The organism is Lysobacter korlensis, assembly GCF_042434515.1.
Window position 1 is genome coordinate 115,344 of sequence record NZ_JBHLTG010000006.1, and the last position, 55,774, is coordinate 171,117.

General features: G+C 69.7%; 58 protein-coding genes and 1 pseudogene (2 of these 59 only partly in view). 50 read left to right on the forward strand and 9 right to left on the reverse strand.

The window, feature by feature from the left end:
• Both ACFFGH_RS22770 and ACFFGH_RS22775 read right to left on the reverse strand, forming a co-directional pair.
• On the reverse strand, positions 1 to 273 hold the 5' end (the start) of the coding sequence (locus ACFFGH_RS22770; protein ID WP_386672617.1) for a DEAD/DEAH box helicase. 1,236 nt of this gene lie to the left of the window's left edge; 273 of the gene's 1,509 nt are visible here — the first part of the coding sequence; it begins with the start codon at positions 271 to 273; the stop codon falls past the left edge of the window.
• A 216-nt stretch (positions 274 to 489) separates the two neighbouring features.
• The gene (locus tag ACFFGH_RS22775) at positions 490 to 963 is read right to left on the reverse strand and encodes a hypothetical protein (RefSeq protein WP_386672619.1); all 474 of its coding nucleotides are present in this window, start codon (positions 961 to 963) and stop codon (positions 490 to 492) included.
• 35 nt (positions 964 to 998) lie between these two features.
• Between ACFFGH_RS22775 and ACFFGH_RS22780 the strand changes: the two genes are divergently transcribed.
• Together ACFFGH_RS22780 and ACFFGH_RS22785 are read left to right on the forward strand one after the other, a co-directional pair.
• Positions 999 to 1,745 carry a 2-phosphosulfolactate phosphatase gene (locus tag ACFFGH_RS22780; RefSeq protein ID WP_386672621.1) on the forward strand — a complete coding sequence of 249 codons (747 nt, stop codon included), beginning with the start codon at positions 999 to 1,001 and terminating at the stop codon, positions 1,743 to 1,745.
• A gap of 61 nt (positions 1,746 to 1,806) precedes the next feature.
• A complete protein-coding gene (locus ACFFGH_RS22785; RefSeq protein WP_386672623.1) occupies positions 1,807 to 2,109 on the forward strand; it encodes a DUF427 domain-containing protein in 303 nt (100 codons plus the stop codon).
• A 46-nt stretch (positions 2,110 to 2,155) separates the two neighbouring features.
• On the opposite strand, the gene ACFFGH_RS22790 is transcribed toward ACFFGH_RS22785, so the two are convergent.
• Positions 2,156 to 2,611, reverse strand: a complete 456-nt coding sequence (locus tag ACFFGH_RS22790) for a SprT-like domain-containing protein (protein WP_386672625.1) — start codon at positions 2,609 to 2,611, stop codon at positions 2,156 to 2,158.
• 237 nt (positions 2,612 to 2,848) lie between these two features.
• Here ACFFGH_RS22790 and ACFFGH_RS22795 point away from each other — a divergent pair, with 237 nt between their 5' ends.
• The gene (locus ACFFGH_RS22795; protein ID WP_386672627.1) at positions 2,849 to 3,133 is read left to right on the forward strand and encodes a hypothetical protein; all 285 of its coding nucleotides are present in this window, start codon (positions 2,849 to 2,851) and stop codon (positions 3,131 to 3,133) included.
• A gap of 78 nt (positions 3,134 to 3,211) precedes the next feature.
• On the opposite strand, the gene ACFFGH_RS22800 is transcribed toward ACFFGH_RS22795, so the two are convergent.
• A complete protein-coding gene (locus tag ACFFGH_RS22800; protein WP_386672629.1) occupies positions 3,212 to 4,351 on the reverse strand; it encodes a PQQ-dependent sugar dehydrogenase in 1,140 nt (379 codons plus the stop codon).
• Between the two features lie 71 nt (positions 4,352 to 4,422).
• Positions 4,423 to 5,289: a spermidine synthase gene (locus ACFFGH_RS22805; RefSeq protein ID WP_386672630.1), complete on the reverse strand. Its 867-nt coding sequence runs from the start codon at positions 5,287 to 5,289 to the stop codon at positions 4,423 to 4,425.
• A gap of 118 nt (positions 5,290 to 5,407) precedes the next feature.
• On the opposite strand from ACFFGH_RS22805, the gene ACFFGH_RS22810 reads away from it, so the two are divergent.
• The 3 genes from ACFFGH_RS22810 (at position 5,408) to rpoC (ending at position 13,718) form a co-directional block, all read left to right on the forward strand.
• On the forward strand, positions 5,408 to 5,941 hold the full coding sequence (locus ACFFGH_RS22810; protein WP_386672632.1) for a septum formation family protein: 534 nt from the start codon (positions 5,408 to 5,410) through the stop codon (positions 5,939 to 5,941).
• A gap of 351 nt (positions 5,942 to 6,292) precedes the next feature.
• The gene (gene rpoB / locus ACFFGH_RS22815) at positions 6,293 to 9,775 is read left to right on the forward strand and encodes a DNA-directed RNA polymerase subunit beta (protein WP_386672634.1); all 3,483 of its coding nucleotides are present in this window, start codon (positions 6,293 to 6,295) and stop codon (positions 9,773 to 9,775) included.
• Positions 9,708 to 13,718 carry a DNA-directed RNA polymerase subunit beta' gene (gene rpoC, locus ACFFGH_RS22820; protein ID WP_446686167.1) on the forward strand — a complete coding sequence of 1,337 codons (4,011 nt, stop codon included), beginning with the start codon at positions 9,708 to 9,710 and terminating at the stop codon, positions 13,716 to 13,718. The genes rpoB and rpoC overlap by 68 nt, the downstream gene beginning before the upstream one ends.
• A gap of 102 nt (positions 13,719 to 13,820) precedes the next feature.
• Here rpoC and ACFFGH_RS22825 read toward each other — a convergent pair whose 3' ends face one another.
• The 4 genes from ACFFGH_RS22825 to ACFFGH_RS22840 are packed head-to-tail and all read right to left on the reverse strand — an operon-like array spanning position 13,821 to position 17,115.
• Positions 13,821 to 14,237: a flagellar assembly protein FliW gene (locus tag ACFFGH_RS22825; protein WP_386672638.1), complete on the reverse strand. Its 417-nt coding sequence runs from the start codon at positions 14,235 to 14,237 to the stop codon at positions 13,821 to 13,823.
• Positions 14,234 to 15,118, reverse strand: a complete 885-nt coding sequence (gene flgL / locus ACFFGH_RS22830) for a flagellar hook-associated protein FlgL (protein ID WP_386672640.1) — start codon at positions 15,116 to 15,118, stop codon at positions 14,234 to 14,236. Before flgL ends, ACFFGH_RS22825 begins: the two co-directional genes overlap by 4 nt.
• 5 nt (positions 15,119 to 15,123) lie before the next feature.
• The gene (gene flgK, locus ACFFGH_RS22835) at positions 15,124 to 16,548 is read right to left on the reverse strand and encodes a flagellar hook-associated protein FlgK (RefSeq protein ID WP_386672642.1); all 1,425 of its coding nucleotides are present in this window, start codon (positions 16,546 to 16,548) and stop codon (positions 15,124 to 15,126) included.
• A 6-nt stretch (positions 16,549 to 16,554) separates the two neighbouring features.
• Positions 16,555 to 17,115 carry a flagellar protein FlgN gene (locus ACFFGH_RS22840; protein WP_386672644.1) on the reverse strand — a complete coding sequence of 187 codons (561 nt, stop codon included), beginning with the start codon at positions 17,113 to 17,115 and terminating at the stop codon, positions 16,555 to 16,557.
• Positions 17,116 to 17,348: 233 nt separating this feature from the next.
• On the opposite strand from ACFFGH_RS22840, the gene ACFFGH_RS22845 reads away from it, so the two are divergent.
• From ACFFGH_RS22845 to ACFFGH_RS23060, 44 genes and pseudogenes are all read left to right on the forward strand, one after another.
• Positions 17,349 to 18,164 carry a sigma-70 family RNA polymerase sigma factor gene (locus tag ACFFGH_RS22845; RefSeq protein WP_386672646.1) on the forward strand — a complete coding sequence of 272 codons (816 nt, stop codon included), beginning with the start codon at positions 17,349 to 17,351 and terminating at the stop codon, positions 18,162 to 18,164.
• Between the two features lie 109 nt (positions 18,165 to 18,273).
• Entirely contained in the window at positions 18,274 to 19,428 is a 1,155-nt protein-coding gene (locus tag ACFFGH_RS22850) for a flagellin N-terminal helical domain-containing protein (RefSeq protein ID WP_386672648.1), read from the forward strand.
• Positions 19,429 to 19,553: 125 nt separating this feature from the next.
• Positions 19,554 to 20,924 (forward strand): flagellar filament capping protein FliD, encoded by a 1,371-nt coding sequence (gene fliD, locus ACFFGH_RS22855; RefSeq protein WP_386672650.1) that lies wholly within the window; start codon positions 19,554 to 19,556, stop codon positions 20,922 to 20,924.
• Positions 20,921 to 21,337 (forward strand): flagellar export chaperone FliS, encoded by a 417-nt coding sequence (fliS, locus tag ACFFGH_RS22860; RefSeq protein WP_386672652.1) that lies wholly within the window; start codon positions 20,921 to 20,923, stop codon positions 21,335 to 21,337. Before fliD ends, fliS begins: the two co-directional genes overlap by 4 nt.
• Entirely contained in the window at positions 21,330 to 21,623 is a 294-nt protein-coding gene (locus ACFFGH_RS22865; RefSeq protein WP_386672654.1) for a hypothetical protein, read from the forward strand. The genes fliS and ACFFGH_RS22865 overlap by 8 nt, the downstream gene beginning before the upstream one ends.
• 192 nt (positions 21,624 to 21,815) lie before the next feature.
• Positions 21,816 to 22,160 carry a flagellar basal body rod protein FlgB gene (locus ACFFGH_RS22870; RefSeq protein WP_386672656.1) on the forward strand — a complete coding sequence of 115 codons (345 nt, stop codon included), beginning with the start codon at positions 21,816 to 21,818 and terminating at the stop codon, positions 22,158 to 22,160.
• Positions 22,157 to 22,546: a flagellar basal body rod protein FlgC gene (locus tag ACFFGH_RS22875; RefSeq protein ID WP_386672658.1), complete on the forward strand. Its 390-nt coding sequence runs from the start codon at positions 22,157 to 22,159 to the stop codon at positions 22,544 to 22,546. Before ACFFGH_RS22870 ends, ACFFGH_RS22875 begins: the two co-directional genes overlap by 4 nt.
• Positions 22,546 to 22,842: a flagellar hook-basal body complex protein FliE gene (gene fliE / locus ACFFGH_RS22880; protein WP_386672660.1), complete on the forward strand. Its 297-nt coding sequence runs from the start codon at positions 22,546 to 22,548 to the stop codon at positions 22,840 to 22,842. The genes ACFFGH_RS22875 and fliE overlap by 1 nt, the downstream gene beginning before the upstream one ends.
• Positions 22,842 to 24,422 carry a flagellar basal-body MS-ring/collar protein FliF gene (gene fliF / locus ACFFGH_RS22885; protein ID WP_386672662.1) on the forward strand — a complete coding sequence of 527 codons (1,581 nt, stop codon included), beginning with the start codon at positions 22,842 to 22,844 and terminating at the stop codon, positions 24,420 to 24,422. Before fliE ends, fliF begins: the two co-directional genes overlap by 1 nt.
• Complete coding sequence (gene fliG / locus ACFFGH_RS22890) at positions 24,419 to 25,459, forward strand: flagellar motor switch protein FliG (RefSeq protein WP_386672664.1); 1,041 nt, start codon at positions 24,419 to 24,421, stop codon at positions 25,457 to 25,459. Before fliF ends, fliG begins: the two co-directional genes overlap by 4 nt.
• Complete coding sequence (locus ACFFGH_RS22895; RefSeq protein WP_386672666.1) at positions 25,449 to 26,057, forward strand: FliH/SctL family protein; 609 nt, start codon at positions 25,449 to 25,451, stop codon at positions 26,055 to 26,057. Before fliG ends, ACFFGH_RS22895 begins: the two co-directional genes overlap by 11 nt.
• Positions 26,054 to 27,373: a FliI/YscN family ATPase gene (locus ACFFGH_RS22900; RefSeq protein ID WP_386672668.1), complete on the forward strand. Its 1,320-nt coding sequence runs from the start codon at positions 26,054 to 26,056 to the stop codon at positions 27,371 to 27,373. The genes ACFFGH_RS22895 and ACFFGH_RS22900 overlap by 4 nt, the downstream gene beginning before the upstream one ends.
• Positions 27,370 to 27,834, forward strand: a complete 465-nt coding sequence (locus ACFFGH_RS22905) for a flagellar FliJ family protein (protein ID WP_386672669.1) — start codon at positions 27,370 to 27,372, stop codon at positions 27,832 to 27,834. The genes ACFFGH_RS22900 and ACFFGH_RS22905 overlap by 4 nt, the downstream gene beginning before the upstream one ends.
• Positions 27,831 to 28,541: a C40 family peptidase gene (locus ACFFGH_RS22910; protein ID WP_386672671.1), complete on the forward strand. Its 711-nt coding sequence runs from the start codon at positions 27,831 to 27,833 to the stop codon at positions 28,539 to 28,541. Before ACFFGH_RS22905 ends, ACFFGH_RS22910 begins: the two co-directional genes overlap by 4 nt.
• Entirely contained in the window at positions 28,538 to 29,878 is a 1,341-nt protein-coding gene (locus ACFFGH_RS22915; protein ID WP_386672673.1) for a flagellar hook-length control protein FliK, read from the forward strand. Before ACFFGH_RS22910 ends, ACFFGH_RS22915 begins: the two co-directional genes overlap by 4 nt.
• A gap of 15 nt (positions 29,879 to 29,893) precedes the next feature.
• Positions 29,894 to 30,322, forward strand: a complete 429-nt coding sequence (locus tag ACFFGH_RS22920) for a flagellar hook capping FlgD N-terminal domain-containing protein (RefSeq protein ID WP_386672675.1) — start codon at positions 29,894 to 29,896, stop codon at positions 30,320 to 30,322.
• Between the two features lie 24 nt (positions 30,323 to 30,346).
• On the forward strand, positions 30,347 to 31,516 hold the full coding sequence (locus ACFFGH_RS22925; RefSeq protein WP_386672677.1) for a flagellar hook protein FlgE: 1,170 nt from the start codon (positions 30,347 to 30,349) through the stop codon (positions 31,514 to 31,516).
• Positions 31,517 to 31,716: 200 nt separating this feature from the next.
• The gene (locus ACFFGH_RS22930; protein ID WP_386672679.1) at positions 31,717 to 31,974 is read left to right on the forward strand and encodes a flagellar FlbD family protein; all 258 of its coding nucleotides are present in this window, start codon (positions 31,717 to 31,719) and stop codon (positions 31,972 to 31,974) included.
• On the forward strand, positions 31,974 to 32,789 hold the full coding sequence (locus ACFFGH_RS22935; protein WP_386672681.1) for a motility protein A: 816 nt from the start codon (positions 31,974 to 31,976) through the stop codon (positions 32,787 to 32,789). The genes ACFFGH_RS22930 and ACFFGH_RS22935 overlap by 1 nt, the downstream gene beginning before the upstream one ends.
• The gene (locus ACFFGH_RS22940) at positions 32,786 to 33,712 is read left to right on the forward strand and encodes an OmpA/MotB family protein (RefSeq protein WP_386672683.1); all 927 of its coding nucleotides are present in this window, start codon (positions 32,786 to 32,788) and stop codon (positions 33,710 to 33,712) included. Before ACFFGH_RS22935 ends, ACFFGH_RS22940 begins: the two co-directional genes overlap by 4 nt.
• A 75-nt stretch (positions 33,713 to 33,787) precedes the next feature.
• Positions 33,788 to 34,693: a flagellar motor switch protein FliM gene (locus tag ACFFGH_RS22945; RefSeq protein ID WP_386672685.1), complete on the forward strand. Its 906-nt coding sequence runs from the start codon at positions 33,788 to 33,790 to the stop codon at positions 34,691 to 34,693.
• Positions 34,690 to 35,403, forward strand: a complete 714-nt coding sequence (fliN, locus tag ACFFGH_RS22950; RefSeq protein WP_386672687.1) for a flagellar motor switch protein FliN — start codon at positions 34,690 to 34,692, stop codon at positions 35,401 to 35,403. Before ACFFGH_RS22945 ends, fliN begins: the two co-directional genes overlap by 4 nt.
• The gene (gene fliO / locus ACFFGH_RS22955) at positions 35,404 to 35,922 is read left to right on the forward strand and encodes a flagellar biosynthetic protein FliO (RefSeq protein ID WP_386672689.1); all 519 of its coding nucleotides are present in this window, start codon (positions 35,404 to 35,406) and stop codon (positions 35,920 to 35,922) included. It abuts the gene before it with no gap.
• On the forward strand, positions 35,919 to 36,785 hold the full coding sequence (fliP, locus tag ACFFGH_RS22960) for a flagellar type III secretion system pore protein FliP (RefSeq protein WP_386672691.1): 867 nt from the start codon (positions 35,919 to 35,921) through the stop codon (positions 36,783 to 36,785). The genes fliO and fliP overlap by 4 nt, the downstream gene beginning before the upstream one ends.
• 3 nt (positions 36,786 to 36,788) lie before the next feature.
• Positions 36,789 to 37,064 (forward strand): flagellar biosynthesis protein FliQ, encoded by a 276-nt coding sequence (gene fliQ, locus ACFFGH_RS22965; protein WP_386672693.1) that lies wholly within the window; start codon positions 36,789 to 36,791, stop codon positions 37,062 to 37,064.
• Entirely contained in the window at positions 37,064 to 37,822 is a 759-nt protein-coding gene (locus tag ACFFGH_RS22970) for a flagellar biosynthetic protein FliR (protein ID WP_386672695.1), read from the forward strand. Before fliQ ends, ACFFGH_RS22970 begins: the two co-directional genes overlap by 1 nt.
• Complete coding sequence (locus ACFFGH_RS22975; RefSeq protein WP_386672697.1) at positions 37,822 to 38,904, forward strand: EscU/YscU/HrcU family type III secretion system export apparatus switch protein; 1,083 nt, start codon at positions 37,822 to 37,824, stop codon at positions 38,902 to 38,904. Before ACFFGH_RS22970 ends, ACFFGH_RS22975 begins: the two co-directional genes overlap by 1 nt.
• A gap of 45 nt (positions 38,905 to 38,949) precedes the next feature.
• Positions 38,950 to 40,998, forward strand: coding sequence for a flagellar biosynthesis protein FlhA (gene flhA / locus ACFFGH_RS22980; protein WP_386672699.1), 2,049 nt, complete (start codon positions 38,950 to 38,952; stop codon positions 40,996 to 40,998).
• Entirely contained in the window at positions 40,973 to 41,974 is a 1,002-nt protein-coding gene (locus ACFFGH_RS22985; RefSeq protein ID WP_386672701.1) for a hypothetical protein, read from the forward strand. Before flhA ends, ACFFGH_RS22985 begins: the two co-directional genes overlap by 26 nt.
• A 9-nt stretch (positions 41,975 to 41,983) precedes the next feature.
• Positions 41,984 to 42,235, forward strand: a complete 252-nt coding sequence (locus ACFFGH_RS22990) for a carbon storage regulator (protein WP_386672703.1) — start codon at positions 41,984 to 41,986, stop codon at positions 42,233 to 42,235.
• A 164-nt stretch (positions 42,236 to 42,399) separates the two neighbouring features.
• Positions 42,400 to 43,677 carry a type IV pilus twitching motility protein PilT gene (locus ACFFGH_RS22995; protein WP_386672704.1) on the forward strand — a complete coding sequence of 426 codons (1,278 nt, stop codon included), beginning with the start codon at positions 42,400 to 42,402 and terminating at the stop codon, positions 43,675 to 43,677.
• Positions 43,677 to 44,201: a hypothetical protein gene (locus ACFFGH_RS23000; protein ID WP_386672706.1), complete on the forward strand. Its 525-nt coding sequence runs from the start codon at positions 43,677 to 43,679 to the stop codon at positions 44,199 to 44,201. The genes ACFFGH_RS22995 and ACFFGH_RS23000 overlap by 1 nt, the downstream gene beginning before the upstream one ends.
• Before the next feature lie 117 nt (positions 44,202 to 44,318).
• The gene (locus tag ACFFGH_RS23005; RefSeq protein ID WP_386672708.1) at positions 44,319 to 45,989 is read left to right on the forward strand and encodes a GspE/PulE family protein; all 1,671 of its coding nucleotides are present in this window, start codon (positions 44,319 to 44,321) and stop codon (positions 45,987 to 45,989) included.
• Between the two features lie 26 nt (positions 45,990 to 46,015).
• Positions 46,016 to 47,218, forward strand: a pseudogene (locus ACFFGH_RS23010) (type IV pilus twitching motility protein PilT); the annotation flags it as partial.
• Between the two features lie 86 nt (positions 47,219 to 47,304).
• Entirely contained in the window at positions 47,305 to 48,537 is a 1,233-nt protein-coding gene (locus tag ACFFGH_RS23015) for a type II secretion system F family protein (protein WP_386672712.1), read from the forward strand.
• A 171-nt stretch (positions 48,538 to 48,708) separates the two neighbouring features.
• Positions 48,709 to 49,119, forward strand: coding sequence for a prepilin-type N-terminal cleavage/methylation domain-containing protein (locus tag ACFFGH_RS23020; protein ID WP_386672714.1), 411 nt, complete (start codon positions 48,709 to 48,711; stop codon positions 49,117 to 49,119).
• Positions 49,120 to 49,204: 85 nt separating this feature from the next.
• A complete protein-coding gene (locus ACFFGH_RS23025) occupies positions 49,205 to 49,645 on the forward strand; it encodes a type IV pilus modification PilV family protein (protein WP_386672716.1) in 441 nt (146 codons plus the stop codon).
• Entirely contained in the window at positions 49,642 to 50,241 is a 600-nt protein-coding gene (locus tag ACFFGH_RS23030; RefSeq protein WP_386672718.1) for a PulJ/GspJ family protein, read from the forward strand. The genes ACFFGH_RS23025 and ACFFGH_RS23030 overlap by 4 nt, the downstream gene beginning before the upstream one ends.
• A complete protein-coding gene (locus ACFFGH_RS23035) occupies positions 50,232 to 51,698 on the forward strand; it encodes a hypothetical protein (RefSeq protein ID WP_386672720.1) in 1,467 nt (488 codons plus the stop codon). The genes ACFFGH_RS23030 and ACFFGH_RS23035 overlap by 10 nt, the downstream gene beginning before the upstream one ends.
• 5 nt (positions 51,699 to 51,703) lie before the next feature.
• Complete coding sequence (locus ACFFGH_RS23040; protein WP_386673333.1) at positions 51,704 to 52,519, forward strand: prepilin peptidase; 816 nt, start codon at positions 51,704 to 51,706, stop codon at positions 52,517 to 52,519.
• Between the two features lie 9 nt (positions 52,520 to 52,528).
• Positions 52,529 to 53,572, forward strand: coding sequence for a type IV pilus assembly protein PilM (gene pilM / locus ACFFGH_RS23045; protein ID WP_386672722.1), 1,044 nt, complete (start codon positions 52,529 to 52,531; stop codon positions 53,570 to 53,572).
• Positions 53,569 to 54,318 carry a PilN family protein gene (locus ACFFGH_RS23050; RefSeq protein ID WP_386672724.1) on the forward strand — a complete coding sequence of 250 codons (750 nt, stop codon included), beginning with the start codon at positions 53,569 to 53,571 and terminating at the stop codon, positions 54,316 to 54,318. Before pilM ends, ACFFGH_RS23050 begins: the two co-directional genes overlap by 4 nt.
• Positions 54,315 to 54,923, forward strand: a complete 609-nt coding sequence (locus ACFFGH_RS23055; protein WP_386672726.1) for a hypothetical protein — start codon at positions 54,315 to 54,317, stop codon at positions 54,921 to 54,923. Before ACFFGH_RS23050 ends, ACFFGH_RS23055 begins: the two co-directional genes overlap by 4 nt.
• 72 nt (positions 54,924 to 54,995) lie before the next feature.
• Positions 54,996 to 55,774, forward strand: partial view of a hypothetical protein gene (locus ACFFGH_RS23060; RefSeq protein WP_386672728.1) — the 5' portion only. It continues 262 nt past the right edge of the window; 779 of the gene's 1,041 nt are visible here — the first part of the coding sequence; its start codon is at positions 54,996 to 54,998; its stop codon lies beyond the right edge, outside the window.

The following is a 55,774-nucleotide window of genomic DNA, read 5'->3' on the forward strand; positions in this document are numbered from 1 at the left end:
GAGCTCGCGGGTCGGGGCGAGCACGAGCCCGAGCGGACGACCGGCGCGGCGGTTGCCGCCGGCCAGCTTGCCGCCGAGCCGGGCGACCATCGGGATCGCGAAGGCGAGGGTCTTGCCGGAGCCGGTCTTGCCGCGGCCGAGCACGTCGCGCCCGCCGAGGGTGTCGGGCAGCGTGTCGACCTGGATGGGAAACGCCTCGGTCTTGCCGTCCGCGGCGAGCGCGGCGACGATCGGGGCGGGCACGCCGAGCGTGCTGAAAGTGGGAGTACTCAAAGTGGTGCCTTTCGGGCATCGGGCTCTTCCGGGACCGCAGGGCGGTGCACCGGATTCCGGGAGCCATGGCGAAGGTGCCGATCGGCACATCCGTTCGCCGTGAGAAGAATGTCAGCCGGGCGGAGCCTTCGAGACTGGGCCTTCGAAGATCTGCGGCGAGGGAAGCGTTCTACGACGCGAGAAGCGCGTCAACGCGCTGCAAGTGGCTCAACTCTATCATTTCGGCCCGAACCGCCGACTGACCCCGTTCAGGCGCCACCCGCGCCACTGCCAGAACGCCCACAGCGCCGGCCACGCCAGCGCCGCGAGCGGTCCCTTCAGCTCCAGCCGGTCGCGGTACAGCGCGCGGCCGCCGGGCGCCGCCGACACCGCGAGACGGTGCCGCCACCCGCGGACGAACAGCGCGAGCGGACCGGTCCTCGGCCCACCGGCATCCGTCATCACGCGCACACCGTCGTCCCGTTCCGCGTAGGAGATGCGGATGAGGCTGACGCCCATGGGCAGCACGCCGAGGGCGCTCATCCGCACCGAGAAGTCGCCCTCCGGCCAGCGAGCCGGGAACGGGCGGTCGCCGTCCGGCGTCACCCGCACCAGCGGCGCCGACACCCGGACGAGTCCCTCCGGGGACCGGATCGCGTCCCAGAGGTCGTCGGGGGAGCAGTCCACCGTCTTTCGCAGTCCCAGGTGCATCAGGCCAGTCTGCACCGCTCGGCTACTGTCGGAGCGTGGAATCCGCATTCACTCAGAGCGCGTACCAGGTCCGCTTCGACTGGGAGGCCCAGGGCGCCGCCGCCATCACCGACGGGGTGGATGTCGTCGTGGTGGTGGACGTGCTGTCATTCGGCACGGCGGTGGACTGTGCGCTCGCCGCGGGCGTCGAGGTGTTCCCGTACTCCGGCGATGATGCGGCCGGGTATGCGGCGTCGCGCGACGCGGTGCTCGCACCACAGCTCCACTCACGCGACGAACCGAGCCTGTCGGCGGCGGGGTTCACCGGCGAGCACGCGGGCAAGCGCATCGTGCTGCCGTCACCGAACGGGTCTCGGCTGTGCTTCGAGCTGGCGGGCGGGCGTGCGGAGGTCGTCGTCGCCTCGCTCCGCAACCGCCGCGCCATCGCGGAGTGGGTGCTCGAGCGGCAGGCCGACAAGGGCGGGCGGTTCCGGGTCGCGGTCGTCGCCGCTGGCGAGCGCTGGCCGGACGGGGCTCCGCGCTTCGCGGTCGAGGACCTGCTCGGCGCGGGGGCGGTCATCGAGTCGCTCATCGACGTCGGCCTCGACCACTGCTCACCGGAGGCGGCGGCCGCCGGTGCCGCATTCGCCGGGATGAAGCAGGCCGTCCGGCATCTGCTGAAGGCATCCGGCAGCGGGCGGGAACTCGTCGAGGCGGGATGCGCCGACGACGTCGCGCTCGCGACCGAGCTGGACGTCTCCTCCCAGGTTCCGGTGCTCCGGGAATGGAGGTTCCGGCCGTAGCGTTCCCCTCCCTGTGCGCCCCCGACCGGGCGCACGTTCACCAAGCGAGGAGAACCACCCCATGAAGGCAGTGCTGAACGGAACCGTGCTGGCCGAGGCCCCCACCGAGGACCTCATCAAGATCGAGGGCAACTGGTACTTCCCGCCGGAGAGCGTGAAGGCCGAGCTGCTCCAGACGAGCCCGACCCCGTACACCTGCCCGTGGAAGGGCGACTGCCAGTACTTCAGCGTTCAGGATGGCGAGGTCGTTCTGCAGGACCGCGCGTGGACGTACCCGGAGATCCTCCCGGGCGCTGTGACCCGCGTCGGCAAGGACTTCAGCAACTACGTGGCCTTCTGGAAGGAAGTCCGGGTCACCGACTGACCATCGCGGTCCGTGAGCCGGCCGAATGGCTCAGCGGCCGATCGGACTACGCGGCGCGCTTCACCCAGGTGATCCGATTCGCCGCGTCGAACCGGGGAGCGCACGTTCCGCACGCGAGCGGCCGCGCGGGCTGCCGGTAGCGGTAGTGCGTGTGCCCGCGCGGGCAGGTGCCGACCCACGGGGCCAGCTCGACGGCGGTCGGCCCGTCGTGAGTGCGCTTGCCGATGTAGCCGAGGTCCTTCGCGACCTTGCGCCAGACCGGTCCATGGCCCGCACGCGGGCCGGCCAGCGCGTGCGCCACCTCATGCAGCAGCACCTGGTGGATGTCGTCGTCATCGAACCGCTGTGCCAGATGCCGGGAGACGGTGATCCGCTTGCGGCTGAAGTTGCACAGACCGGCTCGGGTCTTCGCCGAGTCGAAGCCGAACGACCATTCGTTCGGGTCCAGATGCACCCGGATGAGCGCTTCCGCCCACTTCCGAACGCGATCCAGATCTGCCACGCGTCGAGATTAACCCGACCGGCCGTCGCGGCCCGGGATCCCGCACGCAAGTGCTGAAGTGTCCCCGGAAGGCTGCTGTGAGCGACGAGGCGCCTCCGCGGGTGTTCCCGGCAAGCCTGTGAAGCCGGGGTGCGACACCGCTGAATCCGGTGGGAGTCCCGGCTCTTCCGGCGGATCGGCTTGCAGTCCCCGCCTGTCACCCGGAATCGTGGCCGCTTCCCGACGAAAGGACGCAACGTGCTCACTCTGACCGAAACCGCCAGCACCGTCGTGAAGACCATCGTGACGCAGAACACCGGCACCGACACCGGCGGGCTGCGCATCCACGGGACCGACTCGGATGCGGCGACGTTCGAGGTCGCCCTCGCCGGAGGCCCGGAGCCCGCCGACGCCGTTGTGGAGCGTGATGGCGCCCGGGTGTTCCTCGAGCCGGTCGCGGCGGCGGCGCTGGACGACCGCGAGCTCGACGCCCAGGTGGGCGAGGACGGCTCGATCCAGTTCGCGATCAACCCGCAGGGATGATCGATCCGGAGGGGTAGGGGCTCCGGTGCCCCGATCCGGTCGCGTCGCACTCAGCGAGCCGACCGGATCGGGCCCGGGTCAGCTCCCGTCCCGCGGAACGAGGGCGACCCGGAGCAGGCGGTCGTTGCCGGTGTCGTTGGTGAGGAACCAGAGCGAGCCGTCGGGCGCGATCACGACGTCGCGGATGCGGCCGTACTCCCCGACGAACCACTCGTCCGCCTGCGGGTCCCCGTCTGCCGAGTCGATGGTCCAGATGCGCTGCCCGCGCAGCGACGCCACGAACAGGGTGCCCTCGCTCCACGCCAGGCCGCTGGGGCTCGCCTCATCCGGCGACCACTGGAACACGGGGTCGACGAACTCGCCGCCGCCGCCGCGGCCCTCGACCACCGGCCAGCCGTAGTTCTGCCCCGGCTCGATGAGGTTCAGCTCGTCCCAGGTGTTCTGGCCGAACTCGGTCGCCCAGAGCCGGCCGGCGTCGTCCCACGCGATCCCCTGCGGGTTGCGATGCCCGTATGACCACACCGGGGAGCCGACGAACGGGTTGTCCGCGGGAACGTCCCCCTCCGGCGTGATGCGGAGGATCTTGCCCGCGAGCGCCTCGGGGTCCTGCGCCAGGTCCCGCAGCTGCGCGTCGCCGACCGTGACGTACAGCATCCCATCCGGGCCGAACTTGATCCGTCCGCCGTTGTGCGTCCCTGCCGCCGCGAGGCCGGTGAGCAGCTCTTCCGGCTCGCCGAGGCCCAACGATCCTGGATCGCCGGTGAGCGGCATCCGCACCACCCGGTTGTCGGGGCCGCTCGTGAAGTACGCGTAGAGCCAGGCGTCGGCGTCACCGGGTTCGCCGAGCAGGGCGATGCCGAGCAGGCCGCCCTCGCCGCCCGGTGCGACGCCGGGAACGCGTCCCGCTTCCCGCACCTCGCCGTCGGCAGTCAGCTCGACCACCCGGGCGCTGTTGCGCTCGCTGATCAGAGCGCCGCCGTCGTCCAGCGGGATCACCGACCAGGGGATCGAGAGCCCCTCGGCCAGCACGTCCACGTTCCCGGTCGGCTCCACGCCGGGGTTCGGCTCCTCCGCCGGTGTGGGCGTCTGCGTGTCGGTGGGCGACGGGCCGGCGGTGCGGGTCGCGGACGGTGCCGGCTCGGCGGACCCGGTGCATCCGGATGCGGCCAGCGCGACGACGGCCGCCCCTGCCAGCAGCGCCCGCCGACCGAGTCTCATGGGCCCAGCAAACACGACAAACCCCCACCGGTTCCAGCGGTCGCCGGGAAACCGGCTCGGCGGACAGCGCCTCAGGCCTTGCCGCGACCCACCTGGAAGATGGTGCGGCCGGGAGGCGGTGACGGGACGGCGGTGGCGTCGGTGACGACCGGTGCCCCGGCGATCCAGTCCCGCAGCTCACGCCCGAACACGATCCGTGAGGGGTGCGGACCCGCGGCGAGCAGGCGCGGCATCCACTCGAGCGGAAGCTCGCTCGGTGACGCGATGACCACGAAGTTGCCGTAGCGGCGTCCCTTCAGCACCTGCGCCTCCGCCAGGACCGCCACATGCGGCAGTGCGAACTCGAGGGTCGCGGCTTGGCTTCGGGCGAAGGACATCCCCGGCCCGTCCGCGACATTCACCGCGACCAGCCCATCGGGCTTCAGCAGCCGGATGACCTCGGTGTAGAACTCGATGCTCGTCACGTGCCCGGGCGTCCGGGCGCCGCTGAAGATGTCGACCACCACGAGGTCCGCGCTGCCCAGCAGTCCAGCCGGAAGCCGTCCCGCGACCTCACGCGCGTCGCCGTAGCGGATGCGGATCGAGGCGTCCTTCGGCAGCGGCAGGTGTTCGCGCACGAAGTCGACGAGGTCACGTTCCAGCTCCACCACCTGCTGCCGGCTGCCCGGGCGGGTGGCCTCGATGTAGCGGGGGAGGGTGAACGCACCCGCCCCGAAGTGCACCGCGGTGATCGGCTCACCCGCCGGCCGCAGCTGGTCGATCACGTGCCCGATGCGTCGCACGTATTCGAAGTACAGCTCGGTGGGCTCCTCCGGATGCACGTGCGACTGCGGCGTGCCGTCGACGATGAGCCGGTAGCTGCCCGGGTACCAGCGATCTTCTTCGAGAACCGCGCGGAGGCCGCTGAGGTTCAGCTCGATCGACACCGGCTCGGACACCCTCCGATCCTCCCATGCGCGCGCCGGCGTGGAGCCGGGCGATCTCGCTCTGCCACGCCGGACCGAGGTGCGCCGGACCCTGCTCGAGCGACACAATATGAGCGGGATCGGGAGCAGCATGAACAGCAGCCGGAACATCCGCACCATCACGAGGACCGCAGTCGCGGTGAGCGCCCTGCTCCTGGCGGGCGTCACGCTCTCCGGCTGCTCCGCGCTCCAAGACCTTCTCAGGGCGGAGCCGGAGGCGGTCCGCGACGAGAGCGGACGGGTCGTCGAGGGCGGTGAGAACGACGTCTTCAGCATCGAGGTGGGTGACTGCGTCACCCAGGATGTCTCGGCAGAGGCGGAGGAGGTCTCCGCTGTGCCCGTCGTCCCATGCAGCGAGCCGCACGATCTGGAGGTCTACGCGGAGTTCACGATCGACGGAGAGGAATACCCGGGGGACGAGCAGGCGGACACCCTCGCCACCGAGGGCTGCCTCGCCGAGTTCGGGGAGTTCGTCGGGTTGTCGTACGAGCAGTCGGCCCTCGACTACACCTTCTACCGCCCGACCGAGGAGAGCTGGAACGAGGCGGACGACCGGCTGGTGTCCTGCCTCGTCGGCGACCCGGCCGGTCAGGTCTCCGAATCGCTGAAGGGCGCCGCCCGCTGACCGGCACTCGAGCGCGGTCACGGCGGGAGATGCGAACTCCGGGCGGGAGTCGTTTCCCCGGCCGGGAGGGCTGGGCTTCAGCCATGACGTAAGAAGCCGGGCAGGGAATGGAGCGGGGGAACCGCCGGTTTATACCGGAGAACCAAACTCAGGTCAAGGAAGCGGTGGACATAGTGCCGCAGATTTGACTATGATTGACCTTTGCGCTCCCAGACTCCCTTCCCGTCATATAGAGGACGGTTGGCGCGCCCCGAGAATAGCGGCGGGGCAGATCTCGACAGAGATTCTGGTGGGTAACTCTTACCAATCCTTGAATCCTTGGCCCCACCGGGCCTTTCGGAGGTTGTTTCCTTGGCTGCTGCGCCCAACGCATCCACCAACAAGTCCCCCAAGAACGGCCGCGAAGCAAAGCGGCTCTCGTTCGCAAAAATCACAGACACCCTGACGGTTCCGGATCTGCTCGCATTGCAGACCGAGAGCTTCGACTGGCTCGTCGGCAACGAGGCGTGGAAGGCCCGGCTCGCCGAGGCCGCGACCGCCGGCACGGTCAAGACCGGCCTCGAGGAGATCTTCGAGGAGATCAGCCCCATCGAGGACCTGGGCGAGACCATGCAGCTCTCGTTCACGAGCCCCGAGCTCGAGGAGCCCAAGTACTCCATCGACGAGTGCAAGGAGCGTGGCAAGACCTACGCGGCACCGCTCTACGTCAACGCCGAGTTCATGAACCACATGACCGGTGAGATCAAGACGCAGACCGTCTTCATGGGCGACTTCCCGCTGATGACCGAGAAGGGCACCTTCATCATCAACGGCACCGAGCGTGTCGTGGTGTCCCAGCTCGTCCGCAGCCCCGGCGTCTACTTCGAGGCCGCGCAGGAGAAGACCTCCGACAAGGACATCTACTCCGCCCGCATCATCCCGAGCCGCGGCGCGTGGCTCGAGTTCGAGATCGACAAGCGCGACCAGGTCGGCGTCCGCATCGACCGGAAGCGCAAGCAGTCCGTCACGGTCTTCCTGAAGGCCCTCGGCCTCACCAGCGAGGAGATCCTCTCGGAGTTCCAGGGCTTCGCGTCGATCGAGGCGACCCTCGAGAAGGACGCCATCCTCACCAAGGAGGAGGCGCTCAAGGACATCTACCGCAAGCTCCGCCCGGGCGAGCAGGTCGCCGCGGAGGCCGCGCGCGCGCTCCTCGACAACTTCTACTTCAACCCCAAGCGCTACGACCTCGCGAAGGTCGGCCGCTACAAGGTCAACCGCAAGCTCGGCATCGACGCGGACATCAAGGACTCGGTGCTCAGCACCCAGGACATCCTCGCGACGATCAAGTACTTGGTGGCACTGCACGCCGGTCAGAAGACCCTGAACGGTGTCCGCGACGGCAAGCCGGTCGAGATCCGTCTCGACGTGGACGACATCGACCACTTCGGCAACCGCCGCATCCGCGCGGTCGGCGAGCTCATCCAGAACCAGGTTCGCACCGGACTCTCCCGCATGGAGCGCGTCGTGCGCGAGCGGATGACCACGCAGGACATCGAGGCGATCACCCCGCAGACCCTGATCAACGTGCGCCCCGTCGTCGCCGCGATCAAGGAGTTCTTCGGGACCAGCCAGCTGTCGCAGTTCATGGACCAGAACAACCCGCTCGCGGGTCTGACCCACAAGCGCCGCCTTTCGGCGCTCGGCCCCGGCGGTCTCTCCCGTGAGCGCGCCGGCGTCGAGGTCCGCGACGTGCACCCCAGCCACTACGGCCGCATGTGCCCGATCGAGACCCCGGAAGGCCCGAACATCGGCCTCATCGGCTCACTCGCGTCGTTCGCCCGGATCAACTCGTTCGGCTTCATCGAGACCCCGTACCGCAAGGTCGTCGACGGCAAGGTCACCGACCAGATCGACTACCTCACCGCCAGCGAGGAGGACGAGTACCTCGTCGCACAGGCGAACGCACCACTCACCAAGGACTTCCGCTTCGCGGAGCCCAAGGTGCTCGTCCGCCCCAAGGGCGGCGAGGTGGAGCTCGTCGACGCCGAGCGCGTGCACTACATGGACGTCTCCCCGCGCCAGATGGTGTCGGTCGCGACCTCGCTGATCCCGTTCCTCGAGCACGACGACGCGAACCGCGCCCTCATGGGTGCGAACATGCAGCGCCAGGCCGTGCCGCTGCTGCGGAGCGAGAGCCCCGTGGTCGGCACCGGCATGGAGGGCTACGCGGCGATCGACGCCGGTGACGTGATCACCGCCACGGCGGCGGGTGTGGTCTCCGAGGTCTCCGCCGACGTCGTCCACGTGATGCTCGACGAGGGCGGCACGCAGGAGTACTACCTCCGCAAGTTCGACCGCTCCAACCAGGGCACCAGCTACAACCACCGCGTCATCGTTCACGCCGGTGAGCGCGTCGAGGTCGGCCAGGTTCTCGCCGACGGACCCGCCACCGAGAACGGCGAGCTCGCGCTCGGCAAGAACCTGCTCGTCGCGTTCATGCCGTGGGAGGGTCACAACTTCGAAGACGCGATCATCCTCAGCCAGAACCTGGTGAAGGATGACGTGCTCTCCTCGATCCACATCGAGGAGTACGAGGTCGACGCCCGCGACACGAAGCTCGGCAAGGAGGAGATCACCCGTGATCTCCCGAACGTCAGCCCGGAGCTGCTCGCCGACCTCGACGAGCGCGGCATCATCCGCATCGGCGCCGAGGTCCGCCCCGGCGACATCCTGGTCGGCAAGGTCACCCCGAAGGGCGAGACCGAGCTGTCGGCCGAGGAGCGCCTGCTGCGGGCGATCTTCAACGAGAAGAGCCGCGAGGTGCGCGACACGTCGCTGAAGGTTCCGCACGGTGAAGAGGGCACCATCATCGGTGTCAAGGTCTTCGACGCGCAGGACGGCGACGACGAGCTCGGCTCCGGTGTGAACCAGCGCGTCGTGGTGTTCATCGCCCAGAAGCGCAAGATCACCGAGGGCGACAAGCTCGCCGGTCGTCACGGCAACAAGGGCGTCATCGCGAAGATTCTCCCCGTCGAGGACATGCCGTTCCTTGAGGACGGGACCCCGGTGGACGTCATCCTCAACCCGCTCGGCATCCCCGGCCGCATGAACTTCGGCCAGGTGCTGGAGACCCACCTCGGATGGGTCGCCAAGCAGGGCTGGAAGGTCGACGGGGCGCCTGCGTGGGCGAAGACCCTTCCACAGGACGCCTTCGAGGCCGCTCCCGGCACGAAGCTCGCGACCCCGGTGTTCGACGGTGCGCTCGAGGAGGAGATCTCGGGTCTGCTCGACTCGACGCTCCCGAACCGCGACGGCGTGCGTCTCATCGACTCGACCGGCAAGACGCGGCTGTTCGACGGCCGCTCCGGTGAGCCGTTCCCGGACCCGGTGTCGGTCGGCTACATGTACATCCTGAAGTTGCACCACCTGGTGGACGACAAGATCCACGCCCGCTCGACCGGTCCGTACTCGATGATCACCCAGCAGCCGCTCGGTGGTAAGGCGCAGTTCGGCGGTCAGCGGTTCGGTGAGATGGAGGTGTGGGCGCTCGAGGCATACGGCGCCGCCTATGCCCTCCAGGAGCTGCTCACGATCAAGTCCGACGACATCCTCGGCCGCGTGAAGGTCTACGAGGCGATCGTCAAGGGCGAGAACATCCAGGAGCCCGGTATTCCCGAGAGCTTCAAGGTGCTCATCAAGGAGATGCAGTCGCTGTGCCTGAACGTCGAGGTCCTCTCGGCGGACGGCCAGGCGGTCAGCCTCCGCGACACGGACGACGAGGTCTTCCGTGCCGCTGAGGAGCTGGGCATCAACATCTCCACGCGCTTCGAGTCGTCGAGCATCGACGACATCTGATCCGCACCCACTGGGTAATCCGAACAGTTCTTTAGATATACGAAGCTCAGAGAGAAGAACATTGCTCGACGCAACGACATTCGACCAGCTGAAGATCGGCCTGGCGACCGCTGACGACATCCGTCGCTGGTCGCACGGTGAGGTCAAGAAGCCGGAGACGATCAACTACCGCACGCTGAAGCCCGAGAAGGACGGTCTCTTCGGAGAGCAGATTTTCGGGCCGAGCCGTGACTGGGAGTGTGCCTGCGGCAAGTACAAGCGGGTCCGATTCAAGGGAATCGTGTGTGAGCGCTGTGGCGTGGAGGTCACCAAGTCCTCCGTGCGGCGCGAGCGCATGGGCCACATCGAGCTCGCCGCACCGGTCACGCACATCTGGTACTTCAAGGGTGTTCCGAGCCGTCTCGGCTACCTGCTCGACATGGCGCCGAAGGACCTGGAGAAGGTCATCTACTTCGCCGCCTACATGGTGATCTCGGTCGACGAGGACGCCCGTCACGACGACCTGCCGGGTCTCGAGAACGAGGTGCGCCTGGAGATCAAGCAGCTCGAGCAGCAGCGCGACGCGCAGGTCGCCGAGCGTCTGCAGCAGCTGGAGACCGACCTCGCCTCCCTGGAGGAGGAGGGCGCGAAGGCGGACCAGAAGCGCAAGACCAAGGACGCCGCCGAGAAGGAGATGGGGCAGACCCGCAAGTCGTACGACGAGCAGATCGCCCACCTCGAGCGCGTGTGGGACGACTTCCGCAACCTGAAGGTCGGCGACCTGAAGCCCGAGGACAGCGTCTTCCATGAGCTGCAGGACCGCTTCGGCATGTACTTCGAGGCCTACATGGGCGCCGAGGCCATCCAGAAGCGCCTCCTGGCCTTCGACCTGGCCGCGGAGAGCGAGGCACTGCACCTGCAGATCGCCGAGGGCAAGGGCCAGAAGAAGATCCGCGCCATCAAGCGTCTCCGGGTCGTGAACTCGTTCCTGCAGACCGGCTCCACCCCGGCCGCGATGGTGCTCGAGGTCGTCCCCGTGATCCCGCCGGAGCTGCGCCCGATGGTGCAGCTCGACGGTGGCCGCTTCGCGACCAGCGACCTGAACGACCTGTACCGCCGCGTCATCAACCGCAACAACCGTCTTCGTCGTCTGCTCGACCTCGGTGCCCCCGAGATCATCGTGAACAACGAGAAGCGGATGCTGCAGGAGGCCGTCGACGCCCTGTTCGACAACGGCCGCCGCGGCCGCCCGGTCACCGGCACCGGCAACCGCGCCCTGAAGAGCCTCAGCGACATGCTGAAGGGCAAGCAGGGCCGGTTCCGCCAGAACCTGCTCGGAAAGCGCGTCGACTACTCCGGCCGTTCGGTCATCGTCGTCGGTCCGCAGCTGAAGCTGCACCAGTGCGGTCTGCCGAAGCAGATGGCGCTGGAGCTGTTCAAGCCGTTCGTGATCAAGCGCCTCATCGACCTCAGCCACGCGCAGAACATCAAGAGCGCCAAGCGCATGGTCGAGCGCAGCCGTCCGCAGGTGTGGGACGTGCTCGAGGAGATCATCCGCGAGCGCCCCGTGCTGCTGAACCGCGCACCCACCCTGCACCGTCTCGGCATCCAGGCGTTCGAACCGCAGCTCGTTGAGGGCAAGGCCATCCAGCTGCACCCGCTCGTCTGCGCCGCGTTCAACGCGGACTTCGACGGTGACCAGATGGCCGTGCACCTTCCGCTGTCCGTCGAGGCCCAGGCCGAGGCGCGCATCCTGATGCTCGCGTCGAACAACATCCTGAAGCCGTCCGACGGCCGCCCGGTGACCCTGCCCTCGCAGGACATGATCATCGGCCTGCACCACCTGACCACCCTCAAGGAGGGTGCGACCGGTGAGGGCCGCGTGTTCTCGTCCGTCAGCGAGGCGATCATGGCGAAGGACCAGGGCAGCCTGGACCTGAACGCCAAGGTCAAGATCCGCCTGAACGGCGTCTACTTCGGCGAGGAGGAGGTGCCCGAGGGCTTCACCCAGGGCGGATCGCGTCTGATGGAGACCACCCTCGGCCGCGCCCTCTTCAACGAGGCGCTGCCGTCGGACTACCCCTACCAGGAGGTGCTGGCCGACAAGGGCCGGATCTCCGCGATCGTCAACGACCTCGCGGAGCGCTACCCGAAGGTGGAGGTCGCAGCCACGCTCGACCGCGTCAAGGACGCCGGCTTCTACTGGGCCACCCGGTCCGGTGTGACGGTGTCGCTGTCCGACATCGTGACCCCGCCGAACAAGGGTGAGATTCTGTCGGGCTACGAGAAGCAGGCCGCGAAGGTCCAGGGTCAGTTCGAGAAGGGTCTCACCACCGACGCCGAGCGTCGTCAGGAGCTCATCGAGATCTGGAACAAGGCCACCGCCGAGGTCGCCGACGCCATGCAGAAGAACCTGTCCACGGACAACAACATCAACCGCATGGTGTCGTCCGGTGCTCGTGGCAACTGGATGCAGGTGCGGCAGATCGCCGGTATGCGCGGACTCGTGTCGAACCCGAAGGGTGAGATCATCCCGCGTCCGATCGTGCACTCCTACCGTGAGGGCCTGACCGTCGCCGAGTACTTCATCTCGACGCACGGTGCCCGCAAGGGTCTGGCCGACACGGCGCTGCGCACCGCGGACTCCGGGTACCTCACCCGTCGTCTCGTGGACGTCTCGCAGGATGTGATCATCCGCGAGGACGACTGCGGCACCTCGCGCGGTCTCGACCTCACCATCGCCGCCGTCGACGCCTCCGGCACCCTGGTCCGCGACGCCAACGTCGAGAACGCGGTCTACGCCCGCACCCTCGCCGAGGACGTCGTCGACGCTCAGGGGACCGTGCTGGCGAGCCGGAACGACGACGTCGGTGACGTGCTCATCGACAAGCTCGTCGCCGGCGGCATCGAGACGATCAAGGTGCGCTCCGTGCTCACCTGTGAGTCGGCGGTCGGTGTCTGCGCGCACTGCTACGGCCGTTCCCTCGCAACCGGAAACCTCGTCGACATCGGCGAGGCGGTCGGCATCATCGCCGCCCAGTCGATCGGTGAGCCGGGCACGCAGCTGACGATGCGCACCTTCCACACCGGTGGTGTCGCGTCGGCGGATGACATCACGCAGGGTCTTCCTCGCGTGACGGAGCTGTTCGAGGCCCGCACCCCGAAGGGCGCCAGCCCGATCGCGGAGGCGGCCGGCCGGATCACGATCGAGGAGACCGACAAGCAGCGTCGCCTCATCCTGACCCCGGACAACGGCGACGAGCCGCACGTCTACCCGGTGCTGAAGCGTGCCACCCTCCTCGTCGAGGACGGCCAGCACGTCGAGCTCGGGCAGCAGCTGCACGTCGGCAACGTCGACCCGAAGGAGGTGCTGCGCGTCAAGGGTGTCCGTGCCGTGCAGCTGCACCTGGTGGACGGCGTGCAGGGCGTGTACCGCTCGCAGGGTGTGCCCATCCACGACAAGCACATCGAGGTCATCGTCCGGCAGATGCTCCGCAAGGTCACCGTGGTGGACCACGGCGACACGGACCTGCTGCCGGGTGAGCTCGTCGACCGGTCGAAGTACAACGAGATCAACCGGTCGACCCTGACCGAGGGCAAGCGGACCGCATCCGCCCGCCAGGAGGTCATGGGCATCACCAAGGCGTCGCTCGCGACCGAGTCGTGGCTGTCGGCCGCGTCCTTCCAGGAGACCACCCGCGTGCTCACGCAGGCGGCGATGGAGGGCAAGTCCGACCCGCTGATGGGCCTCAAGGAGAACGTCATCATCGGAAAGCTCATCCCGGCCGGAACCGGACTCGCGAAGTACCGCGACGTCAAGGTCGAGGCCACGGAGGAGGCGAAGGCCGAGCGGTACCCCAACCGCATCTTCGCCGACGACTCGATGTTCACCGAGTCGGACCTGAGCTTCGTCGACTTCGACAGCTTCTCCAGCGACGACTACCGCCCGGGCACCTACAGCTAGCAGGTGCTCCGGTACGACGAAAGGCCCCCGCTCCGGCGGGGGCCTTTCTCGTTGGGCGTCACGCACGTTCGCCGGAACGGGAACCTGTTGCGCGGTGGTGCGTCAGGCGTGAGCGATGTCGGAGAGCTTCGCGCGCAGCGGCCAGTCGCTGGAGTCGAGGATCACCTGGGCGGCGCGGCCGTCGTCGGAGTTCACCAGGATGGGGGCGAGCAGGTTCACGACGGGCTCGCCCTCGTCGAGCGTCGCGACGACGAAGACGGATGCCGAGTCGGGCCCGCCGACCGGCGCCACCTGCTCCTCCGTGAACTCGGGAGCGTAGCCCGGCAGATACTGGTCCGGCTCGATCAGGAAGAGCCGCAGGCCGACCTCCGGGTCCGCGCGCATCGCGAAGAGCCCGGGAGCACCCTCGATCGCGTCGAGGGTGAAGTCGCGCAGCGGCGACAGACCGGGAGGCGGCACCTCGAAATGCAGCCGCCGTGCTGAGCCTGTCGAGGGGGCCCGGGAAGGTGCGGCGATCATGCCAGGAACGACATCAGGGTCGGCTGCAGGGCGCGTGAGGTCACCGCGAGGGCAGTCTGGTACGCGATCTCCTGCGACTTCAGGTCGATGATGACGCGGCCGAGGTCCACGTCCTCGATCCCCGCGAGCTGGCTCTCGAGAGACAGGGACTGGTCCATCGTGACGCTCCTCACTCGTTCGAGCTGCGTATAGCGCGAACCTACCAGAGCGTGCTCGCCGAGCACCGTCGTGATCCGGGTGTCGAGCTCGCTGAGCTGGGGTCCGAGGTTGTTCCCGGCGCGGAGGCCCGCCACGGCGTCGGTGATGAGCGCGAACACGGAGTCCGCTCCCTCGCCGAAGATCTTGGCGCCATCGGCGTCCACCTGGATCGTGGACGCGGTGCCCACCCGGCGGTCGACCTTGCTGCCGTCGACGCCGGTGTGGGTGTACGTGGCGTCGAACGCGACCGAGTCGGTGGAGTTGCCGGCGAACACCGGCTGCCCGAGGTACTCGGTGTTCGCCTGCTTGAGCAGCTCGTCGCGGAGGCTCTCGAGCTCCAGCGCAATCGCCTCACGTGCGGGCTGGGAGAGGCTTCCGCTGTTGTTGCCCTGCACGACGAGGTCGCGGGCCTTCTGCAGGATCGACGTCGACGTCTTCAGCGCGGCGTCGATCGTCGTGAGCCATCCTTCACCGTCCGCGATGTTGCGGGCGTACTGCTCGGCGGCGCGCTGCTGCCCGCGCACCTGCATCGCCTCCGACACACCCTGCGGATCGTCGGACGGCTTCGTGAGCCGCTTCTGGCTGGAGGCCTGGTCCTGAAGCCGGCCCAGCTGCGACATCGAGGACTGGAGGTTTCGCTGCGCCGATGCAAGCAGCATCGAGTTCGTCACGCGGCTGATCATTCTGGCTACCTTCCCACCACGCCGGTGCGGTTGATGAGGGTGTCGAGCATCTCATCGATCGCGGTCATCACCCGGGCGGCGCCCTGATAGGCGTGCTGATACGTCAAGAGGAGCGTCGTCTCCTCGTCGAGGTCGACGGAGGACTGTGCGAGCTGCTGGGTCGAGGCGGCGCGGGCCGCACGGTCGGCGAGCTCCAGCTGCTGCCCGGTGGCCCGGGACTCGACGCCGATGCGGACGACGTAGGAGCTCCACACGTCGTCCGGGCCGCCGTCCTTCGTGCCGAGCTGCGAGATCTTGTCGGCGGTGCTGCCCTTGCCCTCGCCGGCGGCGGTGCCACCGGCCGCGATCTGCGTCGCATCGGTGGGCACCACCCGGAGCCCGAGGGCGGCGGGAACGCCGGCCGCGAGCTCGAAGAAGTCGCCGCCGGCGACACCGCCCCCCGTGACACCCGTGGTGTGGACGGCGTTGACCTGGTCGTGCAGGGAAGTGGCGAGGGCGTTGTACGCCGCAGCGGCCTCGGCGATGGCGCCGCCCTTGCCGGTGCCGTCCGCCGGGGCGAGCACGGAGAGCGCGCCGAGCAGCTCGCCGCCGTCAACGGTCACGGCGACGCCCGGCCGGTCGGCCCATTCCAGCTGGACGGGTGCGCCGCCGGCGTCTTCGAGGCGGAGCGCGCCGGTGATCACCACCTCGCGTGCGCGGCCGCTCGAGACCAGAGCGTCGCCGCCGAGCACGATGTCGACGGTGCCGTCGTCGCGGGGGCGGACGGCCGCGCCGGTGAGCGCAGCAAGCTGGGTGGCCTTGAGGTCGCGCTGGTCGAGGAGCTCGTTCGCCGACGAGCCGGAGGCGAGGGCCTGCCGGATCTGCGCGTTCAGCTCGGCGACGTCCGTCGCCAGCGAGTTGACATCCGCCGCGATGGCCTGGGTCTGGCTGCGCATGCCGCTCCACTCGGCCGTCGCGTCGGCGTAGCCCTGCGCGATGTGGGAGGCGAGCAGCGAGCTGCGCTCCAGCAGCACGCCGCCTGCGGCGAAGTCGCCCGGCCGGTTCGAGACATCCTGCCAGCCGGCCCAGAAGTCCTGCAGCGTCGAGGAGAGCCCCGCATCGCTCGGCTCGCGGAGCGCCGTCTCGAGTCGGCCCAGCACCGTGGAGCGGACGCCCCAGTAACCGGTCTCCGCGGCGGTGGTGCGGACCCGGCCGTTCAGCATCTCGTTGCTGAGCCTGTTGATCGCATCGACGCTGACTCCGGCACCCGGCTCCACGCCGGTGCGGAACATCGAGACGCTTCCCGGAGCCGCCACGGCGGAGGTCTCGATCCGCTGCCTCGTGTACCCGGCGGTCGTCGCGTTGGTGATGTTCTGGCCGACGACCTCCATGCCACGTCGCGCGGCCGTGAGGCCGGAGTACGCGGTGTTCAGTCCTCCGAAGGTGCTCATCGGTCCTCAGATGTCGCTGTCGAACAGATGCGACTGCCTGGGGGAAGCGGTCGATCCGCCCTGCGAGTCGTACGTCGAGGGGGAGGGGTAGAGGTTCGTGAGGGTCTCCGAAGTCGACCGGGCGACGCTGCGGAGGTAGCGGAGGTTCGAGTCGCGCACCTCGGCGATCTTGCCGGTGATGTCGGTCAGCTCCTTGAGGTGCGACGTGAAGACGTCGCGCCATGACTCGCTCGGCGCACTCGCGATGATCTCGCGCAGCGTGGCGTCCTCGCTCGTGCCCCAGGCCACGGCGAGCGCGGAGACGGCGACCGCGCGCTCCAGGCCGGTCTGCCGGAGGCGCTCGAGAACCTGCTCGACCTCGCGGGTCGCGAACGGCAACCAGCGAGTGGTGCCGGACGTGAGCAGCAGCTGCTCCTCCTCCAGCTTGAACAGCAGCATTTCGAGCAGTTCCCGTTCGCGCCACAGAATGGCGGAGAGTCCCTGCGGTCCCATGTCGCTCCGCCCTTCGGCCTGGCGGGAACTGGGGGAGAGGTGCCGGCTGTCCCTGCTCGCGGTCATGGTGTTCATCAGCCGCTACTTTCGGCCGATACCCGGATCGCGTTAGGCAGTTCCCTGGGAAACGTCTGCGCTGTCGCCAACTATAGGTCGCGCAAACCGACGCGTGTCGTACGACCCCGTATGGGGGCTGGCCGCATAGATTCCTGAGAAGGAACACTGAAACCGGCGAAGCTGGGGGGCACGCCCCTCCACAACTTTCGCCGGGGAAGCGTTTCGTGGGGGATCTCTTGGGGGGAACAACGGTGGACCGTTCTGCGCGGAATCGGCTCGTGGTCGAGAATCTGCCGCTCGTCGGCTACCTGGTGACCGAGCTGTGTGCACGGGCGACGCACCTGTCCCGAGACGACCTCGCGAGCGCCGGGGCGCTCGCCCTCGTGAACGCGGCGGGCTCCTTCGACGAGAGCCTGGGCGTTCCGTTCGGCGCCTTCGCCCGCCGCCGCATCGTCGGCGCGTTCGCCGACGAGATGCGGTCGCAGGACTGGGCGACGCGATCGGCTCGCAAGCGCATCCGGGAGACCCTCGCCGTGCAGGAGACGCTCATGGCGGCACTCGGCCGCACACCGTCGGTCGACGAGATCGCCACCGCTCTGGGAGTCGACCGCCAGGAGGCCGCCGAGGCGCTCACCGACGCGGCGCGGAGCGTCTCGAGCCTTGACGACACCGTGGGCGACAGCATCGCGGCGGAGATCACCGGACCGGAGGATGCCGTCGTCGCATCCGAGCGCGGCGCCTTCCTGCGCGCGGCCATCGAGGCGCTGCCCGAGAAGATGCGCTACATCGTCGAGCAGATCTACTTCGAAGACCGCACGGTGAAGGAGCTCGCCGAAGAGCTCGGCGCCACGCACTCCGCCGTGTCGCAGCAGCGCTCCGAGGCAGTCCGCCTGCTCCGTGATGGGCTCTCCACGCATTTCGCCGACGAGCCGGACGAGGAGCCGGAGCTCGTCTCCCGCGTCGCCCCGTCCCGCCGGAACGCCTACCTCGCGCGCCTCGCGCAGTACGCCGAGCTCGGCATCGCGCAGCGGATGCCCGACGAGGCCGCAGAGGCCGTCGCCTCCTGAGCCACTTTTTTCGCGAACTTGCTAACGGACTCGACAGCCGAGCCGATAGCTCGAAGCGTCGGACCATGGATGGGCCGGCGCACCACCACCCAGTCATGGAGGAAACATCATGGGTATGCAGATCAACACCAACATCGCGGCGCTCAACTCGTACCGCAACCTGAGCAACACGCAGAACGACATGTCGAAGTCGCTCGAGAAGCTCTCGAGCGGTCTCCGCATCAACCGTGCTGCGGACGACGCCGCGGGTCTCGCCATCTCCGAGGGTCTGCGCTCGCAGATCAACGGCCTGAACGTTGCATCCCGCAACGCGCAGGACGGCATCAGCGTGATCCAGACCGCGGAAGGAACGCTGACCGAGGTTCACTCGATCCTTCAGCGTGTGCGTGACCTCGCCGTCCAGGCCGGTAACGACTCGAACTCCGATGAGGCGCGTGCCGCCATCGGCAACGAGGCGAAGGGTCTGGTCGAGGAGCTCGACCGCATCTCGCAGGCGACCAACTTCAACGGCATCCAGCTGCTGGACGGGTCGGTTCCGACGCTGAACTTCCAGATCGGTGCGAACGGCGACGCCAGCAGCCAGATCTCGGTCGACCTCGCGCAGGCTGACATCACCGCCGTCGTGACCGCGCTCGGGTTCGGCAGCACCGCCGTCGAGACCGCCACGCTGGACACCACCGACGCCGACTTCGACCTCGCGGCCGGCTTCGAGATCACCCAGGGCGGCACCGTCGTGACCGTGGCAGCTCCGGCTGCTGCAGTCGCCGACAACGCGGCGATGGTGAAGCACCTGAACGACGACAAGGGCTTCGCGCAGAACTTCACCGCGGCACTCGATGCGAACGACGACATCGTGATCACCTCGCGCACCACCGCGACCGACGCGATCACGGTGAACTCCGACGTCTCCGCTGCCGGCACCTACGCCGACACGGTGACCGTCAGCGCCGGCGCCGTCACGCTCGGGTTCGACAGCGCGGCCGCCGCTCAGGCGTCGATCACCGCGATCGACACGCAGATCCAGAGCATCTCGACCGCTCGCGCGAACCTCGGTGCTATCCAGAACCGGTTCGAGTCGACGATCAACTCGCTCAACGTGTCTGCGGAGAACCTGTCCGCTGCCGAGTCCCGCATCCGCGACACCGACATGGCGCAGGAGATGGTCAACTTCACCCGCGCTCAGATCCTGTCGCAGGCCGGCACGGCGATGCTCGCGCAGGCGAACACGTCGAACCAGGGCGTGCTGCAGCTGCTCCGCGGCTAGTCCCGAGCAGTGAAGTGATGTCGCCCGGCGGCGTCCAGGTGATCCTGAACCGTCACCCGACGCCGCCGGGCGATTCCCTTGAGTCCCACAACCCAGCCCGCTAGAGAACAGGACGGAGAGCGAGAATGGCACTCGGAATCGACGGCCTCGTCAGCGGGCTCGACACGACCTCGCTGATCAACGCCCTGATGCAGGCGGAGGCGCTGCCGCAGGCCGCCCTCAAGAAGAAGGTCACCTCCACCCAGTCGCTGATCAGTGCCTTCCAGAAGCTCAACACGGCCGTCGCGAAGGTCGGCACCGTCGCCCAGGCGACCGGCAAGCCCGACGCGCTTCAGACGTTCAAGACCACCAGCAGCGCGGCCAGCGTCACGGTGACGGCCGGCAGCGCCGCGACGCCCGGCGACCTGCAGTTCACGGTCGGCTCCACCGCGGCGGCCCATCGGATCGTCAGTGCGCCGATGGGCGCGTGGCCCGACGACCCGCCGGTGCTGACATTCGTGAAGGGCGGTGTGACGACGACCGTCACCGCCAAGTCGACGTCGCTCACCGACGTTGCCGCCGCCGTCGGTGCGGCCGATGCCGGAGTGACCGTCTCGCGTGTGGCGGCGGGCACCGATGCCGGCGGGAACCCTCTCTACCGACTTCAGTTCACCGCCTCGGAGACCGGCGCCGAGAACGCGTTCTCCGTGCGTCGCGGCTCGGGCGCCAGCGCGATCGACCTCGAGGACGAGGGCGCGACCGTAGTGCAGCAGGCCAAGGACGCGAAGATCCTGCTCTGGGCAGGCACCGCCGCGCAGCAGGAGATCAGCTCGGCGAGCAACCGCTTCGAAGGCGTGCTGCCGGGCGTCGACATCACGGTCGCCAAGTCGGAGACTGACCCGGTCACGGTGACCGTCGCCCGGGACGCCGACAAGGCGGCTGCCGTCGTCAAGTCCCTCGTGAGCTCGATCGCCGAGGCGCTCGCGCTGATCCAGGTGCACAGCACCGTCACCACCTCCACGGGAAGCGATGGGCAGTCGAGCGCCCGCGGGGGCGTCTTCACCGGTGACTCCACCGTCCGCGACGTCGCTGCCCGGCTTCGCACCGCAGCGAGTGCTCCGGTCGACGGCAGGTCGCCGTCCGAGTACGGGATCGTGCTGACGAAGACCGGGAACATCGAATTCGACGCGGAGAAGTTCGCGAAGGCGCTCGAAGCGGACCCGGCGCGCACCGCCGCCGCGGTCGACGCGATCTCCGGCCGTCTGCAGGACGCGTCGAAGGTCGTCTCCGACAAGTTCGAGGGCACCCTCACCTCGCGGATCACCGGCCAGGAGTCGGTGCTCCGAAGCCTCAGCACGCAGGTCGAGTCGTGGGACCGCCGACTCGAATCCCGGCGCGCGGTGCTCGAGCGCACCTACGCGGCGATGGAGGTGCAGCTGGGCAAGCTCAACTCACAGTCCACCTGGCTCGCCGGCCAGCTCGGCTCACTTCCCACCTCATCTGGAGCAAGCTCATGATCCAAACCCCTCAGGCGAAGGCGGCGCTCGCCCGCTACCAGAGCGACTCGATCCTGTCCGCGACACCAGGCCAGCTCGTCACGATGCTGTACGGCCGGCTGGTGCTCGACCTCCGCCGCGCGGAGGCTGCGCAGCTGGAGCAGGACTGGGTCCACGCCTCCAGCGAGCTCGTGCACGCTCAGGCGATCGTCGCCGAGCTCAGCTCGGCGCTGCGGCCCGACGTGTGGGAAGGCGGCACGCAGCTGCTCGGCATCTACACGTACGCGACGCGACTGCTCGTCGACGCCAATGTGAAGCGCGACATCGAGCCGACGCGTGAGGCGCTCGCGCTCCTCGAACCGCTGAAGATCGCGTGGGATGAGGCGGCGGCGACCCTCGCAGGCGCACCCGCGGCTGCCGACCACGTTGCCTGACTCCCGGCTCGCCGCCTGGGATGCGGCGCTGGCCGAGCTCGAGCGCAGTGTCATCGCGGCAGAGGCCGCGGACGACGACACCTCGCCGTGGACGCCGCCGGCCGGGCTGGGGCCGTTGCCGGGGGAGTACCGCGACCGAGCTCTGCGGCTCGCCGCCCGCCAGGCCGCCGCGATCGGGGAGCTCCGCGAGGCGCGGGTCACGGTGAGCCGGCATCTCGCCGCCGTCCAGGCGGTCCCAGGCGGGCGTTCGCACGCGCCGTCCGCCTACCTCGACGTCACCGGCTGAGGCGGAGTGCAGCGCGTTCGGAGGCGCCCGGGGGAGGCGTGTCACCCGAAGTGGGGGTCCGCCGGCTGAGAGTTCACACCGAATCCTCCTAACAGCGCGATTCCGCCGGCCGATAGCTAGCGACGAGCAGGGATCGCTCACGCAGAGGCCACGGATCGGCCGACTCGCCCACCTTCTGGGAACAGGCAGTACGTGTTCGATTCCGTCACCCTTTCCGCGCTGACCAGCGCGCTGGACGGCCTTGCCGCGCGCCAGCGCGCGATCGCGGACAACATCGCCAACGTCAACACTCCGAACTACGCCGCGAAGCGCATCGCGTTCGAGGATGCACTCGCGAAGTCCGTCGAGAACGGCAGCGGACGGGTGCAGGCGACGATGGCCACCTCACTCGAGCCGACCCGCCTGGACGGCAACAACGTCAATCTCGACACCGAGACGCTGTCGAACATCGACACGGTGCTCCGCTACCAGTTCGCCTCGCGCGCCGTCGAGGGCACATTCACCAGCGTTCGCAGCGCATTGAGGACCAACGGATGACCTTCGACGCGATCGGCATCGCCGGCACGGCGCTGACCACACACCGGAAGTGGCTCGACGCCATCTCCGACAACATGGCCAACATGAACACGGTGCGCAGCACCGACGACGCCGCCTTCCAGGCCCGCTACATCGAGGTGGCGGCAGGCGACGAGCACGGCGTGTATGTCAAGGGCGCCCTCTTCGGCGACCCTGAGGGCCGCCTCGTGCACGAGCCCACTCATCCGCTCGCGGATGAGGAGGGCTACGTGCGCTACCCCGACATCGACCTCGCCTCGCAGATGAGCTCGCTGATCATGGCACAGCGCGGCTACCAGGCGAACGCCGCGGTGGTCGACCGTGCCAAGGAGACCTACCAGGCGGCCCTTCAGATCGGGAGGTCCTGATGCCCATCGACGCACTCGGCGCGGTCGGCGGTGTGCTGCCGACCGGGTACCTGCGCCCGACGACCTCCACCGACGGCGCCTCGTTCGCCGACGCGCTCACCGGCGCGGTCGACGGGCTGCGCGCCCAGCAGTCCGTGTCGAGCGACCTGGCCATCAAGGCGGTCACCGGCGACCTCACCGACATCCATCAGGCCACCCTCGCCGCGACCCGCGCCCAGGTGACCATGGAGCTCGTCGCGGGCGTGCGGAACAAGGGCGTTGAGGCGTTCAACGAGATCATGAGGATGCAGGCCTGATGCCCGCCCCCGTCACCGCGCTCTTCGGTCGCTTCACGCATGCGCTCCGCGAGTTCACCGTCGCCCAGCGCACCCTGGCCCTGCTCGCCGTCGCCGTGCTGGTGCTCGGCGGCATCGCACTCGCCACCTGGCTGAGCCGTCCCTCGTACACTCCGTTGTTCTCGGGGATCTCCGGCGCCGACGCGAGTGCCATCGTCGAGCAGCTGAAGGCCGATGGGGTGCCGTACGAGCTCACCGACGGCGGGTCCACCGTGCTGGTGCCCGACGCGGAGGTGGACGAGCAGCGGCTGAAGGCCGCAGCGGCCGGGCTGCCGGCGCTCGACAGCACCGGCTACGGGCTCCTCGACACCATGGGTGTCACCGCGTCGGAGTTCCAGCAGTCGGTCACCTACAAGCGCGCGCTCGAGGGCGAGCTGGCGTCGACGGTCGCGGCGCTGAACGGCGTGGCCACCGCATCCGTGCGGCTCGCCATCCCAGAGGAGACCGTGTTCTCCGAGTCGAAGGCCGACCCCACGGCGTCGGTCTTCGTCGACACCGAGCGTGGGCGCTCCCTCTCCACCGACCAGGTGCAGGCGATCGTGCACCTCACCTCCGCCGCGGTCGACGGACTGAAGCCGGACAACGTCGCCGTGGTCGACGCGGACGGCAACGTGCTCTCCGCGGTCGGCGTCGGCGCCACCGGCGGAGTCGACCGGCAGGCATCCGACCAGGAGCAGGCGAAGCGCGACGCGGTGCAGGCCATGCTCGACCAGGTGGTCGGGCCCGGCAACGCCACCGTCACCGTCACCGTCGACGTCAGCAACGAATCCGCCGAGCGGGTTGAGGAGACGTTCACGAGCCCCGAGGACCCGCTGGTGCTGAGCGAGTCCACGCAGAGCGAGTCGTATCAGGGCACCGGCGGCGGCACCGGCAGCGGCGTGCTCGGCCCCGACAACGTCGCGGTGCCGGCCGGGCAGGGCGGCGACGGGCAGTACGAGTCCGAGCAGGCCACCCGCAACAACGCCATCAACAAGGTCACCGAGACGCGGACGATCCCGGCCGGCGAGCTGACCCGTCAGTCGGTCTCGGTCGCCCTGAACGCGAACGCCATCGACGGTGTCAACGTGGCGAACCTCGCCGACCTCGTCGCGACCGCCGCCGGCATCGACCCGGAACGAGGCGACGAGGTGGCGGTCGAGGTCGTGCCGTTCACCACGGCGGTCGCCGACGAGGCGACGGCGGCGCTCGAGGAGGCGCGCGCCGCGGAGGAGCGGCAGTCGATCACCTCCCTCATCACCATCGGCATTCTCGCCCTGGCCGCGACCATCGCCTTCGGCATCCTCACCGCCGTCGTCGGGAAGCGCCGCAAGCGGAACCGCGAGCCAGTGGACATCGGCAGCATGGCGGTGCAGAAGGACAAGGTCCCAACAGAGTCGCTGGAATCCCTGCTGGGCCCGCAGCCGACGCTCGCCATGCCCACCGGCACCCCGATGGAGCCCGGCAAGCTCGACCGGATGCGGGCCGATGTCAACGCCCTCGCGCAAGCGAGCCCTGAGCGCACCGCCGAGTACCTCCGCAGCCTCCTCGAGGACCGCGCGTGACCGACGCCACGAAGACGATCAGCGGCACCGCGAAACCGCTGACCGGGGCGCAGAAGGCCGCGCTGGTGATCATGCAGCTGAACCAGGACCGCGCCGCCGAGGTGATGCGTCAGCTCAGCGAGCCGGAGGCTGAGGAGATCGCGGCCGAGATCGTCCGCCTTCGCCGGGTCGACGCCGCCACCACCGAGGCGGCGCTCACGGAGTTCCACGAGCGCAGCCAGATGGGAGGCTTCCAGACCCGCGGCGGGCACGATTTCGCCGCAGGCCTCCTGGCCGCGTCCTTCGGATCCGAGCGCGCCACCGGGCTGATGGACCGGCTCGCCTCCTCGATGGCAGGCAAGGCCTTCGAGTTCCTCGACCTCGCCGAGCCGGCGCAGGTGTCCACGCTGCTCGACGGCGAGCTCGCAGAGACGGTGGCGCTCGTGCTCGCGCACCTCCGCGCCGAGCACGCCTCCGCCGTGCTCACCCGGTTCGACCCAGCCATGCGGGCGGACGTCGCGCAGTGCATCGCCACCATGGGCACCGCCACGCCCGAGGCGGTCGGCATCGTCGCCGAGACCCTCAAGCAGCGCGCCCGCGCCGTCGTCGTCCCGCAGGAGCAGGTGGAGGTCGTCGGCGGCGTGCAGCCGCTCGTCGACATCATCAACCGGTCGGATGTCGCGACCGAGCGCGATCTGCTCGCCGCGCTCGATGAGCGCGATCCGGAGCTTGCCGAGAACGTCCGCGCCCGCATGCTGACCTTCGACGACCTGGTCCGCCTCGACGCACGCGACGTGCAGCAGGTGCTCCGCGGCGTGGAGCCGCTGATCCTCGCCACGGCGATGAAGGGTGCTTCGCCGCTCGTCGTCGAGCGCATCCGCGAGAACATCTCCGATCGCAAGAAGGAGCTGCTGGAGGAGGAGTCCGAGTCGCTCGGCAAGCTCCGCAAGTCGGAGGTCGACGAGGCGCGCGCCGAGGTGGTGCGGGCGATCCGGGCCCTCGAGGTCGCAGGCGAGATCCAGGTGCACCGCGGGGAGGAGGACGAGTATGTCGACTGAGACGGCGTTCGCCCCACTCGCCTACCCGGTTCTCCGGGACGACTCGCGGCAGCGTGCCGAGGAACGTGCGCGGGTGCGCGGCCACGCCGCCGGCCACGCGGCCGGACTCCGCGCGGCGGAGCTCGAGGCGAGCGCGATGCGCGCCGCGCTGCAGGAGGAGTTCGACCGGCGGCTGGCGGAGCGACTGGCGGAGGTCTCCGCCGCCGCCGCCGCGCTGGGTCGCGCCGCCGCATCCCTCAACGCCCGCACCGCCCCGGTGCTCGCCGAGGCGGACGAGACGCTCGCCGCCGCGACCGTCGAGCTCACCGAGGCGCTCCTTGGACGCGCGCGAGAGGACGCGACGCCGTTCGCGCGCGCCGCCCTCGACCGCGCCCTCGACACGGCCGCGAGCGAGGTGGTGCAACGGGTGCGCATGAACCCCTCGGACCTTGCCCTCGTCTCCGAGATCGTCGCCGTCACCGACGGTATCGAGTTCGTCGCGGATCCCGCGCTCGACCGTGGGGATGCCGTCACCGAGCTCCAGAGCGGACTGATCGACGCACGGCTCACGTCCGCCGTCGAACGCGCCCGCGCGGCACTGCTCGGGGGTTCCGCATGACCCTGACGCTCCCCAGCCGGCTGTCCGCCGCCGCCGAGGCTGCCCGCCCGGAGCGGGTCGGCAGCGTGGCGTCCATCGTCGGCCTTGCGGTGCAGATCACCGGGCTGCCCGCGCGGATCGGCGACGTCGTCGCGCTCGGCGACGCGGACCGGAGCCGGGCGGAGATCGTCGCCGTCGCGAGGGATTCGGTCACCGCCATGGCCCTCGAGCGGCTCGACGGCATCACCGCGGGCTCATCCGCGAGGCTCGAACGCGGCCAGGCAGGGATTCCGGTCGGCGCGGAGCTGCTCGGCCGCGTGATCGACGCCATGGGCCGGCCTGTGGACGGCCGCGGCCCGCTGTCCACCCGCCGGACCGTGCCGGTCGAGAACGAGGCGCCGGCCGCGATGTCGCGCACCCGGATCGACACCGCCCTGTCGCTCGGCGTCCGTGTGCTCGACACCCTCACCGCCGCGGGACGCGGGCAGCGGCTCGGTCTCTTCGCCGGCTCCGGGGTCGGCAAGTCGTCGCTCATGTCGATGATCGCGCGCGGCAGCCACGCCGATGTCGCCGTGATCGCCCTGGTGGGGGAGCGCGGCCGCGAGGTGCGCGAGTTCCTCGAGGAGGACCTCGGCAAGGCGGGGCTCGCCCGCTCCGTGGTCGTCGTCTCGACCGCCGACGAACCGCCGCTCATGCGGGTGCGTGCGGCGTTCGCCGCCACCCGGATCGCGGAGGCGTACCGCGATGAGGGCAAGAACGTGCTGCTGATGATGGACTCGCTCACGCGCGTTGCGATGGCGCAGCGCGAGATCGGGCTGTCGGCCGGGGAGCCGCCCGCAACCCGCGGATACCCGCCGTCGGTGTTCTCACTGCTCGCGCGGCTGCTGGAGCGTGCCGGCACGGGGCCGACCGGATCCGTCACCGGCATCTACACCGTGCTGGTCGACGGCGACGACCACAATGAGCCCGTCGCCGACGCCGTCCGGGGCATCCTCGACGGTCACGTGGTCCTCGACCGGAAGCTCGCCGTCGGCGGACACTTCCCCGCCATCGACCCGCTCGCCTCTGTGTCCCGGGTCGCCTCGAAGGTCACCACCAAGCAGCAGCAGTCGCTGAGCCTCGCGCTGCGGCGGGTGCTTGCCGCGAAGCGCTCCGCCCAGGACCTCCTGGACGTCGGTGCCTACGCCCGCGGCTCGAACCCGCTCGTCGACGCCGCCGTGGACTTCGAGGCGCAGATCCTCGCCTTCCTGCGGCAGGACATCGACGAGCCCTGCGACGCCGCCGAGGCGTGGCAGCGCCTCGGCCAGCTGGTCACGACGCTCGGAGGCACACGATGACGAACCCGAAGTCGTTCCCGCTCGCGGGGCTGCTCCGTCTGCGGAAGCTGCAGGAGGACCAGGCAGCCGCGGCGCTGTCCGCCACCCGCGCCCGCGCCGAGCAGGTGCGGCAGCGCAACCGCCGACTGCGCGAGACGCTCGTCGCCAGTGGTCTGGAGGCGAGCTCCGTCGAGCACATCGTCGCCATCGCCGCGGCCCGCGCATCGACCTCCAGCATGCTCTCGGAGCTCGAGGCGCTCGGACGGTCGACGGCCGACGAGGAGTCCCGCGCGCTGGCGGATCACCAGGAGAGCCGGCGCCGCGCGCTGACCCTCGAGAAGCTCGAGGCTGGACACCAGGCCGCACAGGTCCAGGAGCAGAGCATCGAGGAGCAGCGGGCGCTCGACGAGCTCGCCGTCCGCGGCTGGGCGGCATCGCGGGCGGGGACCATTCGACCGGGTTCTGCGCAGGCGCACGGATGAGCGTGATGGATGCCGTCGCCTCGATGCGCGAGGTGCAGGCGACCCTGCAGAGCCTGTTTCCGCCGGTGCGCAGCACTGCTGCGAACCCGGCGTCCGCCGCGAGCTTCGCGACCATGCTGGCGGGGGTCACCGCCACGCCGGCGCCCACCGCGCTGACCGGCGTCGGGGGAACCGCCTCCGGCAACGACGTCGTGACCGCCGCGCTCAAGTACGTCGGGGTGCCGTACGTGCTCGGCGGTGAGGACTCGAGCGGCATCGACTGCTCCGGGCTGGTGCAGCGCGCGTTCGCCGACCTCGGCATCGAGGTGCCCCGGCTCGTGCGCGATCAGAAGCTGATCGGCACGGAAGTGCCGTCCCTCGCGGAGGCCAAGCCCGGCGACCTCATCGTCACCGCCGGCGGCGACCACATCAGCATCTACCTGGGCAACAACATGGTGGTCCACGCACCGTACGCCGGTCGTGACGTGTCCGTGCAGAAACTCTGGGTCGGCGAGGACGGCATCGACACGATCCGCCGGGTCCTCCCGGACAACTCCGCCCTGAGCGCCGGGATCGCATCGCTGGCCGGCGGAACCACCACCGCATCGGCCCTCGCCGGCCTGCTCGGCGGGACCGGAGGCACAGCAGGATCCGGTGACCCTTCGACCGGGCTCAGCGCAGCCGCGCTGCAAGCGGCACAGGCGGCATATTCGAGGAGCGCCACATGAGCATGATCCTGGGAGCCGCCGCGCCGCGGCCGGCCGCCGCCTCCGGCACGACAGCGGCCCAGACCGGGGATGGCGGGTCGGGCTTCGCGGCAGAGCTCGCCCTCGCGAGCGCGGGCATGGGCACCGGCGCCGAGGGCGGCACCACGGCCTCCGCGACTCCGGAGGCCGCTCCGCCCGCGCCAATCGCGGAGCCGGGAACGGGAGTCCCAGCGGCGATCGCCCATGATGCCGCCCTCGCGCAGGCGCTGGCCGATGCGGCCGTCGGTGCGCCGTCGCCGGAACGCTCTGACGCGGCGCCCGCCGGCGCCAGCCATGCTGACGGTACGACCGATGGCCCGGCGGAGGCCGGCGAGGTCGCACCGGTGCCCGTCGTTCCTCCGGCGGCGGCCCAGCCCGCGCAGGCGGCCGAGCTGCCGGCATCCGCTCCGCCTGCCGGCATGCTCACGCCGGCGGCGGGCGCCCCGGTGGCGGGCCAGGCCACCCCTGCCCCGGGAGCTCCCACTCCGGTTCCCGGGCCGGCGCCCGCCCCGGTCGCCGCCCCGGTCAACGCGGCCACGGGCAGCGAGCCGCACGCGACCGCTGGAACCGCACTCGGGGAGCCTGCCGACGCCACGCCGCCCGCGCGCAACCCCGCGGACACCCATCCCGCGCACACCCATCGCTCGGACACCCAGGCAGCGGTGCCGCAGCGTTCCGCCGCATCGCCGAATCCTACGCTGCCCGGCATCCCGGCGCCGGTTCCCATCCCCGAGGGGCTCGAGGCCGCGGCCGCCCTGCGGATGGCCGGCCCACGCCCCGCGCAGCCAGCAGCCGAAGCGGCGGCACCGGCGGCGGACGCGGTCGCCCTGCCGGAGGCCGCATCGCCGACCGCGCAATCGGTGCGCACCGAAGTGCCCGCGGCCCCGGTCGCCGCTCCGCGCACCGCCGCGACCCCGCTCAATGAGCAGCTCGCGAAGCCATTGTTCACCCTGCGAAACGCACCGAGCGGCGATCACGTGATGACCGTGCAGGTCACCCCGGAGAACGTCGGACCGGTCACCGTCCGCGCCCACGTCGGCGCCGAGGGTGTGCGGATCGAGCTCATCGCACCGAACGAGCAGGCGCGGGAGGCGCTGCGCGGTATGCTCGGCGATCTGAAGCGCGACCTCTCGAGCGGTGGCATGACCGCGTCGCTCGACATCTCGCCGGACGACCAGTCCAGCGACGGCCGCGAAACGTCGCCGGAGCGCCGCGAGCGTGGGGAGGCCCGGTCGCCGTTCACGTCGTCGGCGCCTGCTGCTTCCGCTGCTCCCCGTCCGCCCGCCGACCCATCGTCACGACTCGACGTCGTGGTGTGAGAAAGAGGGATCACCATGCCAGTCGACTCAGTGACCGGGACCGCGGCCACCACGCACCCGACCGCGACCGCCCGAGCGCCGAAGCAGACCATGGACAGCGAGATGTTCCTGCAGCTGCTCGTCGCGCAGCTTCGCGCTCAGGACCCGAGTTCCCCCATGGACACCAACGAGATGATGGCGCAGACCACCCAGCTCGCCTCCATGGAGCAGCTCACCACCATGACCAAGATGACGCAGGAGAGCTTCTCGCTGCAGATGCGGGTCGCCGCATCCGCCCTGATCGGTCAGGAGGTCAGCTACAAGAAGGAGGACGGCACGACCGCCACCGGCGTCGTCACGTCCGTCTCCTTCGAGAAGCCCGTCCCCACCGTCAAGGTGGGCGACGTGGAGCTCCCGCTCGACGCTGTCGCCGGGGTCCGCCCCGTGCCTTCGACCTCCAACTGATTCGCCCATCCAGAAAGGCTCACCATGCTCCGCTCACTCTTCTCCGGCATCTCCGGGCTCCGGTCCCACCAGACCATGCTCGACGTCGCCGGCAACAACATCGCCAACGTGAACACCACCGCGTTCAAGGCCTCCGCCACCCAGTTCCAGGACACCCTCTCGCAGATGACGCAGGGCGCCGGAACTCCGCAGGTCGGCATGGGAGGCACGAACCCCGCGCAGGTCGGCCTGGGAGTGCAGGTCGCCGGAATCTCCACCAACTTCACGCAGGGATCCACGCAGACCACCGGCCGGGCCGAGGACATGATGATCTCCGGCGACGGCTTCTTCATGGTCCGCTCCGGCACCGAGACGCTCTACACCCGCGCCGGCTCGTTCGGCTTCGACGCGGAGGACCGCCTGGTCACGCCGGATGGCGCGTTCGTGCTCGGCTGGGCCGCATCCAACGGTGCCATCAACACGGGTGGACCGGTGGGACCGATCTCGCTGCCGCGCAACCTCGTCGCCCCCGCCATCGCCACCACGACCGCGGGCGTCACCGGCAACCTCCCGGCGGACGCCGAGGTCGGGGCCGAGATCATCCGCGACATCGAGGTGTTCGATGCAGAGGGTGAAGTCAGCAAGCTGACGCTGACCTTCACGCGCACCGCCGCCGGCTGGGATGTCGAGGGGACGCGCGGCGCGGTCACCGCCACCGAGTCCCTCACCTTCACCGACGGCGAGCTGGACTCCGGCGGACCGCTCACCGTCGGCGGGATCACCGTGAATCTCGGGGACCTGACTTCCTACGCCCAGCTGACCTCCGTGTCGATCTCCGAGGCGAACGGTCGTGAGGCCGGCGCGCTGGAGTCCTACAGCATGTCCTCGAACGGCGAGCTCGTCGGCTCGTTCAGCAACGGCGCCATCATGCCGATCGCGAGCCTGGCGCTCGGGACCTTCGTGAACCCGGGGGGTCTTGAGAAGGCCGGCGGATCCACCTACCGCGCCACCGCCAACTCCGGGAACGCCCTCGTCTCGACGCCGGGCGCGAACGGTGCCGGCACCGTCGTCGGCGGTGCCCTCGAGATGTCGAACGTCGACCTCTCGCAGGAGTTCACCAACCTCATCGTCGCGCAGCGTGGCTTCCAGGCGAACGCCCGCATCATCACCACGAGCGACGAGGTGCTGCAGGAGCTCACCAACCTGAAGCGCTGATCCAGTCCGTTCTAGCTGGAGCTGGTACCCCGCGGCAGGAGAAACAACCCGCCCGGGGCACCAGCTCCAGCTATGACGTGTTCTGGTGCTCCTACCACCCACTGCTAACGGCGCATGGCGACGCGCCGATAGTGGGCTTCGAACGGGCCATGAAGGCCGCAACGTTGGCCAGGATGGCCAGAATTTGGAGTTCGAGCGCAATGATCGTCGTCACGCGCCTCAACCACAGCCGCTTCGCGGTCAACCCGGACCTGATCGAGCGCATCCAGGCGAGCCCGGACACCACGCTCGTGCTGGCGGACGGGACCACCTACGTCGTCACCGAGACCCTCGAGCAGGTGATCGACCTGGTCACCGACTTCCGCGCCCGCGTCATCGCGCGCGCCAGGACCGCGGTGGACACCATCCAGCCGGACAGCGTCGTCACACAGCTGCCGACCCGACGGGGATCCCGCTGATGGATCCGGCCACGCTGATCGGCATCGTCGGCGCGCTCGGCGCGCTGCTGGCGATGATCTACCTGGAGGGCGCGAGTGTCACCTCCATCCTGCTGCCTGCCCCGATGCTCCTCGTCTTCGGAGGCAGCCTCGCCGTCACGGTCGCGAGCGTCACCCTTCCGGACTCGATCCGCGCGTTCAAGGCGCTGCCGAAGGCCTTCACTGCGAAGGTGCCGTCGCCGCACGCCCAGATCGAGCAGGTGGTCAGCCTCGCCGAGCGTGCCCGCAAGGACGGACTGCTCGCGCTGGAGCAGGAGGCCGAGAACGTCAATGACCCGTTCCTGAAACGGGCGCTGCAGGGCATCGCCGACGGTGTGGACCCTGAGGACCTCCGGGCGATGCTCGAGGAGGAGATGATCACGCGCGAGCGGACGAGCCGCGCGGACGCGAAGTTCTACACCACCATGGGCGGCTACGCCCCGACCATCGGCATCATCGGCACGGTCGTCTCCCTGACGCACGTGCTGGAGAACCTGTCGGATCCCGAACACCTCGGCCACATGATCGCCGCGGCCTTCGTCGCCACCCTGTGGGGCGTCCTCTCCGCGAACATGATCTTCCTGCCCGTGGGCAACCGGCTGGTGCGCGTCGCGGAGCTCGAGACGGAGCGGATGACCCTGCTCCTCGAGGGGATGATGGCCGTGCAGGCCGGAAGTCAGCCGCGGGCGCTGCGCGAACGGCTCCTCGTCATGGTGCCGCCCGGACCCGCGCCCAAGGCGAAGGCCGCGAAGGATGACGCGCCGGCGGCGGCACCTGCGGCGGCCGAGGCGGTATGAGCCGCGCTGGGCGCCGCAAGCACGGCGCGGCGCATGGATCCGACCACCCTGACGAGCGCTGGATGGCGTCCTATCTGGACATGATCACGGTGCTGATGTGCCTGTTCATCGTGCTGTACGCCATGTCGAACGTCGACAAGGGCAAGTACGAGGAGCTGAAGGACTCCCTCTCCGCGGCATTCGGCCGCGAGGTGGTCGAGGGCGAGCCGGTGCTGAGCGGCGGGGTCGACGAGGAGGGTGACGCCGAGGAGCCCGAGGTTCTGACGGACGTCGAGCGGGCAGTCGCCGAGCTTCAGCATCTGCGCCGGCTGCAGGCCGAGATCACGAAGCGGCTGGAGTCCCGGGGACTGCACCACCTCGTCGAGTTCGGCATCGACGCCCGGGGACTCAGCATCAAGCTCGTCGGCTCGGAGACGTTCTTCGACGGCAACAGCGCGGCACTCCGCGCCGAGGCGGAAGCGGTGCTCAAGTCCGTCGCGCCGGTGCTGCAGAGCATCGACAACCAGGTGACCATCGAGGGGCACGCCGACCCACGCGGCAACCCTGCGCCGTTCCCGACCGACTGGGAGCTGTCATCGAGCCGAGCCACCGCGGTGCTCCGGAACCTGGTCGAGTCGGGCGGAGTCGCTCCGGCGCGGATCTCGTCCGTCGGCTTCGGCTCATCCCGGCCCGTCGCCACGGCGGGTGGCGCGGCTGCAGGCGCACTGAACCGGCGCGTCGACATCGTCGTCCTGTCCCAGGAGCCGGAAGCGATCCGCGGGCTGATCCCCGAGCTCATCGAGAAGGAGGCTCAGGCGAAAGACCTCGCGCAGGCGAAGGCAGAGGAGGCCGCGGCCGAGAAGGCGGCGGCCGAGGAGCACGGCGCCGCAGAGTCGACAACCGAGAAGCACGGCACCGAGGAGGTGGAGGCCACGGGTCACTGAGCCCGAGCCGGTATTCCGCCCCGAATCCTCCGCGAACACCTAACGCTCCTGAAGTCGCGTCCGATAGTCCCGGTCGTGACGGTTCAGGAACGATTGCGCGAGCCTACCCTCCGGCCGTCCGAACCCGACGTCGAGGTGTACGACTTCCGCCGGCCGACGACCCTCGCGCGCGAGCAGTCACGCGTGCTCGAGCTCGCCTTCGAGACCTTCGCCCGCCAGTGGGGCACGCAGCTCACCGCCAAGGTGCGCGTCGTCTCCCGGGTGCACCTCGATCAGGTGCTCATGCAGAGTTACGACCAGTACGCGTCCTCGCTGCCGTCCACCACCGCGATGGTGCTCTGCACCCTCGAGGGTGTCGCCGCGCGTGCCGTCATCCAGTTCCCCACCTCCGCGGCGCTCTCCTGGGTCGGCCGGATGCTCGGGGGAGCCGGCACCGTTCCCGCGCCCGACCGCAAGTTCACCGGCCTCGAGCAGGCGATCATCCGGCAGCTGATCATGGACGCGCTCGAAGACCTCCGCTACTCCCTCGGATCCCTGCTCACCGCTGACCTGGCGGTGGAGAGCATCCACTACAACTCGCAGTTCGCGCAGGCCGCCGCAACCAACGACCTGATGATCGTCGCCAAGTTCGGCGTCACCGTCGGCCCGGCCGCCACCACGGCGACCGTCGCCTTCCCGGCCGATGTGCTCATGGCGGAGCTCGGCCAGAAGTACCGTGACCCGGGCCTGTCGAACCCGGCGGAGCTCATCCGCAACCAGGTGCACAGCGTCCCGGTCGATGTCGCGCTGCGCCTCAAGCCCGCCCCGATCAGCCCGCGTGCGGTGCTCGACCTCGCCGTCGGCGACCTGCTCACACTCCCGCACCCGCACTACAAGCCGCTCGACATCGCGGTCGGCGACCACATCATCGGCTCCGCAGCAGTGGGGGCGAACGGTTCGCGACTGGCATGCGTCGTCGTCGACACACAGGAGGCCTCGTGACCGAGACCATGACCGACAACACCCTGCAGACCGCCGCAGCGGAGGCGTTCGCCAAGCTGGTGCCCGCCTCGGCACGGCTCGCGGTGCGCCGCCTCGGTCCCGCCGAGCGGAAGGTGCCGACGTCGGATGCCATCGTCGTCACCTTCGTCGGCAAGCGATCGGCGGACCTCGCGGTGGTCCTGCGCGACCCGCGGAGCCTCGACGCCGCGGCCGGCGACGCCACCGGGCTCGACGCCACCGTCCTTGACACATCCGACATCCTGCGGCCGGCGCTCGAGGCTGCCGTCGAGGGGCTCGGCAGCGGGGTGCTCGGCGAGGCGGACGCCTCGCGTGCCACCGATCTGTTCGCCGACCCGGAGACAGCGGCGTTCGAGCTGTCCGGCGCCGACGGATTCGTCGCCTGGTTCGCCATCCGCATCCGGCGGGAGCAGTCGGCGCCGCGTCCGGTGTCGGGATTCAGCGAGAAGCTCGGCCGTATCAGCGACGTGGAGATGGCGCTGACCGTCGAGATCGGCCGGACCCGGATGTCGGTGCGCGAAGTGCTCGGCCTCGAGCCGGGCGCGGTGATCGAGCTCGACCGCTCCGCCGGAGCACCGGCCGACGTGCTCCTGAACGGGCGCCTGATCGCGCATGGGGAGATCGTCGTCGTCGACCAGGACTACGCCGTCCGCATCACGCAGATCCTCGACACCACGGAAGCGGCCCGCTAGGTGGACACGGTTTTCCTCGCGCTGCGGGTGATCGTCTCACTCGCCGTGGTGCTCGGCGTGCTCTGGTATCTCCAGAAGAAGCTGAGCAAGCGCGGGATCGGGAGGGCCGCAGGCAAGGCGGTCACCCTCATCGGACGCCAGGCCGTCGGGCCGAAGGCGTCCGTCGCGGTCGTCGAGATCGACGGCCGGCGCCTGGTGCTCGGGGTCACCGAGCATCAGATCACGGTGCTCCACAGCGCTGAAGCCCACCTGACGGTGGCTGACCCGGCGGATCGCGCGCTGCATCCGTTCGAGGTGTCGATGAACGAGGTGTCGGCCCCGGTCTACCCGGACAATGTGCGCCCGATCACCGCCCCCATCCCGATCCGCGCCGTGGTCAGCACGCCAGACACGGCGCCCGACCAGGAGCTCCGCCGTCCGCGCAGGCACCGCCAGCAGCCCACGAGCCGGATGGCCGGGTCGATCCTCTCCCCGGAGACCTGGCGGCAGGCATCCGCCGCGATCCGCGAGGTGCGGTGAACGCTCTCGTCGATGGGCGGCGGTTCTTGCTGAGGCAGCTGCTGCCGCTCCTCCTGCTGACCGTGGCGCTGCTCCTCGCCGGGGCGGGCCCGGCGTTCGCCGACCCGATCGGTGTCGCCCCTGCTGTGCCGGTCGACCCCGTCGAGCCGGTGGAGCCGGTCGCCCCGACCGACCCCTCCGCGCCCGCCGAGAACTCCGACGGCGAGATCTCCATCGAGATCAACGGGCCGGACGACGCCCCCTCCAGCTCGATCGTGGTGCTGCTCGGCATCACCCTGCTGTCGGTGGCGCCGGCGCTGCTGCTGATGATGTCGTCGTTCACCAAGATCTTCATCGTGCTGGCGATGACCCGGAACGCGCTGTCGCTTCCGTCCATCCCGCCGAACCAGGTGCTCGCGGGCCTCGCGCTCTTCCTGTCGCTGTTCATCATGTCCCCGGTGCTGGGGGAGATCAACGAGACCGCGCTGCAGCCCTACCTCGCCGGGGACATCGACTTCGCGACGACCTTCGAGATCGCGTCGGGTCCGCTGCGGGAGTTCATGCTCCTCCACACCCGCGAGGAGGACCTGGCGCTGATCACCAGGGCGGCGGGACTCGAGAATCCCGAGAACATCGCCGCCGTGCCGCTCACCACGGTGATCCCGGCGTTCATGATCTCGGAGCTGCGGGCCGCGTTCATCATCGGGTTCGTCATCTTCATCCCGTTCCTCGTCATCGACCTGGTGGTCTCCGCGGCGCTGATGGCGATGGGCATGATGATGCTGCCGCCGGTGATGATCTCGCTGCCGTTCAAGATCCTGCTGTTCGTGCTCATCGACGGCTGGGGACTCATCATCACCGCCCTCGTCGGAAGCTACAGGTAGGCCATGGAAACGTCGGCGGTCCTCGACATCGCGGTGCAGGCCCTCTGGGTCAGCGCCAAGCTCGCCGCGCCCGTGCTCATCACGGCGCTCGTCGTCGGCTTCGCGATCTCGGTGCTGCAGTCGATCACCCAGATCCAGGAGATCACCCTTTCCTTCGTGCCGAAGGCGGCGGCCGTCGGCATCGTGCTGCTGGTCAGCGGGCATTGGATGATCACCGAGATGATCTCCTTCACCCACGCGATGTTCGACATGATCCCGGCGCTGATCGGCGGGGGATGATGGAACTCGCGCTCAGCATGGGGTGGCTCGAGGCCGTGATGCTGGGAGGCGTCCGGCTCGTTGCCTTCCTCGTGGTGGCGCCCCCGTTCTCGTACGGCTCCTTCCCGATCCGGATCAAGGCGATGCTGGCGGTGGCCCTCGCGATCGCGGTCGCGCCGAGGATCTCCGAGGGATATCAGCCGATGGACACCGCCGGCTATTTCTCGGCGCTCGCGCTCGAGCTGCTGCTCGGCCTGCTGCTCGGCTTCCTCGTCTACGTCGGCTTCGCGGCCGTGCAGTCCGCCGGAAACCTGGTCGACCTCTTCGGAGGTTTCCAGCTGGCGCAGGCCTTCGACCCGCAGTCGATGGTGAACGGCGCCCAGTTCACGCGGCTCTTCCACATGGCCGCGCTCGCGCTCATGTTCTCCACCGACGGGTACCAGCTCGTCCTCGCGGGCCTGATGCGCACCTTCAACGCCATCCCGGTCGGGTCGGGGGTGGATCTGTCCGCATCGACCCAGACCCTCGTCGACGGCGTGCCCGCCATGTTCCTCGCGGCGCTGCAGATCGCCGGCCCGCTGCTCGTCGTGCTGTTCCTCGCCGATGTCGGCATCGGCCTGCTCACCCGTGTCGCCCCCGCCATCAACGCCTTCGCGATGGGGTTCCCGCTGAAGATCCTGCTCACCGTCGTGTTCGCCGGGACCCTGTTCCTCGGCCTGCCGCGCATCGTGGCCGCCATCGTGGAGCAGGCCACCACCACGCTGCTGGGGGTGAACTGATGTCCGACGCCCAGGAGCGCACAGAGCAAGCCACTCAGCACCGTATGAAAGAGGTGCGGTCGAAGGGCCAGCTGTCGAAGTCGACCGACCTGACCGCGTGGCTGGGTGTCGCGGCCGCCGGCCTGTCGCTGCCGATGGTGATCGCCGAGTCGAGCGACGTCACCTCCGCGCTCGTCATCGAGCTGCGGACGGTGATGGACAACCCCGAGCCCGCCGTCGCCGCCGCCCTCTTCGGGGACGCGCTCTCCTCCGTGGTGCCGCTGCTGACCCCGATGTTCCTCGCCGTCGTGATCGCGGTCGTGATCGGCGCCGGGATGCAGGGCGGCATCCACCTCAAGAAGTTCAAGCTGCACAGCGAGGGCCTGCAGATGCTGCCCGGGCTGAAGCGCATCCTCGGCCCGCAGGCGTGGTGGGAGGGCCTCAAGGCAGTGCTGAAGACCGCCGTCGTCGGCGGGGTGCTCTACCTGGTGCTGCAGGGCCTCGTCCCGGTGCTGATGACGGCCGGCGGGATGTCGGTCGCCGCCGTGCTGGAGGTCGCCTCGGGCGGTGCGGGTGCGCTGCTGCAGACCGCCATCGCAGCCGGGCTCGTGCTCGCCGTTCTGGATGTGATGGTGATCGCCCGGCGGAACCGCAAGCGGACCCGCATGTCGAAGAGGGAAGTCAAGGACGAGGCCAAGAACAGCGACGGCGACCCGCTCGTGCGCGCCCAGCGCCGCTCGAAGCAGCTGGCGATGAGCCGCAACCGGATGATCGCCGCCGTCGCCGGCGCCGACGTCGTGCTGCTGAACCCGACCCACATCGCCGTCGCCCTGAAATACGAGCCCGGCAAGTCGGCTCCCCGGGTCGTCGCGAAGGGTGCAGGCGAGGTTGCGGCGAAGATGAGGGAGAAGGCCCGCGACGCGGGCGTGCCGATGGTGCACGAGATCCTGCTGGCGCGCGCCCTGCACGCCGCGTGCGAGGTGGGGGAAGAGGTGCCCGTGGAGCTCTACACCGCCGTCGCCAGGGTGCTGGCCTTCGTGATGTCCCTGCGAGCGAGAGGAGCAGCGCAAGGTGTCCACCGTTTCGCCGCATTCGCCGCTTGATCCGACGACTCAGCATCTGAGAATCCACCGCCGAGGAGGCAGATCATGAGCAAAGCCCTGGGGACCCTCGGGGTGCCGATCGGTGTGGTCGGCATCATCCTGCTGCTCATCGTGCCGGTGCCCACCTGGATGCTCGACATCCTCATCATCGTCAACATCCTCTTCACCCTCGTGGTGCTGCTCACCGCGATGTTCGTGAAGCGGCCGCTCGACTTCTCCGTCTTCCCGTCGCTGCTGCTCGTCGCCACGCTGTTCCGGCTCGGCCTGAACGTCGCCTCCACCCGGCTCGTGCTCGGTGAAGCGCACGCCGGCCAGGTGATCCAGGCGTTCGGCCAGATCGCGGTCGGCGGATCGCTCGTCATCGGCGCGGTGGTGTTCCTGATCCTCGTCGTCATCCAGTTCGTGGTGGTCACGAAGGGTGCCGAACGCGTCGCCGAGGTCGGCGCCCGCTTCACCCTCGACGCGATGCCGGGCAAGCAGATGGCGATCGACGCCGACCTGAACGCCGGCCTCATCACCGAGGAGCAGGCGAGGGCGCGCCGCGCCGAGGTCGCCGCGGAGGCCGACTTCTACGGCGCCATGGACGGTGCGTCGAAGTTCGTGAAGGGCGACGCGATCGCCGGCGCCATCATCATCGTGATCAACGTGGTCGGCGGCATCGCGATCGGGATGCTCCAGCGCGGCATGGAGGTCGGCGAGGCTGTCAACACCTACTCGCTGCTGACCATCGGCGACGGCCTCGTCACGCAGATCCCCGCGCTGCTGATGGCGGTCAGCACGGGCATGATCGTCACCCGCTCGAACGCGGAGTCTGACCTCGGATCGTCGACCTCCAGTCAGCTGTCCCAGTCGCGCACCGCGCTGCTCATCGCCGGCGCAGCATCCGTCGTCCTGGGGTTCATCCCCGGCATGCCGATCCTCGCGTTCCTCGTCGTCGGTGCGCTGCTGATCCTGGTTGCGCAGCGGATCAAGGCGGCCGAGAAGGCGAAGCAGGAGCTCGAGGAAGCCGCCGCCGGCACGGAGGTGGCCAGACAGCCGGACAGCACCGAGGACCTGCTCGAGCAGATGCGGGTGAACGCGCTCGAGGTGCAGCTCGCCCCTGACCTGATCGATCTCGTCTCCGGCTCCGCCGACGACCTGCTCGCCCGGGTGCGAGGACTCCGCCGCAGGATCGCGCTCGACTACGGCTTCGTGGTCCCGCCGGTGCGCACCCGTGACAGCCTCGACCTGCCGCCGTCCACCTACGTCATCCGCGTCGCCGGGATCGAGACCGGTCGCGGCATCGCTCCGCCCGGCCGGGTGCTGGCGCTCGGCGACGACCTCGGCGGGCTCCCCGGAGCGGTCACCGTCGAGCCGGTGTTCGGGCTGCCCGGCAAGTGGGTGCCGGCGGAGATGCGGCACAGCGCCGAGCTGACCGGCGCCACCGTCATCGACCGCGGCTCCGTTGTCGTCACCCACCTGTCGTCGGTGATCGTCAGCAATGCGGCGCGGCTGCTCAGCCGGGAGGACGTCCGCGTGCTCACCGAGAGCCTGAAAAGCGTCAACCCCTCGGCGGTCGAGGAGCTGGTGCCGAACCTGCTCACGCTCGCCGACGTGCAGCGGGTGCTGCAGGGACTGCTCGAGGAGAAGGTGCCGATCAACGACCTGGCCCGGATCTACGAGGCGCTCACCCTGCGCGCGAAGGCGTCGCACGACCCCGAGGGGCTTATCGAGGCCGCGCGCCAGGCGCTCGGCCCGGTGATCGTCTCCCGGCACGTGGACGACAACGTGCTGCGGGTGCTCATGATCGATCCGGGGCTCGAGCAGAACATGCTGGAGTCGATGCGGCCGTCGGAGCTCGGCAGTCAGATCGTGCTCGACGCCAACCGGCTCGATGCGCTGCTCACGTCGGTGCGCAACACCGTCGACGCCGCCGCCGAGCGGGGGCTGTCACCCGTGCTCGTCTGCGCCCCGGCGCTCCGGCCCGCCATCCGCCGGCTCGTCGCTCCGCAGCGCGACGGGCTCCCCGTCCTGTCCTATTCAGAGGTGACCTCCGCGCAGGTGGCCATCGAGACCGTCGGTGTGATCCGTGCCCTCGATCCGATTCCAGCTTGACGCGCCGCTCGCCCGTGTCGAAGCGCACGTGCGGGCGACGTACGGCACCGCGGCGCGCGTCGTCTCGGTCCGCGAGGTGCGCACGGGCGGGGTCGGCGGCTTCTTCGCGCGCCGGACGCTTGATGTCGAGGTGGATGTGCCGGCTGAAGCTCACGCCCCCGGAACTCGCGGCGCAGCCACCGCGGCCGGGCATGCCGCCGCGGCGGGGTCCGGCGCGCCGGCTGCGGGACTCGCCGGCCTCCTCGCCGAGGCCGACGCCGGTGACGGGATCGGCGTCGACGCGCCAACCCTCCCACCGGACTTCGGGATTCCGCCGGAGCAGCCGACGCGGCGGAGCATGCGGGCAGCCGAAGCCGCCGCACGGGCACGGCCGGCTGCCCCCGGTGCCGGCGTCCGCACCGAGCAGCCGACCATCTCGACGCAGTCCCGGCGGTTCGCCGAGGTGCTCGACGGGGTGCGGGCCGAGATCGCGCCACCGAAGCCGTCCGTGCCGGAGACCATCCGCATCGCGCCGGCGCTGTCCCGGCTCGCCGGCGACCTGGTGGTGATCGCCGGGCTCGGCTCGGACGCCGCCGCCGTCGCCGACGCGCTCGCCGACGCGCGGGGACCGTACCTCCGCGGCGTCGGCGGCGACCTCACCGCCCCTGGTGCCCGCGCCGACGACCGCCGGGGGGCGATCGGCCTCCGGGCGGCAGGGGTCGAGCGCGGGCTGCCGGCGCTCGTCTCCTTCGGGCTCGGCTCCGGCGGCCCGACGCTGCGGGCGGCAGTGGACGCCCTGCGTGCTCTCGCACCCGACCAGGTGTGGGTGGTCATCGACGTGTCGCGCAAGCCCGAGGACACCGTGCGCTGGGTCACCGCGGTGCGCGCAGCCGTCGCGGTCGACGCGATGGCGGTGATCTCCGGAGCGTTCACCGCCTCCGAGAACACCGCAGCGACCCTCGGCCTGCCTGAGGGCTGGTCGGATGCGGGGCGGTAGTCTGACCTGATGCTGGTTCTGACACGCAAGCGGGGCGAGCGCGTGCTCATCGGCGACGACATCATCATCACCGTCATCGATGTGCGGGGCGAGGGCGTGCGGATCGGCTTCGAGGCGCCGAAGGGCATTCCGATCCAGCGGCACGAGGTCGTGGCCGCCGTCTCCGAGGCGAACCTCGCCGCCGCGTCCACCGGCGCGGGCGACGCCGACAGACTCGCCGATCTCCTCAAACGCACGTCGGAGAAACCCGCCGCCGAGTAGCTCCTTCTGGAGCGACGGGCTCAGGGTCCGGGCACCGCTGACCCCCATTCGCGGGGCTGTCGAGCGCCGCGGCGCGTCCCCTATTGTGAGGACACGCCCGAACCCGAATCGGGCGCACGCCGCGGCCCACCCAGCCGCGACGGCCCGCTTACCCGAACCGAGCCGTGACCACGAACCCGAAGATCGTGGCCGACCGCGCGTACCCCCACGCCGCTTCGTCGACCACGCCACGCCCCCGCGCGATCGCCGCCGCCCCCGCCGCCGCTCGCCCCACCGATGACCCCCGACCGGGAGCCGACTCCGGGCCCGTCGCCGCGCTGCTCACAGTGCTGCGTTGGCTCGAGTCCGTGAACGGCTCAGACCTTCACATCACCACCGACCGCCGCCCATCGGCGCGGATCGACGGGTGCCTCGTTGAGGTGGCGGACGTCGGCGTGTGGGACGAGCCCTTCGTCGAGTCCGCACTCCGTTCGATGATCGGATCCGACCGATGGGCGCGTTTCGAGTCGGCTCGCGAAGCGGACGTCGCGCTCGATCTGCCGGACACGGGGCAGGAGGACTCACGGTTCCGCGTCAACGTCTCGCGGCAGCGGGGAAGCGTCGTCGCGGCGTTCCGCCGCATCCCCCGCCGGATCCGGACGCTCGACGACCTGGGCCTCCCCCAAGCGATCGGGGACCTCGCCGATCTGCCTCGCGGCCTGGTGCTCGTGACCGGACCCGCCGGCGTCGGCAAGTCCACCACCCTCGCCGCGATCGTCGACCGCATCAACCGCAGCCGTGCCGCCCACGTGGTGACGATCGAGGATCCGATCGAATACGTCCACACCGAGGGCCGGGCCCTGATCCACCAGCGGGAGATCGGCGTCGACACCGTCGACTTCCCGACCGCGCTCCGCCAAGTGCTGCGCCAGGACCCCGACGTCATCCTCCTCGGAGAGCTGCGCGACGTGGAGACCATATCCGGTGCGCTGAGCGCCGCTGAGACCGGCCATCTCGTCCTCGCAACGCTGCACACGCAGAGCGCCGCCCAGAGCATCGACCGCATCGTCGACATGTTCCCCGGGCATCGGCACGACCAGGTGCGCGCGCAGCTCGCGCTCACGCTCAAGGCAGTGATCTCGCAAGAGCTGCTGCCCCGTGCCACGGATACCGGCCGGGTCGTGGCTGCGGAGATCATGGTCACCACCCCGGCGATCAGCAATCTCATCCGGGACGCCCGGCACTACCAGATCCCCACGGCGATGATGGCCGGGGGTTCGCTGGGCATGCAGACGATGGATCAGGCGCTGGCCGGTCTGGTGCTCAAGGGCGTCATCACCTCCGGGATCGCGCAGCAGGTCGCGCACGACCGGGGACTGCTGACCAGCATGGTCGGCCACGACACGACGTCCTGGACCTCCGAGCCGGTCCGCCCCCGGACTGCGCTGCCGAGGACTGCATGATGGCGGGCTCGACGATCTGGCTCGAGCGTGAAGTCGGCGCGCTCATCGTCCGGTGGCTGGACCGACTGCCTGACTGGACACCGTTCAGCGATCGCGACGAGGGCGCGGCATGCCTCACCTGCGCCCGCTACTCCGCATCCCTTCAGCTCAGCGACGTGCCGCACACACTCGTGCACCAGATCGCTTCCCCGATCGACGATCTGGTGACGAACTGCTTCCTGACGGTCGCGGCAGAACGCTACGAACCTCTGCTGGCGGCCGGATGGAGCATCTCCGTCGACAACGGGCTCGTCCGGCTCGTGGCGCCGGTTCACGCCCCGCCACGTGAGCGCCACCCGGCGCCGGCGGCTGATGTCGCCGGGTTGCGCCTCGCGCTGACCGAGCTCCACACCGACCTGCTCGGGCGCGCGGTCTACACCGTCCAGCAGAACCAGCGCGCGATCGCGGGTGCGGTGCGGGCGACCGTCGAACCGGTGGTGTGGCGCATGGCCGCGGAGCTGATCGACGAGGTCTGCGGGCCCTGATGCCGGTGGCGGGCTTGTCCCGCGTACTGGGGTTGGCGCGATGAGCACGCCCCGCGGTTGACTTGAGCAACCAGGGGAGGGGGATCCCCGGGTTTCTGCATGCCGGGGGAGGTGCGCATGACGACCGTCACGGACATTCTCATCATCCGTGGGCTGCTGCCGATCGAGTCACTCGATGTCCTGAGTGGCGAGCCGCAGCGTGACGAAGCGCACGTTCGGGAGCTGGTGACCTCTGGGAAGCTGACGGAGGCGCAGCTCGCATCGGCCCGCGCGGCGCTCGCCGGGCTGCCTTTCGTGGAGCTGCTCGACTATCCGGTGGACCCGGAGGCGGTCTCGCTGGTGCCCGCCGGACTCTGCAGGCGACACCGCGTGCTCCCGCTCTCGATCGACGGCGACAGCCTGCTCGTCGCGATGGCCGACCCGACCGATGTTCTGGCGCTCGACGACGTGCGGGCCGCTGCGCGGATGCCGATCAAGCAGGCCGTCGCCGAGTCGGCCGACCTTCTCGCGGCGATCCAGCGCCTCCACCGGTCGGACGACGAGCTGAACGACCTCGCCACCGCGTTCCAGGACGAGCATGCCGTGGCCGAGCCGGCACAGAGTGCCGCGGTCGAAGCCGGCGACGACGACGCCCCGATCGTCCGCTTCGTGAACCTGCTCATCAGCCAGGCGATCCAGGATCAGGCGTCCGACGTCCATATCGAACCGGGCGAGGAATCCCTCCGGGTGCGCTACCGCATCGACGGTGTGCTCCACGACGTCCAGCAGGCCCCGCGCAACATCCAGAACGGCGTCATCTCGCGCCTGAAGATCATGGCCGACATCAACATCGCCGAGCGCCGGAAGCCCCAGGACGGCCGCATGGCGATCATGCACGCCGGCCGGAAGATCGACCTCCGGGTGGCGACGCTCCCCACGGTGCACGGCGAGAAGGTCGTCATGCGCATCCTCGACAACAACGCCAGCGGCCGCAGCATGAGCGACCTGCACCTGCTGGACCGCAACCGTGACACCTACCGGAGCTCGTACACCAAGCCCTACGGGATGATCCTCGTCACCGGGCCGACCGGGTCCGGCAAGTCGACGACGCTCTACACCACACTTCAGGAGGTGTCGAAGCCGGAGATCAACGTCATCACGGTCGAGGACCCGGTGGAGTACCGGATGGCAGGCGTCAACCAGGTGCAGGTCAATCCGAAGGCCGGGCTCACATTCGCGAGCGCGCTGCGCTCGATTCTGCGGGCCGACCCTGACGTCGTGCTCATCGGTGAGATCCGTGACCAGGAGACGGCGCAGATCGCCATCGAGGCGTCCCTGACCGGTCACCTCGTTCTGTCGACGCTGCACACCAACGACGCTCCGAGTGCCGTCACGCGGCTCATCGAGATGGACATCGAGCCGTTCCTCGTCGGGTCGGCCCTCGACTGCGTCGTCGCACAGCGGCTCGCGCGGCGGCTGTGCCAGCGATGCAAGCAGCCATACGAGCACTCGACGGAGGAGCTGCAGCTCCTCGGATTCCTGTCTGCACCCGACGAGCAGCCGCCGGCGCTGTACAAGCCCGTCGGATGCACGTCGTGCTCCGGCACCGGTTACCGCGGACGCGTGGCGGTGCACGAGGTCATGGCGGTCACGGAGGAGATCGAGCGACTCGCCGTCTCCCGGGCCTCGAGTGCGGAGATCGGGCGTACGGCACGCGAGCAGGGCATGCTGACGCTGCGTCAGGACGGCTGGGCGAAGGTGCGGCTCGGGCTCACCTCGATCGAGGAAGTGCTCCGCGTCGTCGCCTGACGGGCGCAGCCACGAAGGAGAAAGCAATGGACGAGGCGATCTACGAGGTGCCGGTTCTCGAGGGCTACCAGCCGAGGACGGCGGGCTACCAGCCGCGAGACGAGCAGTACGCGGTGCAGTTCACCCCGGTCGTGCCGGCGCCGCAGCGGCACGACGACCCCATGCCGAATGTCGCCGATGCCGCTGCCGCGGCGGAGCTCCGCTCCGCGCTCAAGCAGGTGCTCGACCGTCGCGGGTCCGACCTGCACATCAGTGCCAACGCCGCCCCGCTGATCCGCGTGGACGGGTCCCTCGCGCCGATCGACGGCCTCCAGCCGTGGAGCGCGGAGCAGACGGAGCGGGTGCTGACGGCCATCATGTCGCCGCAGCAGCGGGAGGCGTTCGAGCGGGAGCTCGAGCTCGACTTCGCCTACACGCTGTCCGAGAGCGCACGGTTCCGCGTGAACGTCTACCAGCAGCGCGGCGCGATGGGTGCCGCCTTCCGTCTCATCCCGACGGAGATCAAGAACCTCGATGCCCTCGGCGTGCCGGACAGTGTCGGAAGGTTCGCGAGCCTCCCGCGCGGGCTGGTGCTGGTCACCGGGCCCACCGGATCCGGCAAGTCGACGACGCTCGCGGCGCTCATCGACCTCGCGAACTCGACTCGCTCCGACCACATCATGACCGTGGAGGACCCGATCGAGTTCCTGCACGGCAACAAGAAGTCGCTGGTCAACCAGCGCGAGGTCGGCGGTGACACCCACAGCTTCGCCGCCGCGCTGAAGCACGTCCTGCGGCAGGACCCCGACATCATCCTGGTCGGCGAGATGCGGGATCTGGAGACGGTCTCCGTCGCGCTCACCGCCGCGGAGACCGGGCACCTGGTCTTCGCCACGCTGCACACACAGGATGCGCCGCAGACGGTCGACCGCGTCATCGATGTATTCCCGCCGTTCCAGCAGGAGCAGGTGCGGGCCCAGCTCGCGGCGACTTTGCAGGGTGTCGTCTGCCAGACACTGGTGCCGCGCGCCTCCGGCCAGGGCCGTGTCGTCGCGACCGAGGTGATGATCGCGACGCCCGCGGTCGCCAACCTCATCCGTGAGGGCAAGACCCATCAGATCCCCACGGCGATGCAGGCCGGTCGCGGGCTCGGCATGCACACCATGGATCAGCATCTCGCCGAGCTGGTGAAGGCGGGGGACATCACGTACGAGGCGGCGCTCGAGAAGGTGCACGACGCTGCCGAGTTCGCGCGGCTCACCGGGCGTGGGGCCGGCGGCAGCGCGGCGGCGGACCTCGACTTCGGGGACGCGTTCTCGGCTCGGAGAACCTTCTGATGACCGCGACGATCCAGAGCTTCGCATACCGGGGCCGGAACACGGCTGGCAAGCTCGTCAAGGGAAAGGTCGACGCGCCGAGCGAGAGCTCTGTCGCAGCGCGGCTGCGCGGGATGGGGATCGCTCCGCTCGCGATCGAAGAGGCGAAGCCGGGCACCGGCATCAACCGCGAGATCAACCTGAAGTTCCTCGAGAAGCGGGTGGGCCTCAAGGATCTCGCGGTGATGAGCCGCCAGATGGCCACCATGATCGCGTCAGGCCTGGCGCTGCTGCGGACGCTGCGCATCCTGGCCGAACAGACCGAGAACAAGAAGCTCGCTGCGACACTCGACGCCGTCCGTGCGGACGTGGAGGCCGGTCGATCGCTCTCCGACGCCCTGGCGAAGCATCCGGACGACTTCCCGCCGCTCATGATCAGCCTGGTCCGCGGCGGTGAGACCGGCGGCTTCCTCGAGCAGGCGCTCGAGTCGGTCGCCGAGAACTACGAGAAGGAGGTCAAGCTGCGGGCGACCATCAAGTCCGCGCTGACCTACCCGGTCGCGGTGCTCGGCATGGCCGTGCTCGCGGTGATCGGCATGCTGATCTTCATCGTTCCGGTGTTCCAGGGCATGTTCGAGGGTCTCGGCGGCGAGCTGCCGCTGCCCACCCAGTTCCTGGTGTGGCTGTCCGGTCTCATGATCTGGCTCGGGCCACTGCTCCTCGTGGCCGCGGTCGCGTTCTCCTTCTGGTGGCGCGCCAACCGCAACTCGCCGGACGTCCGGAAGGTCTGGGAGCCGGCGCTGCTGAAGCTGCCCGTGTTCGGATCCCTCTTCCGCAAGGTGGCGATCGCCCGGTTCAGCCGCAACTTCTCGACGATGCTCGCCTCCGGCGTTCCGATCCTGCAGGCACTGTCGGTCGTCGGGGACACCTCGGGAAACTGGGTGGTCGAGCAGGCCCTCATGAAGGTGCAGGAGTCCGTGCGGAAGGGCAACTCGGTCGCCGCTCCGCTGGCGCAGGAGCCCGTCTTCCCGCCGATGGTGACGCAGATGGTCGCGGTCGGCGAGGACTCCGGAACGCTCGAGCAGATGCTCGCGAAGGTCGCGGACTTCTACGACGACGAGGTGCTCTCGACCACCGAGCAGCTGACGGCGCTCATCGAGCCGATCATGATCGCGTTCATCGGTGTGGTCATCGGCGGCATGATCGTCGCGCTGTACATGCCGGTGTTCTCCATCTTCCAGCAGGTCCAGTAGCGAAAACGCTGGTCCGCGGGTAGAAAACCCCGCAAACTGGGGGCGTTTCGCAACCCAAAACCCCCCTTCTGAGGGATTCTCACCGGCGCCGGCGGCGCCGACCATTGTGAGTGGGGGCTTTACATGAGGGGGCCGCCTGCACGTTCTCAAACGTTGAACAGGATGGAAAAAATGATCTCTGCAATCCACAAGGCGCTCGACGCCAAGCGCGCCCGTCTGGAGGAGGACGAGAAGGGCTTCACCCTGATCGAGCTCCTCGTCGTCGTGCTCATCATCGGCATTCTCGCCGCGATCGCGATCCCGGTCTTCCTCTCGCAGCAGGACTCGGCGAAGGACGGCGCGGCGAAGTCGGACCTCGGCAGCGCGAAGGTCGCCGTCATCTCCTATGTGACGACCACGAACGGGACTTACCCCACCACGCTGGCGCAGCTCGCGACCGAAGGCTTCACCCCCACCGCTGGGGTGACCGTCACCATCCCGACCTCCTCCAGCGCGGGTGTCTGCATCCAGGCGGTGTCGTCGACGTCGAACGTCTTCCACATCACCGACACCTCCGGTGTCACCACGGGCGCCTGCCCGTAAACCACCGTTCGAGTGCCGGGCTGGGCTGCCGCGAGAGCGGCACCCGGCCCGGCACCTGCATATCCAGTGGGGAGGGGGCACACACATGAGCACGACGGAATCCGCGCCGGCAGGCGCAACCCGCGACGATGAGGGGTTCAGCCTCATCGAGATCGTCGTGTCGATGTTCCTCATCGCCTTCCTCGCGATGGCGTTCGCGCCGGTGCTCGTGCAGTCCATGAAGACCAGCGTGCGCAACACCACGATCGCGACCGGCACGCAACTGCTGAACCGGGAGCTCGACCGCCTCCGTGCCACACCCGCATTCTGCGACGCTGTCACCGCGTTCGGCGCGGCGACCGTCGCCCCCACCACGGATGCCCGCGGCGTGGCCTTCCAGCCCACCCGTCAGGTCGGCGGCTGCCCGGCCAACTATCCGGGAGTCGTCCGCGTGACGATCTCGGTCAGCACGGCGGGCGTCGCGAGCACCGCTCTGACCGCCAGGACGCTCTTCTACGTCGACGCCGCCACGGAGCCGACCTCGTGAGCGCGCGTCCCCGCGAGGACCGCGGCTTCACGCTCATCGAGCTCATGGTCTCGTCGGCGCTCCTCGTGCTCGTCCTCAGCGCGGTCGGCGGAATGTTGATCAGCTCGATGTCGGCCGAGGACACGGTGCGGGACACCACGAGCGCCGCACGCTCCGGCCAGCTCGCCGCCGCAACCCTGACCAAGGGCGTCCGCCAGGCGCGCGCCGTGGAGGTCACCACACCGTTCGCCGGCGCCGTGCTCGTGCGCACGCTGATCATCGACGATCCGACGGTGGGCAGCGCTCGGGCGCACTGCGAGGCGTGGGTGTTCGCCGGCGGGGAGATCCGCACGCAGCGCTCCGCGACAGCGATTCCTGCTCCCGTGAGTGTCGCCGCCACGAGCGGCTGGACGCTGCTCACCTCGGGGGTCCAACCGGTCGCCGGCCGGGCGATCGCCTCAGCGAACGGGGCGGGGGTCGATATCGCGTTCCAGGTGTCGCACGACGACGGACCGAAGGCGCTCATCGAGACCCAGGCCGTCAGCCGCCAGGCCGACCCGGTCAGCGGCGATCTCGCCCCGCTGCCCGCGCCGCTCGAGGAGGACCAGTGCTTCTGATCCTTCGACGGCGCCTTCAGACAGATGAGCACGGTGCGGCGCTCGCCGCCGTCATCGGCCTGATGGCCGTCCTGCTGCTCCTCGGCGCGACGATGGCCTCGGCCACGATCGGCGCGCTGAAGCACACGAGCTCGGACCGTGCGTCGGTGCAGGCGCGCGCCGCGGCCGAGGCCGGTATCGACGCCGCGAGTGCAGGGCTCCGAACCACCAACGACTGCGCCGACCCGTCGATTCCGGGCATCGATCCGGCGTCCCCCGCGGGCTCGTACCGGTCCATCGCCGGACAGACCCCGAAGTTCGCCGCCGTCATCGAGAGCTTCGACAGCGGAAGCGGCTGGCGGGCAGGATGCCCCGGCAACAACACCACCAGCGTGCGAGTGACCTCCACCGGCACCGCGTCGAGCCCCGGCGTCGCAGGCGCGACCGCGGGTGACGAGGTGACGATGGAGGCGCTGTTCGACTACGAGCCCGTCATCGTGCAGGTGCCGCAGGTCGGCTCGGCGGTGTATGCGCACACCGTCGACGGGGTGCTGAAGAAGTTCCAGCTCTCCACGGAGTCGAACAGCGTCGCGACGTCCGTCGCGATCAAGCACGGCGACGTCGAATGCACCAACGGTGCAGAGATCGGCGGAGACCTCCTGCTCGAGGACGGCAGCGCAAACCTCGACATGTGCGACGTGCTCGGCTCCGTGCACGTCTCCGGGAACGCCATCGTGCACAAGAGCGTCATCGGCGCGCACGTCCGGGCCCGCGGCACCGCATCGGTCACGCAATCCACGGTCGGCGGAACCGTGACCTTCGGCCCCACGACGCCCCCACCTTCCATCCCGGACTGGACCGACGTGCCTTACGACCCGGCGTTCTGGACCGCGCGGGGCTACACGATCGTGAACTGGACGGGACCCTGCAGCATCGACAAGACGACGGCGCAGTGGAACGCGCTGGCGAACTACACGACGCCGACCGTGATCAACTTCCTCACGAAGTGCGCCACCTCACCGGTGCGGACGCAGAGCGACATCAACACCATCGAGCTCGACACCGACCTCGTCCTCTTCGCTCACCAGTTCACCTTCGGGAAGCTGTATTTCAGCACCGACACCGCAGGGGAGACCCGGGACCTCACGTTCATCGTGCCGGATGGCACCGCCAACGAGCTGCCGACCTGCGCGCCCCCGAGTGGCATGTCGGGTGAGATCCGGCTGACGAACGAAGCGGACTTCTCCGCGGCCATCGCCGCCATGGTGTACACACCGTGCAAGATCTACAGCGACCGCAACGGCTTCCGCGGTCAGCTCTACGGCGGTGAGGTCGAGTTCGGCCAGCAGGCCTCCCTGACCTTCCGGGCCGTCGGCATCGACGGCTACGACCTCACGGGCGGCGCCACCACGCCGGTGCAGACCGGCATGCAGCTGGGCGGCCGCGTGGCGCTGCGCGAGACGGCGGCGGGGTCGTGATCGCCATGACCGTCGCCGCAGGAGTGTTCGGGGCCCTGATCGGGTCCTTCCTCAACGTCGTCATCGCGCGGGTGCCGGAGGGACGGTCCATCGTGCGTCCGGCGAGCGCGTGCGGCGCCTGTGGGCATGAGATCCGCTGGTACGACAACGTGCCGGTGCTCTCCTGGCTGCTGCTGCGCGCCCGATGCCGTGACTGCGGCGCACCGATCTCCGCCCGCTACCCGCTCGTCGAGATCGGCACGGCACTGTTCTTCGCCCTGGTGACCTTTGTCTTCCTCGAGCCGGTGCTCGATTCCAGGAGCTCGCTCGAGGTCGTGGGCGCGGCGCTGGCGCTCGCCGCCTACCTCTACCTCGCCGCCATCAGCGTGGCGCTCGCCGCCATCGACCTCGACGTCTCGCGCCTGCCCAACAAGATCGTCCTGCCCGGGTATCCGGTCGGCGCGGTGCTGCTGGGCGCTTCGGCGCTGCTGACGGGGGAGCCCATCCGCCTCGGGACGGCTGCGATCGGGATGGCGGCCATGTTCGGGCTCTACCTGATCCTTGCGCTGTCGTATCCGGGTGGCATGGGCCTCGGCGATGTGAAGCTCGCGGGCGTGCTCGGCCTCTTCACGGGCTGGCTCGGCTGGGCGCCGCTGCTCGTCGGGTTCCTGCTCGCCTTCCTCCTCGGCGGTGCCCTCAGCCTCGCGCTGCTGGCCACCCGCCGGGCGACGGGCAAGACCGGCATCCCGTTCGGGCCGTGGATGCTGGCCGGCGCGTGGGGCGGAATTCTTGCCGGGAGTGCGATCGCCTCCTGGTACCTGGGTGTTTTCGGATTGGTCTGAGAGGAAATCATGGCAACGCACATCGTGGGTGTCGACATCGGGAGCACCAGTCTCCGGGCAGTCGAGCTGGAAGGACCGGGAAAGGCACGTCCCGTGCTGACCCGGTATCACGAGGTGCCGCTCCCCGAGGGGGCGGTCAAGCGGGGAGAGGTCCTCGAGGTGAACACCGTCGCGGCGGCGTTCAAACAGCTCTGGGCCGAGGGCGCCTTCGCCGGCAAGAAGGTGGTGCTCGGCATCGGCGGCCAGAGCGTGATCTCCCGGGACCTCACGGTGCCCAGCATGCCGCTCGATCAGATCCGCGAGTCGCTCCAGTTCCACGCGCAGGACCTGATCCCTGTGCCGGTCGAGGAGGCCGTGCTCGACTTCTACCCGATCGCCAGCGAGCCGGGTGACGGGCCGCCGATGGTCCGTGGCCTGCTCATCGCGGCCATCAAGCAGGCGGTCACCTCGAACCTCACCGCGGCGATGGAGGCCGGGCTCAACCCGGTGCAGATGGACCTCATCCCGTTCGCGCTGACCCGCGCGGTCGCGGCCTCGGGTGGCGACGGCACAGCGGTGGCGCACATCGACGTCGGTGCGAACACCACCAACATCATCATCTGCATCGGCGGCGTGCCGCAGTTCGTGCGCATCATCCCGGCCGGGGGCGACGATGTGACGCGCGCGCTGATGCGCCGCCTGGAACTGCCTCGCGAGCACGCCGAAGACCTCAAGCTGCGGCTCGGTCTGTCCGCCGGCTCGACGCCCGAGGAACACGCGGCGGCCGAGGTGATCTACGGATCCGTCGGTGAGCTGCTGACCAGCGTCCGGAACACACTCGCGTACTTCTCGGCCCACTCGCCTGCGCGGCTCGACACCATCGTGCTGAGCGGCGGCGGCTCCCGCCTCGCCGGCTTCGGGAAGGCGACGGGTGACATGACGAGGACCACGGTGGTGCCGGCGGAGCCCGGGCGGAAGATCAGCATCGCCCCCCGGATCGCCAAGTCCGCCGACGCCGAGACCGTCGAGCGGTACTCCGTCGCGCTCGGCCTCGCCCTCGGGAGTGCCGCATGAACGTCGAACTGCCGGGCAGCAACGCCAAGAAGAACACGCTCTCGCTCGGCGCAGTCCCGCGCGTCGACCTGCTTCCTCCGGAGATCAGGCTCCATCAGCAGTCCAGGAGGCTCCGCCGGAAGCTCGCCACCGGTGTCGCGGGCGCAGCGCTCGTCGTCGCCGTCGGCTTCGGCGGCACGGTCGTCCTCGAGCTGCAGGCCGAAGCGCGGCTGGCCGCAGAGCAGCAGCGGACGGCGGCACTCGTGGCCGAGCAGGCCCAATACTCCGAAGTGATCGATGTCAATCGCCGAATCGGGCTCATCGAGACGGCTCGCTCCCTCGGCACGTCCACTGAGGTGCTCTGGAAGCGCATCCTCGACGAGTACCGCTCCGCCCTCCCCGATGGCGCGACGATCACCAGCGCCGCGCTCACCGGCAGGGCACCGTGGGAGCCGCAGGCGGCGCCGGCGGGTCCCCTCCGCAGCGCGTCCGTCGCGCAGGTCGCCATCACGGCGGTCACCGACGCCGTGCCGGACGCGACCGCATGGCTCCGCCGGATCGCAGAGCTTCCGACGATCGCCGACGCCTCGCTCAACACCATCGCGAGCGTCGACGGCGCGTGGACGACCACCGTGACCTTCAATGTGAACACCGAGGGCCTCGCCGGACGGTTCCCGGACCCGGAGGGCGCTCCCGCGTCCGTGCCCGGAACGGGCTCCGACGCCGAGCCCGTTGAAGCCGCTGCTGCGACAGGAGCGAACGAATGAGCATCAACCGACTGCTTGCCGCAGCCGCCGGAGCGGGAGCCATCGGGATCCTGCTCCTCGGCTGGCTGCTCGGCGTCTCGCCGAAGCTCGCCGAGATCGCGGCCGCAGATGCGGAGACGGCCACCGCCGCTGCCCAGAATGCCGCCCTCGAGGCGTCGAACGCGGCGCTGCGGAAGCAGTTCGAGTCGATCGAGGAGCACCGCAGAGAGCTGGAGGCGCTCGTCGAGGCGGTGCCGGCCGATGCGGCCACCGACGACTTCGTCGACGCGGTCGAGAACACCGCGATCGCCTCGGACGTCGTGCTGCAGAGCATCTCCTTCGGAGAGGGAGTCTCGTACGGGGCCGGGGGAGCAGGCGTGGTTCCGGTCGCTGACGGCGCCGCTGCGCCCGCGGCTCCCGAGGAGCTCGCTGGCCTCGTGACCGTCGAGGTGAACCTCACGGTCGCCGGCGATCCGGCGCGGGCGATGGAGTTCGTCGACGATCTGCAGACGGGTGACCGGCTGCTCACCGTGACGCAGGTCATCACCGATGGCAGTGCGCCCGGGATGACGACGCTTCGGGGGTTCCTGTACGTGCTGCTCGGCGAGGCAGCGCCAGAGAGCTGACACGACGCCGTCGCTAGAGTTGGTGACGGATGAGGCCCGCGCCGCACGTCACGGCGGGGCGAAGGAGCGACCATGGATGCCACGACGCCGCCGCGAGGCGACGACGAGCCCACCCGGGCGGACCCGGCCGGACCACCCCCGCTCGTCGAGCCGACGGAGGAGGGGGGCGCCGCCGCCGCGGGGGCGACGCGCGCCGGAGATGCCGCTCCGGTGGACGGTCCCGACCGACGCCTTGACCGCGGCCCCGAGGACCCGACCGCCCCCGACACCGCGGTCGAGGCGACCCTCGACCGGGAGCCGGCGGGCAGCTCCGCGGACGAGCCCGTGGTGCCGACGGCGAATGCGGACGAGGTCGTGACCACGTCGGCCGCAGTCGCGGACGAACCGGCCGACGACGCGGAGGAGCACGAGGCGTCGGCCGACGAGCACCCGGGTGGCCAGCCGGAGCCCGTCCCGGCGTCCGCGCACCTCGGCTCCGGCCGTGCAGCATCCGGGATGCCGGACGCCGCTGCGGAGCATGCGGCGCCGCAGCGCGAGATCGTGTACGTCGCCGCGCCGCAGCCGCCGAAGCGCAAGGGCAACCGCGGCATGGGCGCGCTGATCGCCCTTCTGGCGGCCGTCATCTTCCTCGTCGTCTACGTCCTGTTCATCCTCCTGCTGCAGCCCGTGTTCGGGACCGGCTTGGACACCGACTTCCTGCGGAACCCGCGGTTCTACATCCCGGTCCTGCTCTTCGCGATCGCGTTCATCCTGCTTGCGCTCATCGTGAACCGTGCCGGCTGGTGGTCGTTCGTGCTCGGCAGCCTGTTCGTCGGGATGATCACCTACTTCGGCACCATCGGCGCGCTCCT

What these genes read in the sequence shown, in the direction of transcription:
- ACFFGH_RS22825 (WP_386672638.1), bottom strand. Translation starts at nt 14,237, where the DNA reads ATGATCGCCGCACCTTCCCGGGCCCCCTCGACAGGCTCAGCACGGCGG.
- ACFFGH_RS22990 (WP_386672703.1), top strand. Translation starts at nt 41,984, where the DNA reads ATGCTGGTTCTGACACGCAAGCGGGGCGAGCGCGTGCTCATCGGCGAC.
- ACFFGH_RS23050 (WP_386672724.1), top strand. Translation starts at nt 53,569, where the DNA reads ATGAACGTCGAACTGCCGGGCAGCAACGCCAAGAAGAACACGCTCTCG.
- ACFFGH_RS23015 (WP_386672712.1), top strand. Translation starts at nt 47,305, where the DNA reads ATGACCGCGACGATCCAGAGCTTCGCATACCGGGGCCGGAACACGGCT.
- ACFFGH_RS22840 (WP_386672644.1), bottom strand. Translation starts at nt 17,115, where the DNA reads ATGAACACCATGACCGCGAGCAGGGACAGCCGGCACCTCTCCCCCAGT.
- ACFFGH_RS23020 (WP_386672714.1), top strand. Translation starts at nt 48,709, where the DNA reads ATGATCTCTGCAATCCACAAGGCGCTCGACGCCAAGCGCGCCCGTCTG.
- ACFFGH_RS22775 (WP_386672619.1), bottom strand. Translation starts at nt 963, where the DNA reads ATGCACCTGGGACTGCGAAAGACGGTGGACTGCTCCCCCGACGACCTC.
- ACFFGH_RS22935 (WP_386672681.1), top strand. Translation starts at nt 31,974, where the DNA reads ATGGATCCGGCCACGCTGATCGGCATCGTCGGCGCGCTCGGCGCGCTG.
- ACFFGH_RS22925 (WP_386672677.1), top strand. Translation starts at nt 30,347, where the DNA reads ATGCTCCGCTCACTCTTCTCCGGCATCTCCGGGCTCCGGTCCCACCAG.
- ACFFGH_RS22910 (WP_386672671.1), top strand. Translation starts at nt 27,831, where the DNA reads ATGAGCGTGATGGATGCCGTCGCCTCGATGCGCGAGGTGCAGGCGACC.
- ACFFGH_RS22900 (WP_386672668.1), top strand. Translation starts at nt 26,054, where the DNA reads ATGACCCTGACGCTCCCCAGCCGGCTGTCCGCCGCCGCCGAGGCTGCC.
- flgK (WP_386672642.1), bottom strand. Translation starts at nt 16,548, where the DNA reads ATGAGCACCTTCGGAGGACTGAACACCGCGTACTCCGGCCTCACGGCC.
- fliE (WP_386672660.1), top strand. Translation starts at nt 22,546, where the DNA reads ATGCCCATCGACGCACTCGGCGCGGTCGGCGGTGTGCTGCCGACCGGG.
- flhA (WP_386672699.1), top strand. Translation starts at nt 38,950, where the DNA reads ATGAGCAAAGCCCTGGGGACCCTCGGGGTGCCGATCGGTGTGGTCGGC.
- ACFFGH_RS23055 (WP_386672726.1), top strand. Translation starts at nt 54,315, where the DNA reads ATGAGCATCAACCGACTGCTTGCCGCAGCCGCCGGAGCGGGAGCCATC.
- ACFFGH_RS22915 (WP_386672673.1), top strand. Translation starts at nt 28,538, where the DNA reads ATGAGCATGATCCTGGGAGCCGCCGCGCCGCGGCCGGCCGCCGCCTCC.
- ACFFGH_RS23025 (WP_386672716.1), top strand. Translation starts at nt 49,205, where the DNA reads ATGAGCACGACGGAATCCGCGCCGGCAGGCGCAACCCGCGACGATGAG.
- ACFFGH_RS22940 (WP_386672683.1), top strand. Translation starts at nt 32,786, where the DNA reads ATGAGCCGCGCTGGGCGCCGCAAGCACGGCGCGGCGCATGGATCCGAC.
- flgL (WP_386672640.1), bottom strand. Translation starts at nt 15,118, where the DNA reads ATGATCAGCCGCGTGACGAACTCGATGCTGCTTGCATCGGCGCAGCGA.
- ACFFGH_RS22930 (WP_386672679.1), top strand. Translation starts at nt 31,717, where the DNA reads ATGATCGTCGTCACGCGCCTCAACCACAGCCGCTTCGCGGTCAACCCG.
- fliD (WP_386672650.1), top strand. Translation starts at nt 19,554, where the DNA reads ATGGCACTCGGAATCGACGGCCTCGTCAGCGGGCTCGACACGACCTCG.
- ACFFGH_RS22970 (WP_386672695.1), top strand. Translation starts at nt 37,064, where the DNA reads ATGGAACTCGCGCTCAGCATGGGGTGGCTCGAGGCCGTGATGCTGGGA.
- ACFFGH_RS22975 (WP_386672697.1), top strand. Translation starts at nt 37,822, where the DNA reads ATGTCCGACGCCCAGGAGCGCACAGAGCAAGCCACTCAGCACCGTATG.
- ACFFGH_RS22895 (WP_386672666.1), top strand. Translation starts at nt 25,449, where the DNA reads ATGTCGACTGAGACGGCGTTCGCCCCACTCGCCTACCCGGTTCTCCGG.
- ACFFGH_RS22800 (WP_386672629.1), bottom strand. Translation starts at nt 4,351, where the DNA reads ATGAGACTCGGTCGGCGGGCGCTGCTGGCAGGGGCGGCCGTCGTCGCG.
- fliF (WP_386672662.1), top strand. Translation starts at nt 22,842, where the DNA reads ATGCCCGCCCCCGTCACCGCGCTCTTCGGTCGCTTCACGCATGCGCTC.
- ACFFGH_RS22785 (WP_386672623.1), top strand. Translation starts at nt 1,807, where the DNA reads ATGAAGGCAGTGCTGAACGGAACCGTGCTGGCCGAGGCCCCCACCGAG.
- ACFFGH_RS22810 (WP_386672632.1), top strand. Translation starts at nt 5,408, where the DNA reads ATGAACAGCAGCCGGAACATCCGCACCATCACGAGGACCGCAGTCGCG.
- ACFFGH_RS22850 (WP_386672648.1), top strand. Translation starts at nt 18,274, where the DNA reads ATGGGTATGCAGATCAACACCAACATCGCGGCGCTCAACTCGTACCGC.
- ACFFGH_RS22905 (WP_386672669.1), top strand. Translation starts at nt 27,370, where the DNA reads ATGACGAACCCGAAGTCGTTCCCGCTCGCGGGGCTGCTCCGTCTGCGG.
- ACFFGH_RS23000 (WP_386672706.1), top strand. Translation starts at nt 43,677, where the DNA reads ATGGCGGGCTCGACGATCTGGCTCGAGCGTGAAGTCGGCGCGCTCATC.
- pilM (WP_386672722.1), top strand. Translation starts at nt 52,529, where the DNA reads ATGGCAACGCACATCGTGGGTGTCGACATCGGGAGCACCAGTCTCCGG.
- fliS (WP_386672652.1), top strand. Translation starts at nt 20,921, where the DNA reads ATGATCCAAACCCCTCAGGCGAAGGCGGCGCTCGCCCGCTACCAGAGC.
- ACFFGH_RS22920 (WP_386672675.1), top strand. Translation starts at nt 29,894, where the DNA reads ATGCCAGTCGACTCAGTGACCGGGACCGCGGCCACCACGCACCCGACC.
- ACFFGH_RS23005 (WP_386672708.1), top strand. Translation starts at nt 44,319, where the DNA reads ATGACGACCGTCACGGACATTCTCATCATCCGTGGGCTGCTGCCGATC.
- fliQ (WP_386672693.1), top strand. Translation starts at nt 36,789, where the DNA reads ATGGAAACGTCGGCGGTCCTCGACATCGCGGTGCAGGCCCTCTGGGTC.
- ACFFGH_RS23040 (WP_386673333.1), top strand. Translation starts at nt 51,704, where the DNA reads ATGACCGTCGCCGCAGGAGTGTTCGGGGCCCTGATCGGGTCCTTCCTC.
- ACFFGH_RS22875 (WP_386672658.1), top strand. Translation starts at nt 22,157, where the DNA reads ATGACCTTCGACGCGATCGGCATCGCCGGCACGGCGCTGACCACACAC.